The sequence below is a fragment of the Rhodococcus sp. MALMAid1271 genome, assembly GCF_049195265.1.
In the GTDB taxonomy this organism is placed as follows: domain Bacteria; phylum Actinomycetota; class Actinomycetes; order Mycobacteriales; family Mycobacteriaceae; genus Rhodococcoides.
The window spans coordinates 1-56,691 of the sequence record NZ_JBMIRQ010000119.1 but is presented as its reverse complement, the minus strand read 5'-3'; the positions used below and the strand labels follow the sequence as shown (position 1 = coordinate 56,691).

The following is a 56,691-nucleotide window of genomic DNA, read 5'->3' as shown; positions in this document are numbered from 1 at the left end:
GGTAAAGGTGCTTGATAGGCGTGTCGGTAAACGGCGTGAGGTCCAACTCGTAGGCCGGGGGGTCCTCGCGGAACACTGCAAGCCAGTAGAGGGCGATGTTCTTGAATCCGAGGACGCTTGTGCCTCGGCGGGCCGCCAACTGTCCCAGGCCACCGCCGCCCACGGTAATCGCAAAAATGTCACTAAGTTCCTCACTCGGGACGCGTGCCCAGCCGACGAGGTCCTTGACGCTGTTCAGGTTGCCATAGGTCAAGGTCTCGAAGATTGCGGGCCGAAAGTCGTCGAACCACCGGTGGGTCTTCGTCACGTAAAGCGTGTTCCCCGTTGATCCGTCGCCGGACCCGACAACGATGGTTGAACGAACCCCTAGTCCAGCGGAGAACAGTGCGGCAGGGTTGCGCGAGAATGCGCTCACCCACAGGGTGCCGAAGCGCTTCTGCAGTTGCTTACGGAGCGAGGCAAAGTCTCGACCGAACTGTGCCGAGATCGGAAGGATCAGCGTCATGCGACCGTCCGACCGGGTAATCTGCGCCGCCCTTTCGGTGCACGGCGCGTAGATGTCCGGTGTGTCGTCGGTCGCGAATCCCTTAAACGTGTAGCCCTTGACCTTACGCTTGCCGACGTAGGGCGGGTTGCCGATGACGACGTCAAAGCCGCCGGCGGCAAACACCTCAGGAAATTCGATGAACCAGTGGAACGGGGAATGGCTTCGCACCCACCCGGACAGGGGACCTCGGATGCCGTGCACCGAGTGATAGTGCTCGTTGACGATGTCGCGGACCTCGGCAAGGCGGGACGACAGCGTGTCGCGAGCCGCCTTCACTTCGCTGGGTCGACCGGCCTCCTGGATGTCGCGGAACTCTCGATACGCGGCGCTGACTTCGTTCGCTTTCTCGATGACGGCGTCGATGGTCTGAGCCGCGAAGATGTCGCTGGCGTCCTCGATCTCATCGACGGTGCGTGCGCCGACGAGGACATTGCCGGACTTGATGTTGAAGTCGAGGTCCGGCAGTGGTTCTAGGTCCCTGCGGTCATCAATCGCTGACACCAACTTTAGGAAAAGTCGGAGCCGAGCGATCTCGGTGGCTTCTTTCATGAGGTCGACGCCATAGAGATTGTTAAGCATGGCGTGCTTGAGAATGAAGTACGTCTGGTTGGTGTGCTCGTTGACCTCAGCGATCAGGGCGTGAAGTTCGGAGTCCGATGATGTCAATGACTGAGCCCGTGCGGCGTCGATGACCGCGTCATACAAGTCGAGCAGGATCTTGAGGGCGGCGAACAGGAACGCACCCGAACCGCAGGTCGGGTCGATGATCTTGAGGTCCGACAGAATGCGCCAAGCGGCGACGACGTTCGCTGGTGTGTCCATGCCGTCGATGACGCGGGTGGCTAGTGACTCCAGATCTAGGTTTGCGGTAACAGCCTCGTCGACGGTGTCGATGTCGCCAGCCTGCGCGCGAGTGAGGATCTCGTCGTAGTGGGTGCGGCGCTGCTCAACCTCCCACCACGTCTCACCAGGGAAGCCATGTGTTTCGGGGGCGCGGCCGTTCCATGCCGGGCGCGGGAATGCTTTGCGCTCGTGATCAATCTCGCTGGGGACAGGCTCTCCGAGGCCATACATTAAGCTGTCCCATACGTAGGCAGCGGGCTGCTTTGCAACATAATCCCAAGGGTTGATGCCAGTCCTGGCCTGGAGTCTTTCGAGAAAAACGGGAAGCAGGGTCGAGGTCGTCATGAAGTGCGTGACGTCGTCCTTGGTGTAATACGCCCCTTGCTCTTTCTGGTTGATGAACTGCTCGAAGATGTAGCCGAGTACGTCTGGATTGATCTCGTTCGCGTTGCCGGTTGGCCGGTCGTCGAGATGCCACTGGTAGGAGTCGAAAAGATCGAAGATCGACTCGAACACTTCATCGGGAATCTGGATGTCGTGGTCGGCTGCTTCGAGTTCGTGAACGGCGAAAATCCCACCGTTGATGTAGGGAATGTCGCCAATGAGTCCCTTGATGGCTGGGTCTGTGATTCGTAGACCGGGAGCACCCAGCCCGCGGTGGAACATCGGGAGCAGGAAGTGGCGGTAGAACTCATAAGATTGCCCGCTGCCGCTTTGTGTGCGGAGGGTAGTGAGCCGGGTGCGAAGGTAGTCACGATCGTTGGCCATGAACCCCTTTCGCTGCATGAAGTAGATGAACATGAGCCGGTTCATCAGGAGCGCGGAGTACCACTTGCGGTCACCCTCGACGTCGAGTCCGCTAATGGCCTTTACGAGGGCGTCGTGCTGCTTGAGGAACTTCTTATAAAACTCATTGGTGACCCTGTCCGCGTCAAATGCTGACCGCATGCGGCGCAGGAGCTCGGGTACGGTCGGCGACTCGGAGAAGCCAATCTCGATCATGGCGAGCCGTTGGTCCAATGCAGGATTGTCAGTGCCGACAACGTGGGTGTGTGCGACGAGGCGGGCCTGGCCCGAACCCTGCGTGTTGCCGACTTGGGGCCAGCGCCACTCCTGAGCGAGGTTGTCGCGAAAGACGATGAGGCGTTCGTCCGAGACTCTGCGAAGTTCTGCGTCGATGAGACGCTGGGTGCGGGCATCCGGAACACAGCCGACCTGCCATACCCTGACCCCCTTGTACCCAGCGACCTGGCGGGCCTCGTAGATCGTTTCATCGACCTCGATGGGCACTGGCGCGGTAATGTCCGGCCGGTTCCAGCCCAGTTGCTCTCGGAAGAGGGCGGAGATGTCGCCACGATTCACGTAGTCAAGACGGGTGGTCACTGGATCACCCCCATGGTGCATACGATGCGGATGGGATCGCTCCCGGCCGTGTCTGGTATTACCAGTCGGTTGTCGCGATACATGAGCGCGACGAGGTCTGCAAGGTCGTCGTCGTTTGCCCGGGTGGCGAGGGCCGACTTGAGGCGACGTTCGGCGTCCCTGGTGAGGGGGCGACGGAATAACGCGTCGAGCGCGTCCCCGACGTCAGAGTTCAGGCTGACGAAGTTGCCGTTCAGTCGCTGCCAGACACGCTTGCGGACACCACGCAAGCGGCCCTCGATGGTCGTTGGCTTCGCGAGGGGGCCTCGGGCAAGCGCGGCCGTTAGGTCGAAGTAGTCGTCGCGCATCGGCACACCAGGCGTACCCCTGTCGGACCGGAAAACTCGGAGCGCCTCATGTCCGGTGAGGAGCCGCAGGTCACCTTCTTCGGAGGCGAAGCCGAACCCGTCGGTGTCGTTCTCAGTACGCACGTAGCAGGCTAAGCCGGGAATGTCGTCGGCCGTTGTCGAGGCGCGGGTGGCGTGCACCAAGTCGGGCAGTTCGGTGACCCTCCGGGCAAGGTCCGGCGTCTCTTCTTCAGCACGGGACCAGACCTCGTAGGCGAGGCTAGAAGCGTCGACCTCGGTGTCGACTCCGGTGTCGTCGAGTTGCCCCTCGTAGAGGTTCTCGATGGCTTTAGTTTCGTCCTCGCTACCGAAGAACACCTCGTCGGACCCAAACGCCTCGGCGTTGGCAGCTAGACGGTCCTTAATGCGCTTGCGCAAGCTGAGGACGTTTTCGACCGACTCGTGAAAGAACGAGTAGATCAGGATTTCTTCGGCCTTTTGACCCACACGGTCGACTCGACCGGCGCGCTGTATCAGCCGGATGATGGCCCACGGGAGGTCGTAATTGACCACGATGTGGGCGTCTTGTAGGTTCTGGCCCTCAGAGAGAACGTCGGTCGCAATGAGGATGCGGTGCTGGTCCACGTCAGCGGAGACATCCTCGGGATCGTTCGGCTTCCGGTTCGAGACGGGGGCGAACCTGCGTACGGTGCCGGTGGGGTCTTCAGTGTCGCCGGTCACTACGGCAAGCTTCTCGACCCCGCACTTCTTCAGTGCCCCGGCAACGTATACAGCGGTGTCTTTGTACTCTGTAAAAACGAGGACCTTCTCGTCGGCGTGGGTTTTGGTTACGAGTTCGATGAGTGCGACGACCTTCGAGTCCACGTCTGTGGTCCACTCGCCGTACGTGTCGAGCAGTTTCCGCAAATCGTCGGAATCGCGTTGGATGTCGATGGGGAGCGCGCGCTTAAACACTGCCTGCCTCACCCAGGTCACGCTGCTCGGGTTGCGCCTCTTGAGTGCCTCATAATCAGCTTTGGCGTTGCCGATGGTGTTGTCGTCCTCGTTGGCCTCATTCTCGTCTTCTTGCGCACTGTTGAACATGGCGTCAAGGACGGTGCCCACCGGGAGGAGCAGGTCATTCTGGATGGCGTACAGCCACATGTTGTTGCGAGCCAGGTGTCGGTTTACCGAGAGTACGTAGGAGTGCCCACACGAGGACAGGCGCTTGTAAAGGCCAGTTCGAATAAAGCCCGTCAGGTGGCCGCTAGCGCGTTGGAGGCGCTCGATAAGTTCGGTCTCCTCGGGCGTCTTGTGGGCCTTCGCGTCCACATAGGCGCCGAGGTTGTAACGCGGGAGCAGGAGTCCGTCGATGGTGTTGAGGGTGTGGTCCGACGACATCACAGCGGCGGGATCCTCATCGCCGAAGGAGTGGTCGATCGGCTTCGGGGTGCGCTCGGGGAAGTAGAAGCGACTCCCGTCGGGGTAGAGCAAGTAGTCGCGCCCATTCTCCGGGTCTGTCTTGCCGTAGTTGTTGCGGACGAAAGACCGGGTGCGGCGTACGAGGTGCTCGGACATAAGCCGCTTCCAGTCGTCGGCCTCTTCGGACTTACGGAACGCAAGCAGAGTGTTGGTCTTGTAGTCGACTTGCTCCGCAAGGCGAGGGTTCTTCAGCATCGCCGACAGCGGCTGCAGACCCAGGTCATCGTCATCGCCGATGTACAGACCCAACTGGTTAGCAACGTCGGTGAACCGGATGTTGTACGGGGTCGCGGTTAGCAGGAGGACCTTGCTGCCAGCGTTTTCGACGTAGTCCTTGATGTGTAGGTAGTCGCGGCGCTTGTCGGAGCGCATCGTATGAGACTCGTCGAAGATCACGAATTGGTAGGCGCGCATCTCTGGTAGGTCACGATGCGCCTGGGAATAGGAAACAACTCGGCCCGGAACATCGTAAGCGTCGAGGTGCTCCTGCCACATTCTGACCAGATTCTTCGGGCAGAGCACGAGCGTTGAGTAGCCGTACTCCTCACGTAGCATCAGAGACGTGGCAACAGCGGTAAGGGTCTTGCCAAGGCCAACAACGTCGCCGAGCATGGTCCCGCCACGGTGGTAGATGCGGCGGGCTAGCGTCTGGACAGCATTGACTTGGTAATCAAGCAATTTCTCCCGCATGGACGGCGGGAGGCTGTATTCGATGAAACCCTCGCGAACGTCGCGGGACAGGTGCCAGCAGACCTTAAGAAACACCTCGTGTGGCGTCAGGGGTTCAACACCTGCCCACGACTCGTCAATGAGTTTGACGAGGTCGCCGGTGATGTCGATGGAGAACTTGTCTTCCCAGCGGGCGAGGAACCAGGCGTCCAATTTTTTGGCGGCGTCGAAATCGAGCACATCGACGTTCAACTCGTAATTGTGCCGAAGGCCCGACATGGTGAGGTTGGACGAACCGACGAAACCGACGATGGGCAGGTTGGCGTCTTTCCGGTGGCAAAGGTAGGTCTTCCCGTGCAGTGGGCGGCGGGTGAACAACTTAATGCGGACCTGGCCGTCCACCAGATGCTTCCGGAGCCGCCGGAGGCTCTTCTGGTCGTAGGCATTCGGGATGCCCCGCATAAGTTGGGTGCGGAACTTAACGAGCGCGGCTTGGCGGCGGGCGCGGGCGACCTCGCCGTCGATACCGTCGTCGTCCTCGGAGCCCTCAAGGTCGCTCTGGAGAGCGCAGAGAACCTGTTCGTCTGGGTCGGCAAGTGTCATACCGACCAGCACCCGCATGATCGGCTCGCTCCCTGCGGGCTTGGCGTCAACCGCGTCGGCGAACGTCGCCCAGCCTCGAAGATTGAAGTAACCAACTGCGGCGTCCATGCGGTCCGAAGATCCGAACGTCTCGATGAGGTGGGGCCCGAGGTCGACGTCGATGTTGTCGAAAATCCGAGTCATGCGGTGCGGTCCTGCTCCCTAGTTCTGTTGCCAACTGCTCTGGCACTGATAGCTCAAGCACACCGTGGTGATGCGTGCACTAGATCACCCTAGCCTCCATCTTTCGTCCTGCTGACGTGGTCGCCTGAGCGGTTCGAAATTGCGAATTTCGATTGCGCTCACCTCGATTGGGCGTGCTGTGGCGGCCGATGTCGGTCGGTCCGGCGCTCGGTTCCACCGTCCGAGACGGATTCTTTCGCATCGTGTGGGTGAAGACCGGTGGTCAGGCGGGTGCGGGTAGCGCCACCAATCGGGTCAGTGCGTTGACGATCAGGGCCGACCACGCGGCATCTATCGACAGCCGAAGGTGGGTTCGGTGGGCGTGGGTGGCGATGCGTCCGGCGACGGAACAGATTCGCAGGCTTAGCCGTTTCGGCTCCCACCGGCTTGCGTGGTGGTCTGTGAATCCGAGCATCTGCGTCCATGCTGTGAGGTCGAGGGCGAGTTCGACGATAGCGATCCAGATCCGGTTGTGGTCGAAGGCGTACAGCAGAAAGTTTTCGGGGCCAGTATCTTTGGAACTTCGGTCTCGGTCTTCGCAGCGGGCACGGCGGCGATGCCGCAGTTCGAGGTCCTGGACTTGACCGCCGGCGGTATTGGTGGCGAATGCAGTGAGCCGCAGTCCGTCGGTATCGGTGAACCGCAACTGCGCGCCGGGGTGCGGGCGCTCCTTTCTCATCACCACATGCATTCTCGGTGGCCATGTCGAGAGGTCATGAGGCCGGTGGCGTCGATTACCCAGGCGCCATCGCGGACCTTCTCGTCAGTGTCGATCGCGGCCGACCACGCACTGTTGGGGACCTCGCGCAGCGGGGTGACCATAGTGTCGGTGAGACCGAACCCGATCGAATAGGACGCCCGCCTGTTGTGCAGCCACGACAGGAAGGCGTGGCTGGCTTCGACGCCGTCGGTGCGCACCCGTACTTTCTTACCGGGGCAGCCGCTGGAGGTGAACGGCAGCTGCGCGCGCGCCTTTCGGGTGACGTCGACGTGGTCTGATCAGCCGGGAGACAGTCGGGTCGGAGGGTACCTTTCCGAAGACGGCGCTGTGTTCTGTTCGCGCAGGGTCGCGGTATCAGCGAGGCAGTCTCCATCGACCGCCAAAGACACTGACAGGTCGGTGATGATCTTGCCGGGATCGAACTGCGCCAACGGTTTCCCGAGCGACCGAGTGCATCTCGAAGCTTTCCGTCACCCATCTCGCCGTGTGGCTGCACCCACGCCACAGCGTGGCCGAGCGTGTCTCCCTTTTGTGAAGCCTCGACCATCACGCCGACGAACCGCAACGTCAAGTTCCAGGTTCTGAGGTCTGCCTTGGAGAACTGATTTGCGAAGTCGTAAGGGTTGCAGGCGGTATCCGCTTCGAGGTGCACGGTGAGGTCGAATCCGTCGTGTGGTGGCAATACGTATCGACGACCTATTTCGTGCATATCATTGAGTCTCCCATTACTCAAAGGTTCCGGGGTATTGCTCGTGCTCGGTGAACCTAGATTCGAACCTGCACTCCACGGTTGAATTCGAGATAAACGTCGACGGTTTTACCAGTGAAGGGGGTCTTGCAGGACGAGTCGGACTTGTGAGCGTCCGTACGGGTTGGTTGTTTCCGCCGACTTGAGGATTCCGGTGATGTTCAAGTCAACGATTACCTCTCGTCCAAGGTATTGTTCCGTGTCCTCGAGTATCTGAAATGCGCTGGGATTCGGGGACAACATAGGGTTTGGCAACCTCATTTCGCTCGTGGATTGTTTGGTACTGAGTGACCGGCGTTGTCGAACAGCCATCGTTCGATCAAGTCGGTTCGCGGGGCGTGAAGTTCTGCGGCCCAACGCCGTAGGAGATCGCAGTAGCGTTCGTAGGCCGAAGCGCGCCATTGACTGGTAGGCAACGAGGTCCACCCAATCGCGTATAGGGCACGCGCGACGCGCTCGTCGAGGATGTAGCACGGGTGGTCGGCAGCGCCCGCGCCAGCGAAGTAGAGGTACTTGGTGAAGAAGGCGGGCCCGAGTCCTTTCAGCACGGGCTTGTTGGCGGGGAACAAAAGCTCATAGGCGGATTTTGGATCGTGGCGGCCTATCTGGGCGGCGCGCTGCAAGAGTTCGCCGGCCGCTGACGGACTCGCTGCGACCCCAGTGATCCTCGCACGGTTATTGCGGGGACTGGTTCCGCTGCCCCAAGCGATGGAATTCCACAACAGCGTCAATGCGCCAGTAGGCGATCGCGACGCGTCCTCGGCGATCGCGAACAGCTCACCTCGCGTAATCGTCTTGCCGAGGAGCGTATCGGGCAGACCGTGGTCGGCAAATTCCTGGGCCCACCATTTTGGGTTGACGGATATCCGGTGGTCGAATATCGCTTCGTGGGCATCAGTCCGACCGAGCCAACTGCAAGCGGCGGACGGCAACTCGAGTAGGGATAGATCCGTCGCTGTCATGAGAGACAATAATTCCTCATGGCATCGACAAGTCAAGGGAACCGGGTATCGGACTTCCCGAAGGGCATAACGAACACGCGAAGGCCGTAGATATCTCGCCGCAGTCCCCCTTTGTTCTCGACGCGGTCGAGACCTGTGAAATCAATACGGAGATCGTTGCTGCCGCCTTCGAGAAGGTCTTCGAGCACCCCGACGACAACATCGCGAGCACCATCACGGTGTCTCCGTGGCCGGTCGTTCCCCGCGCCGAGACAGAGGTCGGGCTCTCGCGTCGTCCGACCCGATGGTTCGAGAGCGCGGAGCTGCCGGCTGCAGCGCCGTCACGTTGGTATTTACGTTGATTCACCGCTCCCCCTGCGAGCGTCAGATTGCATACTTCCGCATCTCTCGGGACGTGCCGTTTATCCTTTTCACAACGGGCACTGGGTTGTTGATCTGAAGTGTTGCTCCATGCGGATTGCTCCGATTGTCATGTCGTTGGCCTCGCTGTATCGAGCGAGATCGTTGGCGTGGGCGCAGTTCTCGTTGAGCAGGTCGGCCCACTTCACAAGACTCGTTTAGTCCCACTAGACGCTACAAACAAAGGGGAATAGACAGATAGTGTCAGCCTGTTACACCGACCACGACTGCCACCGCGAGTAGCCCGACGGTCACCACCATCAGAACCAAGGCCAAGAGTATGTATCGCCGTTCCTGCGCCGCGGTGACCGGTAACGCCTGTCCATCTCCCGGCCCTGCGGTACGAGCACCGATCTCGAAAGGGTGCGTGAACAGCAGGACGATTGAGGCAATCAGCAATGCCGCCGATGTGACGGGCACCAGCCACAAGCCCCATCCGACAGATGCATCCTCACCCTCGAAAGCAACGACGTCGGTGAACGCTGTCACCAACCCAGCGATACCGCATATCAGCATGACGACGACAGCAAGCAGCGATGCAACGACTGACCGTACGAATACCGCCAAGCCCGCCACTACTCCCACCCCGAGAACGATCTTGCCGTCGGCGGTCGACGTTCCGGCCAGACCTCCGAACGGTGTAGACACCCAGCTACCCAAGGCGCTGATCACCAAGCCGAGAGCTGAGGCGGCGGCGAGCATAAAAGCGGGGACGTTGACGTTGGACAGAGACGGCTGGCGGACTGGTGCGGTCATGGCGCTCGTGTCCTTCTCGCTAGGGCTATCAGACTGCTGAGGAGTATCGGGACCGTACCGCTTGCCCGGTAATCCCCGCGGCACAACACAAATTTCGAACCGATGTCGCGATTGCGCCGCACTTCCGTAGTCGCGATCAGCGCCCGCCGGGCACTGTTGGTCATCGAACAGATAGTCCGAATCGGCTGTTAATCAATTTCTTCTAGCTCGCGTGCGGTGCCGTACATCGCCCACCGCAGGCGCAAGTTCATACGCATACCGGGCAACTCGGGCTACCCGCCGATCCACAGCCTCTTGAGCGTGCCTGTGCAAACCCGTTGACTACTGTTCGCCGCTATGGCGCAACCATCGACTCGACAGGCCTTCGACGACTTGTTCGACGTGATCTTCCGCGACCGCGTCCCGCGTTCGCCGCAGTTCGACCTGACCCCGACCGCTGTGTGGCAACTCGGAGTGTTCAGCGATGCGTTCGACAGGAGTAAGCCGATATCGCTCGTGGAAACGATCTCGGCACCCGTGCAAACCGACGATTGGACACTGTGGCGGACAACCAAGATGAAGGACGCCAGATCCGGCCGATCAGCGATTCGCTTCAACGACTACATCGAGTTCTCGGCGATCCCCGAACACGCTAATACCGTCCGCCTCGGGCAGCTCACGCTCGTCGACTGGGTCCTAAATCGCTGTCAGCTCGTCAAGGATTCACGCTCTGGACGCACGATTTTGGACTCCAACGACATCAGTCGCCGCCATGGATGTCCAAGGCTGGTCGCAGACTTCCTCGCCACGACAATTGCGGCAAGCTGTAGCGCCGCACATCTTTGGGTGGGGGACGTTGCCGAGACCAGCGGTCTGTTCTATACAGCGACGTAGATCTTTTCCCGGTGCCAAATCAGATAAGATATCTCCGGAGAGACCGAATCTGGGCCTAAGAAGATCCGCTCTCCCAGCGGTGGCTTGCCCGGTGCATGCCGAAGTGCCGGGGTTGCTCTCACCTCGCTCTCGATTCCTGGCGCATAGCTGACACTGAGGTCCTGATTAACGGTGATCAACCCAGTATCGAACGCGACATCATGCGTAGGGCACGCGGTAAGTCCATTGCGGAAATCGAGCCGCTCATCGTCGGAGCTATCGCGCCACGGCTTGATATGACTCGCCACCATCATTCTCGGCCGACGCTGTCCTGCGATGGTGCCACTCAGTCCGCAGAAGACACAACAGTTTTTGTGATTCTCCAGCACCGACTGGGCGAACCGATGCTGCCCGACGCGTACGGCGAACGTGAACATTCTCTGAGTCGGCAGGACCGCCTTTCCACTACCTTCTCGCCTGTGCTGCTCCAACTTCCTCTCGAATTCACTCTCGACGACACTGACGTCGAGTTCAGCCTGACCCTCGAGCTGTAGAGCGAAACCATCCTCGAGGTGAAGGAAATCTGGCAGCTCGGCCTCATCGATGTTCAGAGTTCGAGCAACATCGAATATGCGCAAGTAGAGACCCCTCAGCAGATCGAGATCTCGAAGCCGCTCGGCCACCTCGAGGTCGTGCTTACCGCCGTATGATCGAGTCCCGTAGAGATTGGCCATCTTTGCGATGATCGACGTGGGCGGACGTTTGAATATCCGGGCCAGGTCCTGCACCGGGAACGGCGCGCGCGAGGCCGATGCGCTTCCGTATCTGCTGTAGTCCATCACGAGTGAGGCACAGAAGCACAGCACAACTTCGCACTGAACGAAATTCTTCTGATTAGTACCCGCGGGGACATGCTCGCGAGCGAGTACCGATACCCACTGCTGTCGCAGCATGTCGTCGGTCGGGTCGATGAACGCCGCCACACCGGAGCTCATTGGATCTATAGTCATTCGCCTTCCAACAGCGTTGCCACCACGCCACACAGGTGCCGAACCTCATCCACCGTCGGCGCGAGTTCGTACGCGTGGTGGTGGCATGCGTTGCTCAATCTGTTCCATGCCATCGCAGCAGCGTCGGCATTCTCGGCTGTGTCGAGCGACCGCAGAATCACCAAGCGCGATCGCATACTCGGTCGCTCGATATCCACGCCCAGCGCCACGCATCGCTCGATTGCCAATTCCTCCAAAGCCTGGCGAGCGAGGAACGCGGCCAAACGCGCCGAACCGCCTGCAGCACCATGACTTCCGCCGAGCAGCAGTTCGGCATTTCTCAGCGCTACCGCCGGTGACGTTGCCGTAGTCATTCGGCAAGGATCCCGTCGACCATCTTCTTCAGGTCATTGACCACTTCCCATGTGATCGGCCGATCGGCTCCCTTGTGTGAGCCGGCGTTCGCGATATGCAGCGTCGGGGAGCGTTCGGTGCGAAATCCCAGCCACTGCGACACGTCTTGTTCGGCATCCTGATGTACGGCCAGCGCAATCTTGTTGCGAGTCTTGTGCACGGCCGACCATCGCTCCTCGGTCACCATCCGCGACTCCCCCGCACGGTGTTGCTTTGCGTAGAACACCTGCTGCGCAGCCGATTCCAGAGCCAACCGGAACAAGCCCGGTGCGACCCGCCGCTTGACGTCGTCAGGCACATTCTCGTCCAACACCAATGCCCGCACATCATTGAAATAGCGGGTCGCTTGATTCTGTGTCTCGGAAACACTTATGTTGGAACCTGATTCGCGCATCACCTCGACGAGCCGCGCATCGACTGCGAGTTGTCTGATCGCAGTGGCCAATCGGTCGTCGTGCGAGAACACGATGACTTGCCTGGTCTTCGCGAGCGTCGACAGCACTTTGATGAAGCCGTCGATCTTCGCTGGATCCATCGCCTGGATCGGGTCGTCCAGCACGATGAATCGAAACGGACTGTTCGGCGTAGTCGCCCTCGGGATGAACAGTGCTAATGCCAACGCATGCAGCTCGCCCTGACTCATCACCGACAGTGCCTCGGACTCCACGCCGTCGACCGAGCCGGTCATCACTACTCGCCTGCTGGTGTTGTGGCCCACCAAGTTGATAGCACCGATGTCGACATTGCTTTCCTGCCGCAACTCCGCCCAAATGTCGCGTGCCTGCTCGGCAATCGGCGCGAGCCGCTGATCCCTCAATTGCTTCGCATGCGAGGCAATCCACTTCTTGGCCGCGTCGACGTTCTTGACGGTCTCATCGGCCTCTCGCGCCGCGGATTCGAGGGTGGCCCACGCGGCCAGACGTCCAGCAATAGGTGCCAGGTGTCCTCACGCTGAGCCGCCGCTTCCTTGGCCGAGGTGCGTAGTACCTCCGCAAACTCGATGACCGCGGGCATTGTCGTAGCCAAGTGATCCGCCACACCGGAAGAACTCGACGGCTGCTCTCGGGCCACGGCGACGGACTTTCGATATTCGGCCAAGGAAGGCAGGTCAACGCCCTCCACCGCGGTGGCGTCGGCGATTTCATTCCCAAGTTCGACCGCTGCGCGTTGCGCTTGATCGCGTCGGCGGCGGCTGAGCTTGTAGGCGGCCAACTTCTGGCTCTGCTCGGACAACTGCGTCCGCGAGTGCTCGGCCCACGCATTGTCGAGCGTCCCAGTCGCACACACCGGGCACTCGATAGTGCCCGTCTCACTGTGCAGTCGCAGTGCCGCATCGAGCAGATCGTTGCGCTGCTCCACCACCGACAGTGCCTCATCAGCGGAATCCGCGGTATCGGCCGCAGCTGCCCGGAGCTCCGCCACCACCTCATCGACACGCTGCTGAGTCGGGGCGCTCAGCGCTGCGAGCCGCTTCAAACCGATGACCGCGGGCGATGCCGATGCGTCGGCTCCGGTGGCGAGCGCCAGCACCGCGTCGAGATCCGCAACCCGCTTCTTGACCAGGGCCACAGCAGTTATCGCACGATCGTCCGACGCATCCGACAACGAGTTCTTGAGCTGGCGAAGGCTCTCCGCTGCTCGTTGCCGGGGCCCCTTGACCTCCTTGAGTACCGCTGCCAGTCGCTTCTCGGCATCGGTGATCTCGTCGAGTCCGAGGAGTTTGGCCAGGGCGTCGTGCAGGGTGGACGGCGTCGCGTCGAACAGTCCGCCGATTTCGTCATAGGACAGGATCGGGCGATGTAATTCGACGGCAGACTTCCACCCAAGTGCATCGGTACCGGTGCTGCGCTTCTGCTTTCCCACCTGAGTCCAGGTGGAGCATCCCTTAAGCGCGGCATCGGAGGTCCAGTCGACACCGACTACCGTCGGTTCGGACCCTTCGATCGTGAGCCCCACCCGCACCTCACACGGATCGCCCTGATGCAGATTGCGCCAGGTGTCGGCCCACAGCTTGGCCTTGTTCTCCCAGCGGTAACTCGAACCGGTGATCGCGAATTCGAGAGCCTCGGCAAAGCTCGACTTGCCCGATCCGTTGCGGCCACTGACGATCGTGATGCCCGGCGCGGGGTGTAGCTCCAACGCTGCCTTGGGCCCGATACCGCGGAATCCTGCGACAGTGATCGAGGTCAGAAACGCACCGACCGGCTCTTCGACGAGCTGACTACCCGACGGCTCCGGAACGTGCGGGGTCGAGATGCCGTCGAGAAGCTCCTGCAGTGACGTCGGCCCTTCCAGGGCAGCGAGAACGAAGTACTTGACCTCGTCGGACAGCTCGGCATCCGCATCGATGGCGTCGATCACCACATCGACGAGTGGCCTGTCGACAGCATTGTCGGCAACGGTCACCGGCACTCCCCTGTTCGTTCTGATGGCTAACCAGACCCCACAGTTCCATATGGGACCGACAGTGCGCAGGGACATCCGAAATGAACGGCTGGATTCCATCAGGGTGATACTCCGGCACAGCGCAGACAGCCAAGACATCCCAACGTTGATATCCACAGCCCAGCCGGTCAGGTTTCGATGAATCGAGATGTATCGAGCAAACCTGGTTCAATCGTGGCGCTTCTGATTCCGTCGTCCGTGTACGAACAACCGTACGATGGCCATCACCGTCGCCACGAGAGGCACGATGACATAGCACAGACCGACAAAAACTATTGTGCCCCAGAGGAAGAAGCCCACCAGGGCCGTCGAGAAATACTCGGAGAAGGGATGGTCGAAACCGTCCGTCGCGTATCCCGTCGTCAATGCTCCAGCGACACTCGCGGCGGTCAAGACGTAACCGATTGGTACTGCCCACAATAGCGACACGAACCATAGGTGCACGAAGCTGGTTCGAGACCGTGCCGTCATCGGCCACTCTCCACAATCTCGATCCTCGGCGGCGCGGACGGCGAGCCAAGGAGCGTACCGACTTCCGGTGCCAGACCTTGCTGAGAACCGGGGTACCCCATCTGACGGGGAGCCAGCGGCGGCTCACCCACCTGCGGAGCATCCACCCCGATCTCGTTGTTCGGCCCTTGAACCAGATGGCTCATCGGTCCATACTCGGAACCCGTCGCTTCATAGTTGGCTAGCTGCACGACGTTCCCATCGGACTGATATTGGTAGATCTCAGCGGACGGAAATGTGCCGACAGTTCCGCCGGCCAGTACAGCGGACCCGCCATGGCTGGGGTGAAGCGTCACATCGCCCTCAACACCAACACCGGCAAGCTTGCCCGCTACCGGCTGATAGGCGTCTGTTGCAAAGTAATTGATCCTCACCGAACCGTCGGCCGCCTGCGCCACGCGGATCTCAGGATAGTCCGCAAGCGGTAGGTTCGGTCCGCTCGTCACGACTGTGGGATTCTGTCGCGCGACCACAACACCATTCTCGTAGTCCACATACACCGAAACCCGAGATTGACCTGCGCCAGCGTAGGGGTCGGGCCCCCGGTTATCGCCAGCATTGTTTGGAAAGGCTCGGCCGTCCAAAATGTCAGCTGGGTTCACAGTGAAATTCTGCGCCTGTTCACCCGGGATATAGAGGTTGGTTCGCACCATTCCGTATCCCTCTCGCGGTTCGATTGTTCCAACGACGAAGTTCGAATCAGCGCCCTTGTTCACTGCCAGATGCGTTTGCGGATCGAGCGCTTCCGCCATTCGCCAGTCGTTCACACTGATGGGATCCAGGGCGTAAACCTGTCGGAATGCATTGATCTGAGTTTGGTTCCGATCGAGGCTGTCGGAGGCTTCCGCGTCGACGGAACTCGGGGCCGCTTGATCCACGAATCCACCACCTATGGCCGTCGCCAAGTTCCGGTCGATCCGGTCCGCTGTGGAGAGGATGTCGTTGATTCTGCCTTGGAGATCACGAACCATTTGATAGTGCTGGGCCTTCTCCTCCTGCATCCAACCCTGCATCCTGGGCGGATCTGGGTCGAATACCTGAGCCGTCAGCTGGTTGACCGCGAGCGTTGCCGCGGATAGATCATCCCGTACCGACGCAAGGTCATCCTTGACCGATCGAACACCAGACACTGCGGTGACCACGGCCTGCCCCATGTCGTGAACAGCTCCGCCTGTTTCACCGATAGCTGGGCTCAGCGATTCCAACTTTCTGTGGGACGCATCTGACGCGTCACCCTCCCAGCTCGGAACGAGAACTCGACTGTCGAGCGCGGCTTTCAGATCCTCGCAGTGCTGCGACACTTCGCTGCAGACCCTCGCGAACAGCTCCAACTCGACTACGTTCCATCGATCGATATCGTCGATTGTGAGCACTCGGTGCCTACTCGCGATTCGAGACGATAGAAGCCCGCATCACCGTCGAGGCCGAGTCCATCTCCTGCTGCTCGTACGATCGCGCAGCGTCGGCAATGCTGGTCGAATGCCGGCTGATCTGGACCGACACGCTGTTGGTCCAGCTTTGCATCCGAGTCAAAAAGTCCGTGGTGGCCGCACCGGAACTACCCACCAGCCCGTTAGCCAAGGCACCCTCGACTGTCACCCCCGCATGTTCCATGAAGTCGTCATGGTCCGCCGCCATCGCCGCCAACCGAGCTGCACCTGAATACAACTCATCCGGATTGCAAGTGAAATCAGTCATCGTCTCCCCCGAGGCATGTGGAGACACAACATACAGCAATCGAGGCAAGCCTTCCGTGACCTGTGTGATCAGCTAGAGACGTTGCGCAGATGGCGCGCCCCGCTACTTCGTGCCGCGCAAATCCTTGTCGCTCGAGACCCTAAGCTCCGCGGACTCTGTCGGCACCCGATGCTTCGATGGCGGTATGTCACGACTCGACGAGGGGTTCCCGCCTCCCACGGCCTGTGTGCAGTGGTGTCAGCACCGCAGCTACGACCTGCATGTCCTCGACGACGGCGTGGAGGTGGACCTGGATTGGTGGAACGGTCACCTCGACAGGGCAGGTTCTGACCTTCGGCTGCGCGGCCGCAATCTCGACGGCGAAATCGTCGAGTACGGCGGCGCGACCGTGCAGCGCAACGACCTTCGATTCGGCACCAGCCTGGCTGTAGGCGAACATGATTCACTCGGACTGCTGTTTCTCTGCGCGGCGTGGCAGGGCAGCCACCGGCACCGCAGAGCAATGCGGCGATTCCCGGACGTCATGAACCCGCACCTGAACCGTCCCGACGAGAACCCCGTCGCGAAGACGCTGGCTGTGCTCGACAGCTGCGTACGGAACCGTGCAGTGCCCGACCACCCGAACTCGACCTGGTCCGGATTGCCCGATGCGCCCGGTGTCGGAATGTCACTGATGGCCACGTTCCTGTGGGCCGTGAAGGCGTCGGTCTACGGCGGCCCGGCGCAGCTGATCGACCAATACGGTGTCTCGACACTCATCCATGAAGGGTGGCTAGAAGATCCGTCCGTCACCGGCTTCACGCATCGCCGCTACGACCGCTACGTCGAACTCGTCACCGCATGGGCAACCGACATCGGGACCAGCCCCGAACTCGTCGAAATATGGCTCGTGCAGCGTTGGAGCGCTCGACTCAACGAGGCACGGCACGGTCGCTACACCGCACCCACACTGTTTTGAACCACCCAACCCAGAACCTTGCCGCATCGCACAGCCTTGATTATGCTTATCCGTAATTACGGAATAACAGATCGGAGAGCTTGATGCGGCACCGAACCTGGATGTCGACAACCTGCGCAGCCGTCCTTCTGATCGGCGGATGCGCCACCGACACCGACTCGACCGCTACAACCACCACCACTCCGGCACCGGAGAATTGTGTACCCGTTACCTCGACCGACCTCGCCACCGAGGACGGGTGGATCGGACTGATCGATCAGGCACCCGACACCGTCGGTCTTGTCATCGACGACGGCCGTGGTCGAACCGTCGAACATCGAGCCGACCAAGAACAGGTGCTCGCGTCCGCGATCAAAGTGGTGCACCTCGCCGCTTACGCCCAGGCGGTCGCCAACGGCTCGATCGATCCGAACGAGCAAGTGTCACTCTCGGATTGGGAGCGTTGGTACGTGCCCGGCACCGATGGAGGTGCTCACCCCAACGCCCTGACCCGGCTGGGCATTGCGAACAGTGGCACCAACGCCACCGACCCCAACGCCACCGTTCGCATCGACGACATGGTCTCGGCCATGATCCAGGAAAGCGACAACTCCGTCCCCGACTACCTCCGATACCGACTCGGCGACCAAGCGATCATCGACGCTGCAGCTACCGGCGGGTGGGAGAACTTCGAAGTGCCGAGCCTGGTGACCGACGTCCTGTCTCTGTTCGATCCGGCACTCGCCGACGGCAACCGCTGGGACACCGCCCAGAAATGGGCATTCGACCCGCAGTTTCGAGAGCAGGTGAACGCAACCGTGCAACTGCCGACCTACGAAGAACAGGCCGCGCGAGTGCAGAGCACTTTTCGCGGCGGTTCGGCCGAACAACTGAACGGAATGTATCGCGCCTTCACCGACGGCACCTACGGCGCCGCGTCCGACGTCATCCTGCGCCAACTGGAATGGCAACCCGCAGGTGACAGCGTCCAGGGGATCGGCTTCAAAGGAGGCAGTCTGGCAGGAGTGCTCACCCAAGGATTCGAACTGCGCCGCAACGACGGAACAGTCGCGACCGCCGTGTGGCTGATCGACGACCTCCCCGCAGACAGGTTCGATCAAGCCATGGCCGATTTCGGCGTACAACAGCAACTCATCATCGAAGCGATGCAATCGCCGGACGTACTCGACCGGATAGCCTGCGTGGCGTGAGCGCAGAGTTCGAATCGAGACTGGCAGAGCTGGAAGCCCGCGTCGCCGAGCTGGAACGACGCGACGCTCCCCAACAGCTCGATGCCACCCCGTCGACCGGCGGGATGATCGCTTACCAAGGCGACGTGCATCTGCACGGCACCGTCCACTGGGATATCAGCTACTCTCCCGACGCCATCGTCGAACTCCCTATCTCCTCGACGTCGGAAGTGCTTGCTGCCCTGGGACATCCGGTTCGGCTTCAGATCGTGCGAACCCTGCTGCGAGGCCCGGCGAACGCGGCAGATCTGCACGCCGCGGTCGGAGTCGGATCCTCCGGTCAGATCTATCACCACCTCAAGACGCTCAGTTCAGCGAACATCGTGGAACAGCATGGCCGCGGTGACTATCGAATAGCCCCCAAACGAGTTGTACCACTGCTTGTTTCGATGCTCTCTGCCGCGGATATCGCGGGCGATCTCGGCACCTGAAGACCGTTCGCGCAGGCCGCCGCCACCAGGGGCGATGCTGCCGATGCCTCGCCAAGCAGAAAACCGACCCGTGCTGACTTTCGTGACAGTGACACCCGTCACCACCGGAGCACAGGGAGAATCGGCAGTGGGACGACGCGCAACGGCAGCGATTCTGAGTCTGGTTCTCATGGCGGGCAGCGTAATCGGCACCGGCACCGCCTCGGCAAAATGGGGTCGATCCGGCGCTGGGCATTCCGCCGAGCGTCGACCTGGGCTTCGCACTGCCACAGCAGAAATCGATGCCGTACATCCCCGGCGACACGATCCGCTTCTGGGCCTGTTGAGGTGCATCGATGGCCGGTTGCAGCCGGACTGGAGGCTGACAATCTCCTACATTATGAACCGCACGGGCAGGAGAAGCGAACGGCCCTGCACGCGCTCTGTCGGATCGTGCAGATTCGTCTGATCAGAATCGGCCGGACGGGGGGATCACCAGGGTTCGAGTCAGCATGAATTGTGGTCGGGCAGAATCGGGCGCATGACTGCCGCGCCCATCCACACCGAGCGCCTGACTATGCGCCTCTACGAACCAGCCGACGCACAGAAGATTCTCACGTACTACAGCGATCCCGAGGTCTGCCGCTATCTCCTTCATCCGGCGTGGTCACACGTCGATGCCGTTGCTGCGGTGGGTAAACGGATGAAGCGAATCGGATTGCACACACAGGCGCTGGCGATGGTCGTCGAACACGAGGGCACCGTGGTCGGCAACGTCGAGGCATGGTTGGTCGACGGTTCACCGTCCCTGGTCGAGCTGGGTTGGACCTTCTCCCCCACTGTGGCCGGTCGCGGCTACGCCACCGAAGCGGTCCTTGCCGTGATAGATCACGTATTTTCGCTACCTCAGATCCACCGCGTCAGCGCCCAGATGGATGGCCGCAACGACGCGTCGGCCCGGCTGGCCCGCCGCGTCGGGATGCGTCAGGAAGCGCACTTTCGCCAGAACTGGTGGTGTAAGGGCGAATGGACCGACACGCTCGTCTACGCGATGTTGCGATCGGATCGCTGACACCCACCATCCGACGTGACGCGTTCACCTCATCACCATCTCCCCGTTGACTCCGCGACATCGACCGGTGACCGAGGTGCGACATTCTCGAGAACCTTCACTTCTCGGAAATCACAGGAGTTTCAACAATGGCCACGCTTGGACGAGCTGCCCTGCTCAGCGCACTCACAGTGATCACTGTCGCGTCCGCATCGGTAGGCGGCATCGCTACAGCCGCTCCGGCACGGACTGCGTCACCGCTGTGCCAGATCGCAGACCTACTCCCCTCCGGATCCTCCGCGGGACTGGGATATCAGTGTGCCGAAGCCGGTGAACTCCTCGACCTCCCGATCGGCGAGGTGCGCGCGACGCAACCCTCGCTCGGCTTCGACGAGGTGTACTACAAGCTCGGTCGGTACACGCTCGGCAAGGATGCAATCAACAAGAAGTTCGACGACTGGTGCGAGGCCAACGGCCAGGAAGAGGCCGCGTCGGCATTGCCCGATGCGCGACTGGACGATCCGTCGTCGTTCACCTGCACAGTTCCCGTCGGCCAGGAAACACCCGACACCATCGCGCCCATGAAGACCGTCGTCATCGGACCAGGCGGAGTTCCGTACCTGACCGACGGACATCACACACTCACCTCGTTCTACGAACTGCCGGACGGTGGGCCGAATCTGCACCTGCGTCTGCGCGTGGTCGCGAACCTCAGTGACCTCAGCCCGGCAGACTTCTGGGCGCGGATGAAGGCCGAGAAGTGGGTGTGGAACTACGACGTCGACGGCAACGAGGTTCCGGTCGAACAACTGCCTTCGGGTGTCGGGCTCGCCAAATTTCAGAACGACAAGTACCGCAGCTTGACGTACTTCGCGCGCGACATCGGCTTCGCACCGGGTTCGATCGCCTTCCAGGAGTTCTACTGGGGCGCATGGGTTCGTGACTCCGGCGCGGTCGATATCAGCGGATGGAACAGCAACGACATGGCAAGCTACCTGAGCACCGTCGAGGCGGTCTCCCGCGCTCAGGTTGCAGCCCCGAAAGACGCTGTGATCGACAGCGGCCGTACCGCAGCCGAACTCGGCGCGCTGGACGCGTGGAACGACGGAAAGCCCTCCAGCAAGGGCGAATTCGGCAAGCTCTCGACGCCGTACTCGGACAACAAGCCCGGCAAACTGGCCTATTCCTTGCAGTACAAGATGGGACTGCCGAAGTAGTTTCTCCCTCTACCCGGCCGACCAGAAGCGCTGTGAACCAGCGCTTCTGGTCGGCCCTGTTCGGGGGCATGCTCGAAGCCCACCGACCGCCGTCACCGTGCTCGACGTCCGGCGCGATCGACCTTTCGGCGGGACAGCAACCGTACTGCCACGAAAGCGAAGAAAGCAATTGCGATCGAGACAACGACGACTTTCTGCAGGATTTCGGCGTACCCATCGACCAGGTGCCAATTCTCACCCAGCTGGTACCCCGCGGTCACGAAAATCGTGTTCCAGATCAGACTGCCGATTGTGGTGAGCACCAGAAACTTCACCATTCCCATTCGCTCGATTCCGGCCGGCAACGATATGAAGCTACGAAACAGCGGCACCATCCGGCCCAGTAACACTGCCTTCGAGCCGTGCTTGGCAAACCACGCCTCCGATCTATCGAAGTCACTGGCCTTGACCAGCGGAATCCTCGTCACAACAGCGCGCGTGCGCTCGCGGCCGATGAGCGCACCGACCGCGTAGACGATGATCGCGCCCAGGACCGAGCCGAGCGTCGTCCAGAAGAGCGCGGCACCGAAGGAGAACACGCCCTGGCTGGCCGAGAACCCGGCAAGCGGCAGAACGAGTTCGCTCGGGATCGGCGGAAACAAGTTGTCTGCACCGACTATGACGGCTGCGCCGGGCCCTCCGAGCGCATCCATGACGCCGACCGCCCATCCGGCGAGCCCATCGAGTTGTGCTGTCTCCGCCGATGCAGCGAACAGATTGCTGGACATGTGAGTTCCCCTTTTTTCAATGGTGTCACTTGACGAGAAGGTCACCGGCAACGCTAAGAATGCGGCGAATATCGGGCATCGAGGAATACCGTCGAACAACTTCCGGTCCCTCACCTCGAAACTTTGCGGTTTACCGCAATGCCGCGTGTGAAAGGCTCGGATACTCTGGATACGTGCTGGTAAACCACGTCGCGCACTCACCCGACCTGGAGGATCAGTTTGCCGCCCGCACACTGATTCGACGATGGATGATCGCGCTGGCGGGCGTTCTCCTCGGCAGCATCACAGCGGTCTCGGCCCTCCTGTTCACCCTTGTGGCACCATTCGGCCTCGCGTCAGCACGGCTCCTCGGACGATGGGGAAGACCGGTACGAATCGCAATCGATGAAAAGGCATCGGCTTTGACCGGACTCGAGATCCGCCGGATCACCCGCTTTCACGGCCGGCTCTATACGGACGTGCTGACCCCTCGTCGGTGCCGCTTGTATCTGGGCGTCCGGTGGACGATCGGTCTACTGGGAATCGGCGTCGTCCTCCTCCTGACCCTCTGTGTCATTGTGGCGTGTTCGATGGTGTCGGCGTGGGTTCTGAAAGGCAGCTGGGGCCTGATCGAGAACTCTGACAAAGTCGACGGCGGACTCGTGGCGGCAGCGGCGCTGCCCGGAATTCTGTTGATTTTCGTCGCGGTGGTCGGCGTTGCGGGGGTGGGCTCGCTCGACCGGTGGGGTGCCGTCGGCATTCTCGGCAGGCAGTCAGATCGGATGCTGCACCAGCGGGTAGCCGAGTTGACGAGCAGCCGCGACCATGTGGTCGACGCCATCGACGACGAACGTCGCCGCATCGAACGCGATCTGCACGACGGCATCCAGCAGCAGTTGGTTGCGCTCGGGATGCTCATCGGCCGGGCCCGCCGCACTGACCAGCCCGACAGGCGCAGCGAGCTGCTTAGTCAGGCCCATCTCGCATCTCGGGAAGCGATCAGCGAGCTGCGCGAGGTTGCCAACCGGGTGTACCCGATCGCCCTCGATCAGGCGGGCCTCCATGCGGCAATCGAGACGATGGCCCAGCGGACAATTGTTCCCATCCGACTCGAGTACGAACTGACGGAGAGACTACGACCCGCTGTGGAGGCTGTCGTCTACTTCGTCATCTCGGAGGCGGTGACCAACGCGGCAAAGCACGCCCGCCCACAACTGTTGGAGGTCAACGTCACTCACCAGGAATTCAACCGTGTGTTGGCCACCATCACCGATGACGGGCCCGGCGGGGCCGACCCGTGCGGCTCCGGCCTGTCCGGACTGTCCCGTCGTGTCGCGGCGATGGACGGCATCCTGACCGTGCACAGCCCGGTCGGCGGCCCGACCGTCGTGACGGCGAGCGTCCCGTGCGGGTGATCGTCGCTGAGGACTCGACATTGCTACGTGAGGGTCTGGTGCGTCTGCTCGGCGAAGAGGGCCACGACGTGATCGCGTCCGTGGGAGACGCCGACGGTCTCCTCGCCGCCGTCGAGGACGATCGCCCCGACATCGTCGTCACCGACGTCCGCATGCCTCCCGATCACAGCGACGAGGGACTGCGAGCAGCACTGACCATCCGAGATCGATGGCCGGAGGTAGCGGTACTCGTACTCTCCCAGTACGTCGAAAACCGTTACGCAGCAGAGCTGATCAGCGGATCCGGCGGCAAGGTCGGCTACCTTCTCAAGGACCGCGTCGCGCAGGTCGACGAGTTCTTGGATGCCTTGAACCGAGTTGCCGACGGCGGGACGGCCTTCGACCCGGAAGTGGTGCGACAGCTGTTATCGCGCACGACCCGATCGAATCCACTCGAACGACTCACACGCCGCGAACGCGATGTGCTCGAACTGATGGCGCAAGGTCTCACCAATGCTCGAATCGCAGCCGATCTGTACGTCTCGGTGAGCTCGGTCGAAAAGCACATCAACTCCGTGTTCGACAAACTCGGACTGGCGAACTCCGCCGGAATGAGCCGCCGTGTGATGGCGGTGGTGGCCTACTTGCGTACGTGATCAGGCGATGCGGGCAGCCGAACCTGACACGACTATTCTGGCGGACGGTGGAATCTGTACCGGGAGCTGGCTGGGCCGACCAACATGGCTTCCCTGGTAGATGACGATGCTTGCAGGTGGCTTCACTGCGTGCGAGCCGCGTAGGTACCCGCCGGTCGCCGCCGCTGCCGCACCCGTCGCCGGGTCCTCCGCGATGGACCCCACCGGGAAAATGTTGCGCGCGTGCCATCGCTCGGCGCTCTCCGGCCAAAGGACGATGATCGTCGCCGGCCATCCGTGTTCGTCCAGCACTGCACGAGCGCGACCTACATCAGGGTGAACCCGTTGAAGACGCCTCGATCGTTGAGAACAACGAGGGGATGCCAATTGCCGCCGAAGGCCTCAGCCGGAGCGTAATTGGGATGCAGGTGGTCTGCGCTCAGGCCCAGAACACCGAGTACGTCGGCGAGTGCTGCGCTGGACAGCGGGCCCACATTCGGCTCCACGCTCGTGAACGACACCAGCCGTGCCGACGCCGAACTGGACAGGACCCGCTAGTCTGTTGCCGGAGTCAGCACATCGGGGGGTTGCTGACATCGACTTACCGGGGGGTAAATGTTCGAGCATCGCGGCGATTCGCCGGGTTTGTACGTGCCGCTTCAACCATCGTCGGGGACTACTACCAGGACGGTTGATCTGAGAATTCTGCCCGACGGCCGCGTCGGGCTGGCGGCCTACACGTCATTGCCATCGCTGGTGCAGAACTGCGGCAACGGGCAGCCGTGGGGGCTTGTCGACGAACGCGGGCTGGCAGAGATCCGCGCTTCGGCCGACATCGACGTCGTCCTACTCGACGCGCCACTTCCATTATTGGACCGACGTATTAACTCGGATAGCAAAACACCTGACACATTCATGACGGACCCGCTCCGATGAGCCTGCCCGGCATCGAAATCGGCGATCTGAACGAACCCGCTCGGATACTGGTGGACAATGCACAATCGTTGAATTCGAGTGGTGCCAGTGCACCCGAGGTGCCGAATGCGGGCCCGTCCACCATATTCGTCGGCGAGGCCATCGCGTCGCTGGCGCAGGTCATGTCGGAGTTGGTGAACGCGTCTTCTCGCGCTGCCCACGCAGTACAGACGTGCGACGAGAACTACGCGGCCGCGGAAGACGCGAACGCCGCAGCGGTCGTCGACGTCGGTGCACCGGACGGTCCGCGCTGATGCCGATCTACGTATATCTCGACGTCGATATCGACGCGTGCCACGCGTGTGCAGTGGCACTCCGCACGCTCGGTGACAGCGCAGAATCAGGATTCGAGAAGTTCCGCGATGCCCGTGATCGGTCCGAAGACGTCTGGAAGTCCGATGCCGGGAACAACTTCCGCGACACGATTTCCACGCTGAGTACCACCGCCGAACGCACCTCCGACCGTGCTGAAACGCTGGCGAAAGCACTCGAATCGTTCGCCGACTCGATGTTCACAGCCCGCGTTTCCCTCAACCGAGCGGTCGCCCGAGCCATCGAAACCGGCATCTGGGTCGGCCCTGATGTCTGCAACGCAACGTGGATCGGTGATCCTGATCCGCTACATCCGACGGGCCCCTGGTCGATCGAGCAACTGACGACGCAGGCGAACCAGATCGCGGCATACAACGAGGCCGTCGACATGGTGATCGAGGCGCGAACAACCGAAGCGAACGCGCACACCGCGTTGCAGTCCGCCTTCGACGACAGCGCCGGCTGGCTGGAGCGGTTGCGCAGCTCTGCGCCGTGGATGGCCGCCGGCGGAGTGATCAGCTACCTGGGCACTGCCGCTCAGCAAGCCGACCAGTGGGGCGCGGTTGCTCAGACCAGGGCCGCGCAGTTGGAACGATTCGCGGCCATCGCCGCGGAGGCTGCACCCGATTCGGTCACGACGGCCGCGACGCGAGCGACAGCGGCCTTCACACCTGCGGCGGATGATGCAATTCGAGTCGCTGCGCAGAACAGGGCGCTGCTGCCTGGGAGCATTTTGCCGAAAATAGGAGAGTGGTCAGCGCAGGGACTCCCCTTTGGTGGAAAAATTGGGGGAAAAATCCCAATCGCAGGGGTAGTTTTCACCGGTGCACAAACTGCGTACGACCTCCAGGGTGCCGAAAACGTCGGAGATGCAGCCAAAGTTGTCGGCAAGGATGCCGGCGGCTTCCTTGCCGGTACAGCCGCGACGACTCTGCTTCTTGGAAGTGTTGCAGGCGGACCAGCAACTGTGGCCGCAGTGGGTGTCGGAATACTCGTTGGGTACGGCGTCGGCGAACTCATAGAATGGGCGGCAGAGTGACGGACCGCCGGCGACGGGCAACCGTCATTCCTGCCCAGATGCCAGACCAGGTGACCGGCGAACCGAGGCCTCCGACAGCCCACAGAGGAGAGACAGCGGCCCACTGGGTGACGATGCCCGGCAACCTCGAAAAGAGCATTGTCCCAATCGAATACGGTCCCGCACTGGAAGCGTATGAGGAACCCAGAAAGAGCAAACTTCTTCTTGCAATCCTGCTGCTCGTCTTCGGCATCCTGGTTTTTACCGTTCCAATCAGGAGTTTCGACTGGATCTGGTACTGGTGGCCGCCGTTCATGGTGTTCGGCCTTCCAATTCTGCAGTATTACAAAAGCCTCGGAGACCGCGTCCTGGCAGGAGCTCGCTGGGTTCAACAGCGCGACGAATGGATCTCGACATACGAAATCACCAAAATCCGATCCACCACCGTCGGACTCAACCGAGCATCGAAGATCGAAGACATCCACGGCAACAAGCTCATCCTTGTGCTCCGTGACGCCCAGATGAACCCACTGCTGTGGAACCTCGTCTACAACGGCATCGCGTACTCCGTCGCACACGGAAACTGCGACATCTCCAAGGCCGCACGCCGAATCCTCAAAGTATGAGACACAAATCGCGCAAAGCGAGGCTATGAAGTGCGCAGAGTCACCCAACCAGCTCCGGTGCCCGACCCGATGACGGGCGAGCCCAGACCACCGTCAGCACCACGCACCGAATCCAGAGCCAACCGCATAACACCATCAGGCAAACCAACGACCGAGGTCGTCGTGCCCGAAGAAATGGGACCACCCCTCGAATGGTGCGAAGAATCCAAGCACTACCCACTACAGGGAGCAATCTTCATATTCAGTTTTGGGCTGCTGTGCTGGATCTTCGTGTACCGAGGCTTCGACTGGCTCACCGACTGGTTTCCTTGGACATTTCTGAGCGTCATGTGCGCAATGTTCTACCGGAAACTTGCGAAGGATCGTGTGATCGCCGGTGCCCGCTGGGTCCAACAACGCGATGAATGGGTATCGACCTACGAGCTCGAGAAGATCCGGTCCACCACCTTCGGACTCAACCGAGCCATGTCGATCCGCGACATCCACGGCAACAATTTCGTACTCGTCCTCAGGCCCACCCAACAGAACCCACTGCTGTGGAACCTCGTCTACAACGGCATCGCGTACTCCGTCGCACACGGAAACTGCGACATCTCCAAGGCCGCACGCCGAATCTTGAAGGTCTAGCTGGCACCAGGTCTCGATGCTCGCCGGTGAGTTTCCAACGGATCAATTGTCCATACTCACGCATTCACAACCTCGACCATCGGAGATTGCCATGACAACCCAGACCACGCCTCCTGCAGCCGATTCACACACCGCTGCCCGGATCGGCTGGATTCTCACCGCACTGATCGCGATCTTCCTGATCTTCGACGGGGTCTCCAAACTGCTCAATGTGCAGCAGGTGCAAGACGCCACCGTCGAACTCGGTCTGCGCGACGAGATGACGCCGGTGATCGGCATCATCTTGTTGGTCACGCTGGCCCTGTATCTGATTCCCCGCACTGCATTTCTTGGTGCAGTCCTGTTGACGGGGTACCTGGGAGGTGCCGTGCTCACCAATTGGCGTGTGGACAAGCCGCTAGTAAGCACGGTGCTGTTCGCGGTCTACGTCGGAATCTTCGTGTGGGGTGCGCTCTACCTGCGCGACCCGAAGGTACGGCAGGTCATGCCGATCGTGCGCTGAAGCACACCATCGAACCGCGGGGTCACCACCGGTCGAGGTGCAGAACCGTCTCGATCGGGTCGCGGGGCGCAACCTTGAACGTCTCGCCTGTGTAGTACGCCGTCGGAATCAACGCACCTTGATGGAATCCTTCGGGGATGCCGAGTAGCTCAGAGATCTCCGCCTCGCGTCCGAGATGAATTGTGGTCCAGGCTGTTCCGAGGCCACGAGCGCGCGCAGCCAGGGCATAATTCCACACCGCAGGTAGCAGCGAACCCCACAGTCCCGCTTGGTTTCCTGCCGGAAGCGTGGTGCCGGCCTGGATACACGGAATCAACAGCACCGGCACCTCACCCATGTGCTCGCCGAGCCAGCCGGCACTGTCGCCGACGCGCTTCTGCACCGAGGCACGTTCCGGATCGTGGGCGAACAAGGCCGAAGCGGAATGCTTCGATGCCTGATACTGGGCGAACAGTTCGCCGTAGATCGCACCGATCCGGGCGCGCAGATCGGAATCGGTGACGACGATCCACTGCCACCCCTGCTTGTTCGAGCCGGACGGGGCCTGCAGCGCGATCTCGAGACATTCCTTGATCAGCTCCATCGGGACCGGCCGCGTCAGGTCCAGGCGCTTGCGGACGGTCCGTGTGGTGGTCAGCAGTTCATCAGGAGTCAGGTCGACGATCGGGAAAGAGGTCACCTCTCGATCATGCACCATTCGCTCGCTGAACCCGATCGACCAGCGCTTCGTTCGCAGCGTCCCAGCGTGCCACCATGGACCTGCCCCCGTGCCCGTCTCCTTCATCGACGAGGAGCGTCGACCCGGGCCAGCGTCGGTGTAGATGCCACGGCGTGATCGCGGGTCCCGAGACGTCTTTTCGGCCGTGGATCAGAAAGCCAGGGATATCGGCCAGACCATCGGCACGATCGAGCAGTGGCGGATCGCAGAACCCGTCGTGCGACCAATAGTGTGCGGCCAGCCGCACGAAGGCCAGTCGGAACCGGTCATCCTCCCACCTGGGGTCGCGTCTGATGCCGCCGGTGCCGATCGAGATGTGAACGTCCTCCCACAGCGCCCATTCACGGGATGCATTGTCCCGCAATACAAGATCGTTCGAGTTCAGTAGTTGGGAGTAGGCGTCCACTATTCGTCCGTGACCGCGACGATAGCCGACGCCGGCCTGCTCCGCGAAGGTCGCGAAACGGTCCCACGCTTCGGGGAAGATCGCGCCGACGCCCTCGGTGATCCAGTCGACCTCCGCGCGGCCGGTCGTAGTGACAGCACACAAGACGACACCGAGCACACGCGTCGGATGTGCAAGGGCGTAGGCGATGGCGAGGGTAGATCCCCAGGACGCGCCGTTGACGATCCACGCCTCGATGCCGAGGTGCTCACGCAAGGCTTCGATATCGGCAATCAGGTGCGCAGTGGTGTTGGTGGCCAACGACGTCGAAGGATCCGACGCATGCGGAGTGGACCGCCCGCAGCCACGCTGCTCGAATCCGACTGCGCACACCTTCGAAAGGTCGAAATGGCGACGAAATTGACTCGCGTTCAGAGTCCCGCCCGGTCCACCGTGCAAATACACCGCCGGGATGCCGTCCGACGGACCCCACTGCTCCCAATAGATGTGCTGCCCGTCCCCCACATCCAGCATCCCGTGCAGTGTCGGCTTGTTCTCCGGTGTCATATCGCCATCACATCATTCGAGAGGCAGCATCTGTCGGCTAACGGCCCATGCTGAGGCATCGACCCATGGGGGTTTGGACTGCTGCGGCGACCGGAAAACCTCGCACGGCCGGCGTCCACCATAGGTGCGAGATCGGTCTTGTGCGGATTGCCATTGATCACCCACGCACCGAGCGTGTTGTCGGTCACTGCCCGTGCGGTCACCGCCGCCAGCGTACCGGGCGTCAGACCACCGCGTCGTTGCCCTGAGCTGCCGAGACCACCAAATTGCCTGCTGTGAGCTCGTTTCCGTTCTTGACGGCGTCGACCCACTGGTCGGTGGAAGCCACCGCCGCGAAGTTCGACTGGTAAAGCACCATCAATGCTTTGTGCAGTTGTTCGGCCGAGACGGTGCCTGCTTCGTTGGAGAGGTTGATCGCTCCGGTGGCGTCGGACAGGATCTCGACCTTCAGGTCAAGCGCTTCGGCATCGGCGCTGGAGGCGAGGTCACAGTTGTTGGTCATGTAGCCGACGATCGTGACTGTGTCGATGTTGTTGGACTGCAACCACTTCGCAACACCGGTACCAGCGAAAACACTGCTGTATTGCTTCTCGACCCGCTCGAACGACGGCTGCACGACGGCCTGAATGTCGGGATGCAGCTCGTAGGTCGGGGTGCCCTTGACGAAGGCCGGGGACCCCTCGGGCATCTCGTGCTGCACGATCGCTACGGGAAGATCCTGCGCCGCAGCGGCTTCCATAGCGCGGACGATATTGGCCAACGACTCGTCGCGCGGCGGGTACTGAATCTGCAGCACTCCCTCGAAGTACTCCTGCTGGACATCGATGACGATCAAGGCTCTGCGCGGTGCGGTCATGTCGTTCTCCCTCGGCTGGTGCTATCGGTCATGTCTCATCCTTCAGCACCGGCCTTGCGTCCACGAGTGGCACAGATGCATACTTTCGATTGATTTGCGCCAATCATCGAGATCGGAGACGCCATGCGGATAGCGCTCTACGCATTCGACGGCATCACCATGTTCCACCTGGCCGCGCCACTGATGGTGTTCGGCGAGGTGACACGCCTCGAGCTCGCACCGGACTGGGAGACGCGTGTGTGGTCCGATCACCCCGGGTCAGTTCGCACCGAAGAGGGTTACCCGATGAGCGGGATCGCAGGACCCGATACCGTCGACTGGGCCGATATCGTCATCGTGACCTCCTGGCCGGAGTCGCTGCCCCGCATTGGAGACGAGCTCACGTCTGCGCTCCGAGGAGCGCATCGACGTGGCGCGGAAATCGCAGGGCTGTGCCTCGGCTCGTTCGCCATCGCAGACTCCGGCTTGCTCGCGGGCCGACCGGCCGTCACGCACTGGACCAAGATGACCGAACTACGCGAGCGAAATGCACCGGCCGGCGTCGACGAGTCGGTGCTGTACATCGACCACGGTGACGTGATGACGTCCGCGGGAACTGCGTCGTCCATCGATTCCTGCCTGCACATCGTGCGCAAGCACCTCGGGTCGGCCGCCGCGACGCGGGTGGCGCGCAGTCTGGTGGTCGCACCACATCGCGACGGCGGCCAGGCCCAGTACATCGAACGGCCGGTCAGCGAGGCATCGGGAGACACTGCGATCGCCGACGCACAGAGCTGGGCACTCGAACGACTGGACGAGCCGCTACCCATCGAAAGGCTGGCCGAACATGCGCGCATGAGCCGTCGCAGTTTCATCCGTCGGTTCCAGCTCGAGACGGGGTCCACACCTGCCCGCTGGGTGCTGGACAAACGCCTCGAGGAAGCTCGCAGCCTGCTCGAAACGACTGATCGCAGCATCGAGAACATAGCTGCCCTGTGCGGATTCGGCAGCGCTGTCACTTTGCGTCAGAACTTTCGTGCGTCGTTTGCGGTAACACCGACCGCATATCGACAACAGTTCGCGGTCGGTTGTGCGACCGTTGGCGCCGTCGACAGGCAAAGATGAACGACGTGATCCTGTGGATAGTTGCCGGAATAGAGCTCGCGGCCATCATCGCGCTCGGTGTGGTCTTGATCGTGTCGCGTCGCAAGCTGAAGCACACGCGCCGCGCACTCGACCGCGCACTCGAATCGCAGCAACGTCGGAAGCGTCGCGGCCTGGTTCCCTTTGCTATCAGAACCGCCTTCCACACCACCGACTTGCTCATCAACAAGGGCTTCGGCGCAACGGTCCGCAACTCGGTCGAGGATCTCGCCGGCTGGGCGAAGGTGGAACGCCCCGATCTGGCACGCATGACCGCCGACGGCGACATCGTGGTGATGTTCTCCGACATCGAAGGATCCACCGCACGCAACGAGGAACTGGGCGACCGAGGCTGGGTGAAACTGCTCGAGAAGCACAACAAACTGATCTGCAAGCACGTGGCGGATCACGGCGGGCACGTGGTCAAGAGTCAGGGTGACGGATACATGATCGCCTTCTCCGACCCAGCGCAGGCCGTGCGCTGCGGGGTGAAAGTGCAGGAAGCGCTGCTGGAGAACCCCGATCGGTGGGACCGCATCCGCGTGCGTATGGGCATCCACGTCGGTAACTCGGTGCGCCGAGGCGACGACCTGTTCGGCCTCAACGTCGCCATGGCGGCACGCGTCGCGGGACAGGCCGACGGAGGCGAGATCCTGGTCAGCGAGCCGGTGCGCAACGCCATCGATTCGGCGCACGATCTGACTCTTGGTGCGCCACGGGACGTCGAACTCAAGGGAATGAGCGGAACATTTCAGTTGTACCCGGTGACATTGCCGGTGCAGCCGGATACAACTCCGTCCATCAGCGCAGGATAGCGCCGGGCAGAACTGGCACGGTCAGCGTCGAACCTCCGACTCCGGTTCGGACCATGACGTCCCCTGCCGGGGCATCGTCGGTGATATCGGGGTAGTCGTCACTGCGAACCTGCACTTGCAGCCGATGCCCGGCAGGCAATCGGAAGTGCGTCGGCCACGCACGTACGTCCAATTCGTACTCCTGCCCGGGTATCACGGGCTCGGGCGCAGCAGATCCGTTGCGATGGCTTGCCTTGAGCCAGCCCTGAGTAATTCGCTCCACGGTGCCGTCCGGCGCGACGTCGTCGACAATGACAGCGAGATTGCCGTCGGACGCGGTGAAGGTCGCGGAGACCTTCGCCGTCGGAGACCCTGCGATCACCACATCAGCGGGTAGCGGAGTGGTCGAGAAGACCACCGCGGCTTCGGCAGCGTCGGTGTGGTCCGTCGGCACCGTGTATGCGCGACTGCCCTGCTCTGTCGACACCGGGCTCAGACCACCATCGGTTCCCATCGCAAGCGTCAGCTCGGTGGATTCGGCGGGCGGCCATTGCCCGAACTCCTGCCAGCCACGTTCGACGGGCACCGAGGAGATCTCGTAGGAATTGATCCGCTGGGCAGGCAGAGGTGCAGAGTCGTCCTCACGAAGCCACCTGTCCCACCATGCGAGGTACGCCCCGGTACCGATGTCGGCTTTCTGGCCCGCCGGCATCCCGTGTTCCCACGGCCCGGCAACGACCCACGTCAGATCCGGATGTGCGGAGTAGTTCTGCATCATCGGATCTCGGTAGCGGTCGTACCATCCCCCGACCTGCAACATCGGGACGTCGATGTTCTGCCACTTCGCCTTGACGCTGCGGTCGATCCAGTACTCGTCGTACAGCGGATGCTCGTCGTACGGCCCCTCGGTGGCCGGGGCTGTGCTCGCTTGCCACGTGCGGATGGTGTCGGATCGAATTCCGCCTCGGTAGATGGTGTTCTCGTACCAGTCACTGAATGCATCGACCGGAATCACCGCAGCCAAATACGGTGGATTGTTGGCCGCAGCGAGCATCGACGTATGACCGCCGTAGCTGACACCGGATTGTCCGACCTTGTCCGTCGACCACGGTTGCGCTGCAGCCCATTCGACAAGATCGTAGTTGTCCTGCTGTTCCTGTGGTCCGAACGGATCCAGTACGCCTGGGGAATCGCCGGATCCCCGGACGTTGCACAACAAGACGTTGTACCCACGTTCGACCAGGTACGCCGATTCCACCGCCAACCGATCGAGAACGTCGTAGGCGTTGAAGTTGTAGAGGACAGTCGGAAACCTCTCCGCAACTGGGACATTGCCGTCATCACCCGGCCGGTTCACGTCGCACGACAGCGTGGCGCCGTCGCGCATCGGAACCTTCATGCGCTCCGAGGTGACCGTGTATTCGGCCGTACGCCCGTAGGTGAAGAACGGGTCTGTCGGTACTTCGCGAGGTGCCGCCGCAGCAGTACCTGCTGCCTGTCCGACGAGCACGACGGCAAGAGTCAGGGCCAGGGGTACGCGGGTGATACGGATATCGATCTCCATCCATCGGGCGGCTGAGCCGCGAGTGTCGGTTGGCAGGTTCAAAGGGATTCGGGCACAGCCATACTCAGCAGGTGGTAGCTCAGGCACTTGCCATGTCCGTCGAGAACAGGGCTGCCTGTCACTCCCCCGCCGAGCACGCCGGGTAACTCGAACACCAACCCGGAGACCAACGGCATGTCGGTGCGGCGTACGTCTCCGGTGACCAACGGTGCGAAATGCGCGGCAACGGCATCGACGGTCATTGTGCGAGAAAGTAACTCGTAGTCCTCGTCGGTTCGCGGGAACACCGCGAGAATGAGAGTGTGGCCCTTGTCCCCGGTTCGCACGTCGGCGAGATCGTCGACAGTCCTCATACCGTCACCTCCGTGGTGTGTACGGCGCTCGTCACCTGTGCACGTGGAATCAGACACGATCTGATCGCGAGCACCTCGGTGCTACTGCTTCGTGCTCCACCTCCGCCGGCCGGACCGTTGGTGTAGAGGCTTTCGACTTCCCACCCCACGAGTGCTGCGGTCTCCGCGTCGGGCACCTTCGCAGTCACACGCAGTCGCACCTCGGGGGCCTCGGTCGGGGCCGAGAGTCCGCGGAATGCAGCGCCCGCGCCGATGTACTCGACGCCTACGTTCTCCGCCGGAATTCCGTGTACCTCCCACAGTCGTTGCTGCACGATCTCTCCGGCCAGCTGCGCGCGTTGCAGGGCGCGTGGCCCGGCATAGCTGATCTGCCCCTCACCGAGCCAACCGCCGCGGAATCCGAGGGTCACTTTCAGCTCCTCCGGCCGTGTGCTGCCCGTCGCCCCGGACACCGCCACCCGGTCGGGTCCGATGGTCTCGAACGAGACTCCGGTGAAGTCGGCCGTCACGTCCGGTGTCAAGTACCTGGCTGGATCGCCGACCTCGTAGAGCAACTGCTCGGCGCATGTCCGCCGTGACAGCTCCCCGCCGGTGCCTTCGACTTTGCCGAATTCGGCTGTGCCGTCGGCCCGTACGTCCCCGAACGGGAAGCCCAGATTGGCCAGACCCCGCACCGGCTTGGTGACCGGGTCAGCGAAGTAGCCACCGGTCAGTTGGCCCGCGCACTCGAGTAGATGTCCGACGGCCGTCCCCGCACCGAGTGTCTCCCAATCCTGCCCGGCCCAACCGAATTCGTGCATCAGCGGCGCGAGGTACAGCGCCGGATCGGCAAGTCGACCGGTGACGATCACGTCGGCACCGACGTCGAGAGCCGGCAAGACCGCATCGGCCCCGATGTACGCATTGGCCGACACCAGTTCCTCGGAATGCTCCGACAGCGGGCGGCCGGTCTCCCACACCACCGGGTCGATCCGGCGCACCGCATCCAGCACGTCGTCGCCGGTGACGGCAGCGATGCGCACCGAACGCGAGCACACCTGCTCCGCGACCTGCGCGACGACCGCCGCTGCCGCAACAGGATTCGCGGCTCCGGAGTTGGTGACGACGGTGATGCCCTGCTCCGTCGTCGCCCCGAGAACTGCACGCATCCGCGCTGCCAACAGAGGGTCGTAGCCCGCCGTGGGATCGAGCAATTTGCGTGCCTGCCCTGTCGCGACCGTCCGCTCCCCGAGGCACTCGAAGATGAGATAGTCGAGCTCACCTCGTTCGGCCAAGATCTGAGCGGGGTCGATGCGGTCGCCGGCGAAACCTGCTCCGGCCCCGAGCCGGATCGTTCCGTCGCGACTCATGACGACCACAGCGGGATAGCGCCGGTGGCCATGGCAACGCCGAGCATGCCGAGACTGATCAACCACGCCCACCCCAGCGTGTGCCGAATGTGCTTACCGATGTCGACTTTCGCGAGACCCACCAGAAGGTAGAACGCGCCGGTCATCGGGCTGATCGGGAATCCGACCGTTTCCTCACCGATGATCGAGGCTTGCGCCAGATCGAGTGCGCTGACGCCGAGTTGGTCACCCACCTCGATGAGGACCGGCAGCACGCCGAAGTAGTACGCGTCGGGCCCGAAGATCAGGCTCATCGGGACGGCGAACACGCCGACGATGAGCGGTAAGGCGGGGGCCATAGCGTCCGGAATGGCATTCGCCGCACTGACCGCCATCGACTCGATCATGCCGCTTCCGTCGAGCACACCGAGTAGCACCCCGGCAGCCAACAACGTGCCGACCATCAGCATCGCGCCGACGGCGTGGGCCTCGATGCGGGCGGACTGGGCCTTCATTCCCCGGTAGTTGACGAGGAGCGCGACGATAGCGGCGATGATGAAGCACGTTTCAGGAGGGGCGATGGCTGCGATCAACGCAGCCAACGTCGCGATGACCAGGAAGGCGTTGACCCAGAACAGCTTCGGCCGCAGCAGTGCTCGGTCACTCGACGCGGTTGCCGGACCGTCCGCATCGTCGCCGCCGGTCGACGGGCTGCCGGGCTCCTCGTTCGCGTCACCGGCTGCGGATCCGGTAGCCCCGGATCCCACGGACATGCGTTCGGCGACTCGCGCCGTCGACTCCTCCACGACGGCCGATGCATCGCCCGCGGCCACCTTGGCCAGACGCGTCCGCTCACGCCGACCCAGGTAATAGGCAACGCCCAGTGCCAACACGACCCCGGCGATCTGAGCAGGAATCAACGGGACCCACAGTTCGTTGGCGTCGACACCCAGAGTTGCTGCAGCGCGAGCAGTCGGACCGCCCCAGGGGACCATGTTCATCGCGCCGGCACCGAGACCGACGCAGGTGGCCAGAACGAGCCTGCTCATACCGAGGCGTTCGTAGATCGGCAGCATCGCGGGAACGGCGATCAGGAACGTTGTAGCGCCGGCACCGTCGAGGTGAGCCACCACGGCGAGGGCAGTGGTCGCGACTGCCACTGTCGGCGGGGCGCTACCCGCCCAGCGCACGATGCGGGCGATGATGGGATCGAACAGACCCGCGTCGCGCATGATTCCGAAGAACACGATCGCGAACAGGAACATCGCCGCGACACCCACCACTCCGCCGAGCCCGTCTTTGACGAACCCTGCCACCTCGGACGGCGAGTTGCCGGCCAGGAACGCTGCGGCGAGTGGGACACCCGCAAGCGCAACGATGGCCGCGACGCGTTGGGTGAACAACAGCAGCAGGATGATGGCAATCGTCCCGAAGCCGAGTAGTGACAGCATGTGATCTCCTTCATCGAATACGACGAGTGTCGTGCAGATCACTTACGCAGTCCAACATCAGTTGGGCATAGATTCATGCACCGTGGGCATAAATCTGGGGATTGCACATCTACGAGCCGTCGTCGCACTGGCCGATCATGCGAGCTTCACCGCGGCGGCCGCGTGGCTGCAGGTCTCCCAACCGAACCTGAGCCGTACCGTCGCCGAGGCCGAGCGCCGTCTAGGCGTGCGACTGTTCGTGCGCACCACCCGCAGCGTCGACCTCACCGGCGATGGACACGAAGTGACGGCCTATGCCCGTCGGGTATTGCTCGAGTTCGATGACGGCCTCGAGCAGATCGGACGCTTCGTTTCGGGCGACCGAGGAACCGTCACGATCGCATGCCTGCCGTCGATCGCGGCGACCTTCCTCCCGCAGTACATCGTGAACTTCCGCAACAGCCATCCCGACGTCTCGGTACACATCAAGGACGGTCTGCGCGACGACGTGGTGGCGTCCGTCCGCGACGGCTCCGTGGATTTCGCAGTGGTGGCAGCCTCGGGTCGAGCGAACGACCTGATGCGCACGACAGTCAGCGCCGATGCGTTCGTCTGCGCGCTACCGTCGAATCACGCTCTGGCACAGCGCAAGAGCCTGGGGTGGTCCGACCTCGCCGACGAGCCCTTCATCGCATTCGGCCCTGAATCGAGCATCGCGTCGCACGTGCGACTGGCACTGGAAAACGCGGGAGTCGATGTCGGACCGTCGGTTCAGGCGCACAACGTAGCCGCCGTGGCGGGCCTGACCGCGGCGGGACTCGGCATCACCGTCGTCCCGGAATTGGTGGTGCCGATGATGTCGTTCGCGAACCTGGTATATCTGCCGATAGAGCCGACGATCCACCGCACCATCTCGGTCGTGCAATTGCCCGGGCGACGCCAGAGCGCTAGTTGTTCGGCCTTCCTCGACATCCTTGTGCCGCCCCCGAAAGGATGAATGGACCATTCACATACGTGTGAGCGCGTGAATGTCACACTGACCCCGACCGGGGCGGTCGGTGAACCCGAAAAGTGTTGCACCCCAATATGAGTGAATGGTCCATTCACAGCGTCTGGGCGCGTGAATGGACCATTCATCCCGTGGGGGGTGAGCCAGAGAAAACTACTGCTTCGCCGACTCCAGAGCCTCGTTGAAGGTCTTGGACGGACGCATCACCGCGGCGGTGGCGTCGTAGTCCGGGTAGTAGTAGCCACCGATGTCGACGGGGTTGCCTTGGACCTCGTTCATCTCCGCGACGATCTTCTCTTCGTTCTCCGACAGCGTCTTCGCGAGTGCTGCGAAGTGCTCGGCCAGCTCGGCGTCCTCGGTCTGCTCGGCGAGTTCCTTCGCCCAGTAGAGAGCGAGGTAGAACTGGCTGCCGCGGTTGTCGAGCTCACCGGTCGAGCGCGACGGGCCTTTGCTGTTCTCGAGCAGCTTGCCGGTGGCCGAATCGAGTGCGGTGGCGAGGATGGTCGCCTTGGCGTCGCCGGTCTTGGTTCCCAAGTCCTCGAGGCTGACTGCGAGGGCCAGGAACTCGCCCAGCGAATCCCAGCGGAGGTGGTTCTCTTCGATGAGCTGCTTGACGTGCTTGGGGGCCGAGCCACCCGCGCCGGTCTCGTAGAGTCCACCGCCTGCCATCAGCGGAACGATGGACAGCATCTTGGCGCTGGTGCCGAGTTCGAGAATCGGGAACAGGTCGGTGAGGTAGTCACGCAGGATGTTGCCGGTCGCGGAGATGGTGTCGAGTCCGCGAATGAGGCGTTCCATCGTGTATCGGATGGCACGCACCTGCGACATGATCTGGATGTCGAGGCCCTCGGTGTCGTGATCCTTCAGGTACTTGCGTACCTTGCCGATCAGCTCGTTCTCGTGCGGGCGGTACGGGTCCAGCCAGAAGACGACCGGCATTCCGGACTCACGGGTGCGTCGCACAGCCAGCGCAACCCAGTCGCGGATCGGCGCATCCTTGACGATGCACAGACGCCAGATATCGCCCTCTTCGACGTCCTGCGTCAGCAGAACCTCGCCCGTCGCCAGGTCGGTGATGTTCGCGACGCCGCCTGCGGGAACCTCGAAGGTCTTGTCGTGCGAGCCGTACTCCTCGGCCTTCTGCGCCATCAGCCCGACGTTGGGCACGGTGCCCATCGTGGTCGGATCGAACTGGCCGTTGGTCTTACAGAAGTTGATCATTTCCTGGTAGATGCGGAAGAACGTCGACTCGGGACTGACTGCCTTGGTGTCCTTCGGCCGGCCGTCCGCGCCCCACATCTTGCCGCCGCTGCGAATCATCGCAGGCATCGACGCGTCGACGATGACGTCACTGGGCGAGTGGAAGTTCGAGATGCCGCGCGCCGAGTCGACCATCGCGAGCTCCGGACGAGTCTCGTGGCACTTGTGCAGGTCGTCGATGATCTCTTCCCGCTGTGCGCTGGGGAGGGTCTCGATCTTGCTGTACAGATCCGACAGCCCGTTGTTGACGTTGACGCCCAGCTCCTCGAACAGGTCGCCATGCTTGGCGAACGCATCCTTGTAGAAGACCTTGACGGCGTGACCGAAGACGATGGGGTGCGATACTCGCATCATCGTGGCTTTGACGTGCAGGGAGAACATGATGCCCGTCTTGTAGGCGTCCTCCATCTGCTCTTCGTAGAACTCGATGAGCGCCTTCTTGCTCATGAACATGCTGTCGATGACGTCGCCGTCGGTGAGCGTCACCTTCTCCTTGAGGACGATGGTCTCGCCACCCTCGGTGAGCAGCTCCATCTTGATTTCGCGGTCGCCTTCGACGGTCATCGACTTCTCGCCGTGATAGAAGTCGCCGTGGCGCATGTGCGCGACGTGGGTACGCGACGCGGGAGACCACTCACCCATGCTGTGCGGGTGCTTGCGCGCGAATTCCTTGACCGCCTTGGGCGCGCGACGGTCCGAGTTCCCCTCACGCAGAACAGGATTGACCGCGCTGCCAAGGCACTTGGTGTATCGCTCGCGGATCTCGCGTTCCTCGTCGGTCTTCGGGTTGCCGGGGAAGTCGGGAATCGCGTAGCCCTTGTCCTGCAGTTCCTTGATGGCCGCGAGCAACTGCGGAACCGAAGCGCTGATGTTCGGCAGCTTGATGATGTTGGTCTCCGGCTGCTGCGTCAGCTTGCCCAGCTCCGCGAGGTTGTCCGTCACCCGCTGGTCTTCGGTGAGGTAATCCGGGAACTCGGCGAGGATGCGGTTCGCAACGGAGATGTCACTCGACTCGACGCTGATCTCGGCCGCGCTGGCGAAAGAACGTATGACCGGCAGAAACGCGTGAGTCGCCAGCATGGGCGCCTCGTCGGTCAGGGTGTAGATGATGGTCGGCTTCTTCGCTGTCATGTTTCGCCTTTGCCTCAGTTTCAACGTCGTCTTTTGGATGCGTCCATCCTCGACTTTAATCTTTGAACCCTGCGCTGTGCGTGCCAGTGGGGTATCACTCCTTCACCGCGCCCAAGTTACCGACCAGTAGGGCGCTCAAAGGATTTCGCTACCTGCGACTGCCGCTCTCCTGACCACCGTCGGAGCATCCGATTTGCCCGAATCGGAACAACAACCCCCTCCCCGACCGTTGAACCGAGCATGACAACCTACAAAACTGTCAATCCTGCCGACGGCACAACTGTCAAGGAATTCGAGACCCTCGACGCAGCCGGAGTCGAGCGCGCGCTGACCGACGCACACGCCGGATTTCAGACCTGGCGCAAGACCTCCCCCGAGCACCGCGCCGAGATCCTGCACAAAGTAGCCGACCTCTACACCGAGCGGTCGGACGAATTGGCCCGAAGCATCTCCCTCGAAATGGGTAAGCCACTCACCGAGTCCCAGGGCGAGGTGGAGCTGTCTTCGAGCATCTACCGCTACTACGCCGACAACGGACCCACGCTGCTCGAAGACGAGAAGCTCGACGTCCCAGGCGCGGAAGAGTCTGTGCTGCAGCGTAAGCCGGTGGGCGCACTGGTCGGCGTCATGCCGTGGAACTTTCCGTACTACCAGGTGGCCCGGTTCGCCGGCCCGAACCTGATGGTGGGCAACACCATCCTGCTCAAGCACGCACCCAATTGCCCGCAGTCGGCTCTGCTGATGGAGGAGATCTTCCAGCAAGCCGGACTCCCCCAGGACGCGTACATCAACATCTTCGCCACCAACGAGCAGATCGCGGACATGATCGCCGACCCACGCGTTCAAGGCGTCTCGCTCACCGGCAGCGAGCGGGCCGGGACCTCCGTCGCCGAGACCGCCGGACGCAATCTCAAGAAGGTGGTCCTCGAACTCGGCGGATCGGACGTGTTCATCCTGCTCGACTCCGACGACATGGACGCCACCGTCGAATCCGCGACCCGAGCGCGGCTCTCCAACGCAGGTCAAGCCTGTAACGCCGCCAAGCGCATCCTCGTCGCCGAGGACATCTACGACGAGTTCGTCACCAAACTCACCGCCTCGTTCGAGGCCGTGCAGACAGGCGATCCGTTGGACGCCAAAACCACCCTCGGCCCACTGTCTTCCCAGACCGCCGCCGATACGCTGATCGAGCAGATCGACGACGCCGTCGCCAAGGGCGCAACAGTGCTGACCGGTGGCAAGAAGATCGACGGACCGGGTGCCTACGTGCAACCGACGCTGCTGACGGATGTCACCCCGGACATGCGGGCGTACAGCGAAGAGCTGTTCGGGCCGGCCGGCGTGATCTACAAGGTCGAAAGCCCGCAGCAGGCAATCGAATTGGCCAATTCCTCCCCGTACGGCCTGAGCGGCTCGGTGTGGAGCGCCGACCTCGACAAGGCCCGTGACGTGGCAGAGCAGCTCGAGGTGGGCATGGCCTTCGTCAACGAGCATGGCACCACGCTGCCCGGCCTGCCCTTCGGAGGCGTCAAGCGCTCCGGCGTCGGGCGTGAGCTGGGACCGTGGGGCATGGACGAGTTCGTGAACAAGAAACTGGTGCGAGTCTCCGCGAAGTAACCACCTCTCCCTACAGCTCCCCGGGCATGGTGTCCGAGGAGCTGTAGGGGGCTTGTTGTCATACTGTTCCGGTGATAGTCGAACACGCCCTACTGCAGGTCATTCCCCACCGAACCGACGAGTTCGAAGCCGCCTTCGCCAACGCTGAATCGATCATCTCCTCGATGCCGGGGTTCGTGAACCTGACCCTCTCGCGTGGCATCGAACAGCCGAGTACTTATCTTCTCTTGGTGGAGTGGGAGCGCCTCGAAGACCACACAGAGGGCTTCAGGCAGTCCGACGCGTACCGGGAGTGGAAGTCTGTGTTGCATCATTTCTGCGAGCCGTTCCCCGTCGTCTCGCATTTCGACCCGATAGAGGACGCGTAGGAGATAGGTTCGAGTCTCGTTCCCATCGCCGTTTCGAGGAGTCACCCGTGGCCAACGCATCGTCGTTCGTATCCAAGCAGGACGACATCGAGATCAGTACCTACACGTGGGCGACGTCCGCCGACCCGGTCCGGGGCGTCGTGCAGATCGCGCACGGACTCGCCGAGCACGGCAGCCGGTACGCCCGATTCGCCGCCGCATTGAACGACGCGGGGTTCCATGCCGTCGCGTCCGATCACCGCGGCCACGGCCAGTCGATCGTCCAGACTCCGGGCGACTTCGGTGCCGCGGACTTTGCCGGATTGTGGGCCGACATCGAGCAGCTCGGGGAATCGCTGCTCGACGAGTACCCGGATCTACCGTTGTTCTTGTTTGCACATTCGATGGGATCGTTTGCCGCGCAGCATGTTCTGATCGAACGATCGGACCTGTACGAGGGCGTGGTGCTCTCGGGTTCGACCACACTCAGTGTCCTCGCCGCGGGAATGGCCGACGCCCCCGCGGGAGATCTGAGCGTGTTCAATGCCGCCTTCGAGCACCGCACCGGATACGAGTGGCTCTCGCGCGACGAGGACGAGGTCGACGCGTATGTCGCAGATCCACTGTGCGGGTTCGACCTCCCCGAGTCGACGGTTCCTGCGCTGTTCGGCGAGGCCGACAAGCTTGCCGATCCGCACAATCTCGAGCAGATCCGTTCCGACCTCCCGTTGCTGATCACCTCGGGAACCGACGACCCGCTCGCGGGCGGCGGACAGTTGATCGAAACCCTCGCGTCCCGGTACCGCGAGGCCGGCATGAGCGATGTGACCGTCACCCTCTACCCCGGTGCCCGCCACGAGATCCTCAACGAGACCAACCGCGACGAGGTCACCGCCGACATCATCGGCTGGCTCACCGACCGCGCGGGGTAGACGATCGAGATCGCCCGAGCAAGCCTCGGTACGTCACTACCGTTGCCCACCGAGAGCGGGGTGAACTACCGATCGAAATGCGTCTTCGATATCTGGGCGTGCACGCCGACTGTCTTGTCGACCACCTGCGAGACACTGAAGTTCGCGGCGGCGGAGAGGTAGGCGTACGCCGTCGCACGGTCCATTCCGAGATCGTTCTCGAGGAAGTCGAGCGCGTTGACCACGGCACGTCGCATGGCCGCGTTCAGGTCCGAACTCTGACCGTCGACGGCACCGTCCGGATCCGACAAGCCGATCGGGATCCAGGAATCCGCGTTCTCGGCGAAGGGATACGAATAGGCCACGGACGGGGCATCACCACTGCCGGCCTTGCAGACCGTGAGACGGAAGGTGCCGCGCAACGAGCCCTCCATCGCGGTGAGCGCTACCTCGCCGTCGCCCATGGCCATGTGCGGATCACCGACGTAGAACAACGCACCCTCTGCGAACACCGGGAGGTAGAAGGTGGAGCCGACACCCAACAGTCCGATGTCGATATTGCCGCCGCCGAGGGTCGGCGGAACCGAGTTGGCGTTCGGTGACGTCAGGCCCGGTTCGTCCGCGAACGCTACACCCATCATGCCCATGAACGGACGGAGCGGAAAACGTACGGCTGCATCCCCGTACTGCATCACACCCTGCCCGTCCTCGACTGCGGTGAACGTGGAGACATTGCCGTATTGCGTCGGGTCACCGGACTTTCTGCCATCGCTCCCGATCGGCGGCATCACCTCGGACAGGTCGATGCCCGCGGGCGCTTCACCCGACGCCGTCACCGCGAGAGCACCCTTGCCGTGTCTACTCGACACCACTCCGTACGGCACGCGCGGTATCGCTTCGAGCGTCTCGATCTTCAGCACGTCGCCGCGCTGCGCACCCTCGACGAATACCGGCCCCGTCACCACGTGCGGGCCATCCACGTCGAAGTTACGGACGGTCCGGTCGTATCCGCCTGCGATGTCGATGGCATCGCGCAGCACATCGGATTCCGACACGCCCTTGCTGCCGAAGAACTCGACCGGATCACGGCCCTGGTCTTCGAGAATTCCCTCGTGGCTGAGCGCGTCGATGGTCACCGTCTCGCCGGACTTCATCTGCATTACCGATTGAGACTCGACCGTCGGCACATACCCCCACAGCACCTGGTCGACCTCCGAGCTCAGGTAGTGGTCGCCGGAGATATCTCCCGCGCCGGGCTGCAAGATGCCGGTAGCTGTCGGTGCGGACGAACTCGACGCGGCCGTACTCGATGAGGAGGTCGAACATGCTGCCGTACCGGCAATTCCGACTCCCGCGCCGAGGGCCGCCACAGCCTGGATGAATCCTCGACGACCGATCCCCTTGGTGATCGTCTCCGCTGCATGCTCCGCCATCGACTTCGCCATGATGCCTCCTGAATTGTCCGAATCCCGAACGTAGAGGAGGTGTGTTTCTCGGCAGTTACGATCATGCGTCGGACGAATTGCTCAGCAGCGCAGCTCAGCTCGGGTCGCTGCCACCGATCGCCGACCACCAGATCGCAGTAACAGCAGCCAGCACGGAAACTGCCGAGAACTCGGCGAAACCGCCGCCGTCGACGACGAGCCACAACAAGCCGATGAACGGTCCCGCCACCGCGGCGGGGGCGTCGAGCACGACTCGGCGGCGCAGCGAACCGAACCGGTCACTGCGGGTACGCAAATCGGACTCGTTCAATCGCGGGGCGTCGAGCGGAGCGCCGAGAGGGAGCGACGCCCGGCGAGGACCCGACGGAACCGCGAGAATCCCGGGCTCGATCATGAACGCACGACGCCCGAGGATCGACCTACTCATGCGGGCATGTGCATCGGGGACGATCGCCAACAGGCCGGTGTGGAAGTAGACGGGATACCACGCCCGCGAACCGTTCTCGCGGACCTCGAGGTAGCCGCGAGAGCGCATACGGTGTTGAAACCGCACCCGCCGTACGGTGGTCGAGCTGACCATGAACCGCCCGGCCAGCAGCGCGCACGCCACCGACCAACCCGTCCGGACCAGAACGACGAGCACAACGAACACACTCAACGGCGCGATGACGACAACGGTCGATGCCGCGACAATCACAGTGATTGCCGCGGCACCGACCGGATATGCCAGCCCGCTTCTTATTTCAGGAACCCGACCTTCGACATATCGAGATCGCCGAATCCTGGAGCGCCGAAGTTCGCGAGATTCGACTTCGTCGCGTAGGTGAACGGACGCTGGAACAGTGTCAAGCTGTGGCCCTCGGCCCAGATCGCCTTGTCCGCCTCGTTGTAGTCGGCGATACGCGCATCGTCGTCGAGTTCGGCCGCAGCGGTATCGAGCAAACCATTGATCTCCTCGGACCCGATCTGCCCGTAGTTCTGCAGCGTGCTCCCAGGTGTCAGCCGGAAGATACCGTCACTGCTGGAGGTGAACGGCGTTCCCTCCCAGGTGAAGTGAGTGACGTCGAAAGCACCGACCAGGATGTACTTCTCGAAGAAGTCGTCCGCAGGCACGGCGTCGATGATCAGATTGGCACCGACAGCCTTGAGGTTCTGCTGAATGATCTGCGCTTCCTGCGTCGCATTGGGTGTATCGGCAGGAATGATGTCGTGCAGATCGAGCTGTTGGCCGTCCTTGGAACGGAACTCCCCGTTCATCGTCCAGCCTGCTGCGTCGAGCTCGGACTTCGCCTTCTCCGGGTCGAAGGTGATGTCGCCGTTGTTGGCCTGGTAGCCCTTCTGCCCGTCGACGAAGATGTGATTGTTCAGCACCGCTGGGTTCGAGGTGATCTGGCCGAGCTGCGAGGTAGCCAGGTAGTCACGATCGATCGCTTTCATCAAGGCGACCCGAACGGCCTTGTCCGAGGTGATGCGACCGGGTGCCCCGTTGAAGTCGAAGTGGCGGTATTGCGACCCGAGGCTCTGCCGCAGGTCGACGTTCGGGATGCCGCGCGCAACCTTGAACGCGTCTGCATTGCTGCCCAATTCGTAGTAATCGATCTCGCCGCTCTGCAGCGCGCCGATGGCTGCGGTCGAATCGAGCGGCAGATACGTGATGGTGTCGAGCACCGCGAGATTCTCACCCCACCAGTCCGGGTTTCGCTCGGCGACGATGCGCTTGCCACCGGGTTCGATGGTCCTGATCCGGAACGGGCCCGCAGTGGGCGGCATGGACGTGACGAAACCGGTGTTGAACGCCTCCACGCTGTTCATGGACTCCGCCGGCATCAGCGGCGTGAACAGCGAACGCCAGTCACCGAACTTCTCGGCGAACGTGACGATCACCTGCTGATCGTTGTCACCGCGGACCACAGACTCGACCTTGTCGTAACCTGCCGTGGACGAGGCCTCGTAGGCCGGGTCCTTGCCATTGTTGGCCGTCCACTGAGCCACCAGATCGGTGTAATCGAGCGGTCGGCCGTTGCTCCACTTGGCCTTCGGGTTGATGTCGTAGGTGATGACCTGCTTGCCGTCGACCTCCGCCTCGGTGATATCGGTGAAGAAGTCCGACGCCACCGTCAGGCTCGCGTCGGCGGCGGCCTTGAACGCCGTCGGCATCAGTGCCGCGTAAATTCTCGCCGTACCGACGTTGGTCCCGTCTATTTGGTAGTAGTTGTAGTTGGCGACGACCTGCGAGAGCGGGAAGTTCATGTTCCCGCCCTGCTGCAGATCGCTGATGGGATGCGGGTTGATCTGCTCGCCGCTGTCGAAAGACGCAGGCGCGTCGGGGTTGGGCCCGGAGTCGCCGGAGCTGCACCCCGCCACCAGACCCACGGTGGTCACGGCCATCGCGATCGGGACCAGTGCCCGAAATAGCTTGACTCTCATCAGTTCACCTTTCTCAGTGTGCACGTAACCTGCAGGGTCAGATCGCGTCGGCCAGTTTCGCGGCCTCGGCGATTCGGGCGCGTTGGAGCACCGGATCGGGAATGGGGATGGCTTTGAGCAGAGCCCGCGTATACGGGTGCTTCGGCGCGTCGAAGACCTGCGCCGTCGGGCCTTTCTCCACGAACGCGCCGTTGCGCATCACCGCGACCTCGTCGGCGAGATGCCGCACCACCGACAGATCGTGGGAGACGAACAGATACGCCAGCCCCAACTCGTCCTGCAGATCCTGCAGCAGGTTCAGCACGCCCGCCTGGATCGACACATCCAGCGCCGATACCGGCTCGTCGAGCACCAGGATCGACGGCTCCAGCGCCAAAGCTCGTGCTATGCCGACGCGTTGACGCTGGCCGCCGGAGAACTGAGTGGGATACCGGTCCGCGAGTTCAGGACGCATCCCGACGATGTCCATGAGTTCGCGCACGCGGCGGGTGCGCTCGTCGACTCCGACGCCGTTGATCTTGAGCGGCTCGGCGATGATCTCGCCCACCGGCATACGCGGATCGAGCGAGCCCATCGGGTCCTGGAACACGATCTGAATGTGCGCCCGCAGTTTTCGTTGGTCGCTGCGGCTCAGACTGTAGGGCTCGACGCCGTTGATCTCGATCGAACCCTGCTGCGGTTTCACGAATTCCATGATCTCGAGCAGCGTCGTCGACTTTCCGCAGCCGGACTCACCGACGATCGCCAATGTGGACCCGGCGTGGACGTCGAAGCTGATCCCCTGTACCGCAGCGACTTCGCCGGCTCGGCGGCGCAACACCGATCCTTTGAACATCGGGTAACTCTTGTGCAGACCTTTCACCGACAGCACCGGGGCGTCCTTCGATACCGTCGCCGCCTGTTCTGCCGGAGCAGACCCCTCAGACCCCTCGAACTCCTCCTCCACCGACTCTGCCGTGGCCGCATCGACGCGAATGCACGCAGCTCTGTGGTTCGGCGCGACCTCGACCAACGGTGGCTCCCCCGCATCACAGGCGTCGATGTGCAACGGGCATCGAGGCCCGAACGGGCAGCCCGTCGGGAGGTTCACCAGGGCAGGCGGAGTTCCCTCGATCGGGACGAGCCGTTCCTGCGCCGGACGATCCGGGCGCGGGACGGACCCGAGCAAGCCGACGGTGTACGGCATCGACGGATGCTCGTACAACCGGTCCACCGGCGCGGTCTCGACTGCGCGACCGGCATACATCACCATCGCTCGATCAGCAACGCCGGCAACGACTCCCAGGTCGTGCGTGATGAACACGACGCCGGCCCCGGTCACATCGCGAGCGGTACGGAGAAGATCGAGGATCTGGGCCTGAATCGTCACGTCCAGAGCTGTCGTCGGCTCGTCGGCGATGATGAGGTCCGGGTCGTTGGCAATGGCCATTGCGATGACGACGCGTTGACGCATGCCGCCGGAGAACTCGTGCGGATATGACCGCGCCCGGGTCGCCGGGTCGGAGATGCCGACCAGATCGAGCAACTCGAGGGTGCGTTCGTGGACCTTCGCCTTGGTCAACGAACGATTGTGCACCGAGATCGCCTCGGCTATCTGATCGCCGATGCGGTAGATGGGTGTCAGCGCGGTCAACGGATCCTGCGAGATCATCGCCACCGAACGCCCACGTTCCCGGGACATCTCGCGATCGGAGAGTCCGAGCAGTTGACGGCCGTTCAGCTCGATGGACCCGGTGACCCGCGCGGTCTCCGGAAGCAGCCCCATGACGGCGAGAGACGAGACCGACTTGCCCGAACCGGACTCACCGACGATGGCCATCACCTCGCCCTTGTCGACCTGGTAGTCCAGGCCACGGACCGCCGTGATGCGTCCTTCCTCACTGGGGAAGCTGACCTCGAGTCCGCTGACCTTCAACACCGGCACCGCCTCAGCCACGTGCCTGTCCCCTCGTAGAGTTCGGATCGAATGCATCGCGCAGGCCGTCGCCGACGAAGTTGGTCGCCAGCACGATCAAAACCAATGCGCCACAACAGAACGCGAACAGCCACGGATAGGTCAACGCGGACGAGGTTCCGTCGGCAATCAATGTCCCGAGCGAGACGTCGGGTCGCTGGACGCCAAAACCGAAGTAACTCAGGGACGCCTCACCGATGATGGCGATACCCACGTTGAGCGTCACGTCGACGATCAGAATCGAGGCCATCGACGGCATCACGTGCTTGCCGATGACGCTGCCGGGTGTCGCGCCCATGTACTTTGCAGCACGGATGAATTCGCGCTCACGAAGGGACCTCGTCATCGCCCGGATGATGCGGGAGGTGATCATCCACGCGAAGGCCGCGAGCAGCAGGACCAGAATGAAGAAGCTCTTACCGCGAAACAGCGGCGAGCAGATGGCGATGACCAGAAAGCTGGGTACGACGAGCAGAACATCGGCCACCCACATCAGCACCCGATCAGGCCAACCGCCGAAGTATCCGGCGACCGCGCCGACGACACCGGCGAGCACCGTGGAGATGACAGCGACAAGCATGCCGATGATCAACGACTTCTGCAGACCACGCAATGTCTGAGCCAGAACGTCCTGGCCGATCTGGTTGGTGCCGAACCAGTGCCGCGTCGTCGGCGGCGAGTTCAGTGCGTATGCGTCGAGCTCCTCGTAGGAGTAGGGGATGAAATGCGGAAGCACGAACGCCCCCACGAACATCGCGATCAACACCACCACGCCGACCAGAGCCGCCCTGTTGCGCAGGAACCGGCGCAATACCAATCGCCGTCGGGTGATCGGCGCCGACGTTGCAGTCGGGCCTTCCACCGCAGCGATATCGGGAACCACAGGTGTCGCCATCGGAAGATCCTTTCCTTCGTCGAAGTGGTGGATTCAGTCCGCGTAGCGAACGCGCGGATCCAATGCGGCCGTGAGTATGTCGGTCAACATCCCGGAAACGAGGACCGAGAGCGCGGTGAACAACGACACTGCGAGCGTGATGTTGATGTCCTGGCTGGTGATGCCGTAGATCAACCAGTCACCCATGCCGTACCACCCGAACACGCGCTCGGTGAACGTCGCGCCGGTGATCACCGCGCCCATACCGAAGGCGAACAACGTCGCCATCGGGATCAGCGCAGTACGGAAGCCGTGCTTGAAGATCGCACGGCCACGGGTGAGACCTTTTCCGCGAGCGGTGCGGATGTAGTCCATGTTCAGCTCGTCCAACATGGAGCTGCGCATGTAGCGGCTGTAACCGCCGATCGTGAACAACATCAGCACGATGGTCGGCAGCAACAGGTGCTGCGCTCGATCGACGATCTCGTTCATCAGACCTGGCGCGAGCGTTGTGGACGTCTCGCCGGTGTACTGGAAGAACTGACTGCCGGTGCTCTGATTGACCTGCACGGCCAGGTATTTGAGTACCGGAGCAAGGACGAGGATCGGTGTGCTGATGAGGATGAACGTCACGACAGTGGCGACATGGTCGAAGATCTTGTACTGCCGAACGGCACCGTACGCACCCACGAGCGTCCCCAGCACCGCGCCGAGGACCGTACCGAGCACCACCAACCGTAGCGAGACGAGAATGCGACGCCACAGCTCGTCGTTGACCGAACCAGCAGCGATCGTCTGGCCGAAATCACCGTGCAGCACCGCCCACAGCCACTTCAGGTAGCGCAATACCGGGTTGTCGTCGAGATGCAGGGCCGCACGCTTGGCGGCGAGAACCGCGTCCGATGGGGGTGGATTACGGCTGAGCAGATTGGACAGTGGATCGAAGGTGAGCGACGCCAGGAGATAGGTCAGAAACGTCGCGATGAGCAGCAGTACGACGTAGTTGAGCAACCTCCGCGCAAGATAACCGCCCACACGCAACCACCTTCCATCGAGCACCACAGCCGTGCCCGCTGGCACCACTCTCGGTATCTTTCACACCGCGTGTTTCGTGTTTGTTTCATTAGCGGTGGAAACAGACATTCCACAAGATAGCAAAGCCGATTCGTCGTTTGTTCACGTTGCCGAAACTGACACCGCGACGTCGCACAACCCGGAACCCCGGGCGGCAGAACGACTCTGAACGGCCGAAACCCAAGGTTCACCTAACTCGTCTGCCCGAGGAACGAATACCCGACAATGCGGACACGACGCAAGAATAGGCGCAGCGTACTCACCTCGGTAGATTCACGACCATGACGACAGCCTCCACTCCCGACGGGTTCACCTTCGAGCGGTTCGACGTCACCGACGCCGGATCCATATCCACGATCTTCGCCGCCGAAGAGCACCGGTCCGGCCTGTACGTACTGCACTTCGCGAACAACGAGGCCTCCGTCGGATACTCCGATTCCGTCGCCGCACAATTCAGTGCCGACCTGCACATCTGGCCCGACATCGAGGCCATCGACTTCGCTCCGGGTACCGTCGAGGATCTGTCGACACTGACGGCCATCGTCTCGAAACTGGCTCCGCTCCGTCCACGCCCCTCGACGTCCGCAACGGTCGCTGATGCGCCGGGGGCGAAATCCGCACTCCCGAAGGAACGAGCCAAGCGCGCGACGCTCCAGGACGCGGCCGTCGGGCAGCGTCGCCGACAGTTCTGGGAACTGTCCGACCACATCGCCTACCCAGCCATCCGCAGCATCGTCGCCGACTACATCAACTCCTCGATCCCCGACCCCGCCAACACGGCGAAATACCTGTGGCAGGTGACGGCACTGTCCGATCAGACCGAACTGTCCGATCAGCCCGAAACCCCGGGGACCCGGCGCTTGGTGACGCTGACCTGCGGTGGTTTCGAGACGCTTCGGGTCGACGAGATCATGCACGACGACGATGCGATCGAACTCGACCTACGGATCAACACGAACGTTCCGCGCGACCGAACGGACGAACAGCTGGAGGTCTCCAACGAGACCGTGAGCGCAGGACGCGGACCATATCGGGAAGAGAGGGTGTGGTCCTGGTCGATCGACCTCGGGGCGCTGCTCGAGGAAGACGTGGACGTCGACTTGGGGATCGACGACGACACCTTCGACGACCTCGCCTACGGCCTCAATGCCCGGCTGATGCGCTCCGGGCGGTCGACGGCCGCGGCGACACACAACAACGATCTCGCTGCCGATCTGCTCGCCGAGGCGTACCGGCAACTGTTCGAGACCGAATGACGGAGCAAGTCTGGTACTTCTCGTACGGGTCGAATCTGCTGCGCGAGAGATTTCTTGCGTACCTGACAGGTTCCGACGAGAACTCCGAGTTCGGTGCGCACCCACCGGCACCCTCAGCGGCAATGCCGGCGGACGAGCGTTGGCTGTGGATCGATCACCCGCTGTACTTCGCTGGCGTCTCGCGGCGCTGGGCCGGTTCACCGGCCTTCGTGTCGTTGACGTCCGATTCTGCGAACAGGTCTCTGGCGCACGGTTATCTGATCGATCGGGTCCAGTTCTCCCATCTGGCCGCCGTCGAGAACGTCGTCGAGTCCATCGATGTGACAGTGCCGCCGACTCTCGCAATCGGGCAGTGGTTGCACCTCACAGTGGATCGCAAGGGCGAGAGCTTCCGCGGGAAATACGATGCACTACTGCGACTTCCGGACATCGACGCAGTGCCGGCCTTCACGCTGACCAGTTCGATCCAGCGGGAACCCGGCGAACCGTCGAGCAGATATCTCGCGACGATTCGGCGCGGATTGCACTGCGCACCCATAGATCTGGACGTCGAGAACTACCTGAACGCAGCCATCGCGCGATCTGCGGAGCTCACTTCAACGCGTCGAGGTTCGTCTTCAGCAGCAGCACGTTGTAGTCCGACCACCGAGAAGCGGTGAAGTACAGGTCTTTTCCGCTCGACATCGGATGAATGAACGGTGCGTAGATGCCGCCGGCCGTCTGATTGGCGTCGAGGATGGTCTTCGGTGCGCTCCACGGCCCCTCTGGATTCTCGGCAGTACGTGCGACCAACGTGCGCGAGCGCTCGTCGCCGTACATCATCACGTAACGACCCAGGTAGTCGTTCCACGCCACCGACATCTCGCTGACCGGCCCCTTGACGACAGCGACGGTGTCGCCGATGTTCGTCGACCACTGCTTTGCCGGATCCGGATCCTGCGTCGAGTACTCGTATTGGGTGAGATCCTCGATCGCCGACGGTGCCACCCGGGAGACGAACGCATCACCGAATCGTCCGTTGGGAGTACCGAACTGGTAGAGGTACCTGCCATCTCGGCCGAGTACGTACGCACTCTGCTGAAACTTTCCCTGACTTTCGTGGACGTTGACGAAGCCGGGGATGGTGACACCCTTGTTGACGCGGATGGTCTTGGGGTCCGTCGTCCAATTCTGGCCGTTGTCCGTGGATTTGGCGGTCGCGGAGTAGTTGGTGATCCAGTTTCCGGGCGTTCCCCAACTCTGTACCGACATGTAGTTGATGTATTGGGTTCCGCCGATCGCGATGGCGGCGGTGGGAATCGTCGTGTCCTCGACGCTCGGAAGCTTTGCACTCGAGATGATCTCGGCGGCATAGCGTGGGTTGTTCGCCCTGACCACAGCACCGGAGGTGGTGGAGGCGGGATCGGCAGGACCGATCTCGATGCCCTGCGCCAGGTTCGTCGAGGCCTTGTCCGACCGGAAGAGTGCGTTGCTGCGCCACTGTGCGTTGCCGGAGGAGCAATCGCCGAACGTGTCACCGAACGCCATCAAGATCTGACCGGACCCGTTGTCCCAGGTGATGCCGAGATCGGTGCCGGAGATCGCCAGATCGTTGTAGGTGTTGTTCACGCTGAGCGGGCCGGTGACCCAGGCGATGCTCTGGGTGTTGCCGGTGATCCGTGGCAGTGGCCCCTGCGGGCCCTGCGGGTTCTTACCCGACATCCCTGCGCTGCCGGACGATCCGAACAGGGGCGACGAGCCCGGTCCGCCGAGACCGCCACACGGTTCCGCCGAGACAGTCGGCGCGGTCAGAGCGCTGAGCCCGCTCACCGCCAGTGCCAGTACAGCCCCGGCAGCGATCTGCCGACTACGTACACGCATGGACGAACCCACCGTTTCCCGTGTGACCCACGATACTGATGTGACTGATGGGACGAGTGTTACGTAAATCGACCTGTCGCGCAACAAATGAGGCGTGTCGGTGCTTGACAAATTGCCAACGGCGAGAATGACACTCGTGTGATTAGCCGCCGATCATCCGGGCATGCGTGGTGTCCAGCCCAAGGAGCGCAGCCCCCTGCACGACAACGGCCGCGCCGTGGCCCAGCGCCTGGTCAGCGGTGATCCTGCCACCGAACCTTGGCTTCCGGACGGCGACATGTGCACCGGCCGCAATGTAGAGGACGTCGAGACCGGCATTGATCCACAGCAGCCGGCGCAAGCTCGCTGCCGTCGGAGGCTTCGAACTCAGCGCACCTACACCCGCGATCGCCAGATCGATCGCGCCCCACCCGGCCGTCTGCAGACCGAACGCTCGACGCGCCGGCGACGAGTCGCACGACGCCAACACCGTTCCGGCGAGCACACTTCCGGCGCCCCAGGCGGAGAGGCGACGGCCGAGCCGCTGAGCGACGAGGGGAGCTTCGATTGCTGTCATGGTTGCCAGTGTGCCGTGTTCCGCGGCGGAGGCGGTCCGTAACGCGCGGGCGCTTGCAGTCGATCCAGTGCGGACCGAGTATTCGTGCTCGAAACGAACGGAGCCACCATGCTGAAGAAGATTCTCGCCACAGCGGCACTGACAATCGGCGGCGCATTGCTCTTGGCTCCTACGGCGTCGGCTGCACCCGAGGACAACCCGTTCGGGCCGCAGGACTGGACCGATCACTTCGTGAGCGCCTTCGATCCCGCGGCGTACAGCAGCGCGAGCGACAGGTCATTGATCATCAGTCCGTTCGGCACCAGCCAGCAGATCGACTGCTCGTCATTCCACGCGCGTACCTGGTGCACCCAGAACGGTCGCGGCTTGACCCAGATACGGATCCCAACCGGGTCCTCGGAGTGGGACTACCGGACGCTCTTCGTCTACAACCCGTTCTGACGGCGACGGAGCCGAATCGCTCACCAACCGAACGGGTTGGAGTCGGATCCGGGTAGCCAACTGTTCCCCGGCCCCGTCCACCCCCTGGCTTTGATCATCTTCTTCGCAGCTCGCTGATTGCGGCCGATCAGACGATCGAGATACAGGTGACCGGCCAGATGGTCGCACTCGTGCTGCAGACACCGAGCCAGATAGCCGGTGCCCTCGACGGACACCGAATTGCCCTCCACATCGACGCCGGTGACCCGTGCCCAGTCCGCGCGCCCGGTCGGATACCGCTCCCCCGGAACCGACAGACATCCCTCACTGTCCTCGGGGTCGGGCATCGTCTCCGGAATCTCCGACGTCTCGAGCGCAGGATTCACCACGTGCCCGCGATGACGGACACCTCGGTCGCGCAGGTCGTAGACGAAGACCGCGCGCGGGTCGCCGACCTGGTTCGCGGCAAGGCCTGCTCCGTGCGCTGCTGTGTTGGTCTCGAACAGGTCCTCGACGAACTTCGCCAGTTCTTCATCGAACTCGGTGACGGGAGCAGCGACGGTCGCCAACCTGGGATCGCCGGCAATGAGGATGGGTCGAATCGCCATGCGAGAAGGTTACTGTCGAAGCATGGCCCATTCCCGTCGCACCACCGCCGCGCACCCCGCGGACAAGGTCTGTGCATCGTGCGGGCGGAAGATCGAATGGCGCAAGAAGTGGGAGAAGAACTGGGATGACGTCAGATACTGCAGCGACGCATGCCGTCGGCACAAGGTGAGCGGCACCGACACGGAGTTGGAAGACAAAATCAGATCTTTGCTCGACGCCCGATCCCGCGATGCGACGATCTGCCCCTCCGACGTTGCCCGAGCTTTGTCCGACGACGGGTGGCGGGAGTTGATGGAGCCGGTCCGCCGCGCTGCGCGCCGCATGGTCGACGCAGGTGAAGTCGAGATCACCCAGAAGGGATCCGTCGTCGACCCCTCCACCGCGAAGGGGCCCATCCGTATTCGATGGAAGCGCTGACCAGCACCGCCGGAATGTGTCGGTGGGTGGGTATAGCTTGTGCGGTGTGAAGGCATGGGGGGATGTGTTCGAGCTCGCGGACCAGGAGTTGGTCTCCGAGCTCGCTGCCGTGACTTCCGACGAAAATGTTCTTGCTGC

General features: G+C 62.3%; 55 protein-coding genes and 2 pseudogenes (1 of these 57 only partly in view). 25 read left to right on the top strand and 32 right to left on the bottom strand.

Annotated elements, in window-relative coordinates; all coding sequences use genetic code 11:
* From ACOQFP_RS22815 to ACOQFP_RS22795, 5 genes and pseudogenes are all read right to left on the bottom strand, one after another.
* Nucleotides 1-2,773, bottom strand: partial view of an Eco57I restriction-modification methylase domain-containing protein gene (locus ACOQFP_RS22815; protein WP_421585628.1) — the 5' portion only. 455 nt of this gene lie to the left of the window's left edge; only the first 2,773 of its 3,228 coding nucleotides appear in the window; it begins with the start codon at nt 2,771-2,773; its stop codon lies beyond the left edge, outside the window.
* Nucleotides 2,770-6,036 (bottom strand): helicase-related protein, encoded by a 3,267-nt coding sequence (locus tag ACOQFP_RS22810; RefSeq protein ID WP_421585627.1) that lies wholly within the window; start codon nt 6,034-6,036, stop codon nt 2,770-2,772. Before ACOQFP_RS22810 ends, ACOQFP_RS22815 begins: the two co-directional genes overlap by 4 nt.
* A gap of 262 nt (nt 6,037-6,298) precedes the next feature.
* Nucleotides 6,299-7,233 (bottom strand): annotated as a pseudogene (locus tag ACOQFP_RS22805) (transposase); the annotation flags it as partial.
* A gap of 568 nt (nt 7,234-7,801) precedes the next feature.
* Entirely contained in the window at nt 7,802-8,506 is a 705-nt protein-coding gene (locus tag ACOQFP_RS22800; RefSeq protein WP_421585626.1) for a hypothetical protein, read from the bottom strand.
* 603 nt (nt 8,507-9,109) lie between these two features.
* A complete protein-coding gene (locus tag ACOQFP_RS22795) occupies nt 9,110-9,661 on the bottom strand; it encodes a hypothetical protein (protein WP_421585625.1) in 552 nt (183 codons plus the stop codon).
* A 336-nt stretch (nt 9,662-9,997) separates the two neighbouring features.
* Here ACOQFP_RS22795 and ACOQFP_RS22790 point away from each other — a divergent pair, with 336 nt between their 5' ends.
* Complete coding sequence (locus ACOQFP_RS22790) at nt 9,998-10,534, top strand: hypothetical protein (RefSeq protein ID WP_421585624.1); 537 nt, start codon at nt 9,998-10,000, stop codon at nt 10,532-10,534.
* Here the strand turns inward: ACOQFP_RS22790 and ACOQFP_RS22785 are convergent.
* From ACOQFP_RS22785 to ACOQFP_RS22755, 7 genes are all read right to left on the bottom strand, one after another.
* Entirely contained in the window at nt 10,519-11,556 is a 1,038-nt protein-coding gene (locus ACOQFP_RS22785) for an HNH endonuclease (protein WP_421585623.1), read from the bottom strand. The two genes, ACOQFP_RS22790 and ACOQFP_RS22785, sit on opposite strands and share 16 nt — an antisense overlap.
* Nucleotides 11,520-11,876, bottom strand: coding sequence for a hypothetical protein (locus ACOQFP_RS22780; RefSeq protein ID WP_421585622.1), 357 nt, complete (start codon nt 11,874-11,876; stop codon nt 11,520-11,522). Before ACOQFP_RS22780 ends, ACOQFP_RS22785 begins: the two co-directional genes overlap by 37 nt.
* A complete protein-coding gene (locus ACOQFP_RS22775; RefSeq protein WP_421585621.1) occupies nt 11,873-12,733 on the bottom strand; it encodes a hypothetical protein in 861 nt (286 codons plus the stop codon). The genes ACOQFP_RS22780 and ACOQFP_RS22775 overlap by 4 nt, the downstream gene beginning before the upstream one ends.
* Nucleotides 12,730-14,322 (bottom strand): AAA family ATPase, encoded by a 1,593-nt coding sequence (locus ACOQFP_RS22770; RefSeq protein WP_421585620.1) that lies wholly within the window; start codon nt 14,320-14,322, stop codon nt 12,730-12,732. The genes ACOQFP_RS22775 and ACOQFP_RS22770 overlap by 4 nt, the downstream gene beginning before the upstream one ends.
* A gap of 207 nt (nt 14,323-14,529) precedes the next feature.
* A complete protein-coding gene (locus tag ACOQFP_RS22765) occupies nt 14,530-14,754 on the bottom strand; it encodes a hypothetical protein (protein ID WP_421585619.1) in 225 nt (74 codons plus the stop codon).
* Between the two features lie 74 nt (nt 14,755-14,828).
* Nucleotides 14,829-16,244: a WXG100 family type VII secretion target gene (locus ACOQFP_RS22760; protein ID WP_421585618.1), complete on the bottom strand. Its 1,416-nt coding sequence runs from the start codon at nt 16,242-16,244 to the stop codon at nt 14,829-14,831.
* Nucleotides 16,245-16,251: 7 nt separating this feature from the next.
* Nucleotides 16,252-16,569, bottom strand: a complete 318-nt coding sequence (locus ACOQFP_RS22755; RefSeq protein WP_421585617.1) for a hypothetical protein — start codon at nt 16,567-16,569, stop codon at nt 16,252-16,254.
* 184 nt (nt 16,570-16,753) lie between these two features.
* On the opposite strand from ACOQFP_RS22755, the gene ACOQFP_RS22750 reads away from it, so the two are divergent.
* The 5 genes from ACOQFP_RS22750 to ACOQFP_RS22730 all read left to right on the top strand — a co-directional run bounded on the left by ACOQFP_RS22750 (nt 16,754) and on the right by ACOQFP_RS22730 (nt 21,434).
* The gene (locus ACOQFP_RS22750) at nt 16,754-17,527 is read left to right on the top strand and encodes a hypothetical protein (RefSeq protein ID WP_421585616.1); all 774 of its coding nucleotides are present in this window, start codon (nt 16,754-16,756) and stop codon (nt 17,525-17,527) included.
* 101 nt (nt 17,528-17,628) lie between these two features.
* Nucleotides 17,629-18,717, top strand: coding sequence for a serine hydrolase (locus ACOQFP_RS22745; RefSeq protein ID WP_421585615.1), 1,089 nt, complete (start codon nt 17,629-17,631; stop codon nt 18,715-18,717).
* Nucleotides 18,714-19,187: an ArsR/SmtB family transcription factor gene (locus ACOQFP_RS22740; RefSeq protein WP_421585614.1), complete on the top strand. Its 474-nt coding sequence runs from the start codon at nt 18,714-18,716 to the stop codon at nt 19,185-19,187. Before ACOQFP_RS22745 ends, ACOQFP_RS22740 begins: the two co-directional genes overlap by 4 nt.
* Before the next feature lie 520 nt (nt 19,188-19,707).
* On the top strand, nt 19,708-20,238 hold the full coding sequence (locus ACOQFP_RS22735; RefSeq protein ID WP_421585613.1) for a GNAT family N-acetyltransferase: 531 nt from the start codon (nt 19,708-19,710) through the stop codon (nt 20,236-20,238).
* Nucleotides 20,239-20,366: 128 nt separating this feature from the next.
* The gene (locus ACOQFP_RS22730) at nt 20,367-21,434 is read left to right on the top strand and encodes a ParB/Srx family N-terminal domain-containing protein (protein WP_421585612.1); all 1,068 of its coding nucleotides are present in this window, start codon (nt 20,367-20,369) and stop codon (nt 21,432-21,434) included.
* A 92-nt stretch (nt 21,435-21,526) separates the two neighbouring features.
* Here ACOQFP_RS22730 and ACOQFP_RS22725 read toward each other — a convergent pair whose 3' ends face one another.
* Nucleotides 21,527-22,201 carry a DedA family protein gene (locus ACOQFP_RS22725; protein WP_421585611.1) on the bottom strand — a complete coding sequence of 225 codons (675 nt, stop codon included), beginning with the start codon at nt 22,199-22,201 and terminating at the stop codon, nt 21,527-21,529.
* Between the two features lie 173 nt (nt 22,202-22,374).
* On the opposite strand from ACOQFP_RS22725, the gene ACOQFP_RS22720 reads away from it, so the two are divergent.
* Nucleotides 22,375-23,595, top strand: coding sequence for a sensor histidine kinase (locus tag ACOQFP_RS22720; protein WP_421585610.1), 1,221 nt, complete (start codon nt 22,375-22,377; stop codon nt 23,593-23,595).
* Complete coding sequence (locus ACOQFP_RS22715; RefSeq protein ID WP_421585609.1) at nt 23,586-24,230, top strand: response regulator; 645 nt, start codon at nt 23,586-23,588, stop codon at nt 24,228-24,230. The genes ACOQFP_RS22720 and ACOQFP_RS22715 overlap by 10 nt, the downstream gene beginning before the upstream one ends.
* Here the strand turns inward: ACOQFP_RS22715 and ACOQFP_RS22710 are convergent, their stop codons facing one another.
* Both ACOQFP_RS22710 and ACOQFP_RS22705 read right to left on the bottom strand, forming a co-directional pair.
* Nucleotides 24,231-24,521: a PhzF family phenazine biosynthesis protein gene (locus ACOQFP_RS22710; RefSeq protein ID WP_341245391.1), complete on the bottom strand. Its 291-nt coding sequence runs from the start codon at nt 24,519-24,521 to the stop codon at nt 24,231-24,233. It abuts the gene before it with no gap.
* 14 nt (nt 24,522-24,535) lie between these two features.
* On the bottom strand, nt 24,536-24,715 hold the full coding sequence (locus ACOQFP_RS22705; RefSeq protein ID WP_341245392.1) for a hypothetical protein: 180 nt from the start codon (nt 24,713-24,715) through the stop codon (nt 24,536-24,538).
* Between the two features lie 109 nt (nt 24,716-24,824).
* Between ACOQFP_RS22705 and ACOQFP_RS22700 the strand changes: the two genes are divergently transcribed.
* The 6 genes from ACOQFP_RS22700 to ACOQFP_RS22675 all read left to right on the top strand — a co-directional run bounded on the left by ACOQFP_RS22700 (nt 24,825) and on the right by ACOQFP_RS22675 (nt 28,269).
* Nucleotides 24,825-25,145 carry an SAV_915 family protein gene (locus ACOQFP_RS22700; protein ID WP_421585608.1) on the top strand — a complete coding sequence of 107 codons (321 nt, stop codon included), beginning with the start codon at nt 24,825-24,827 and terminating at the stop codon, nt 25,143-25,145.
* On the top strand, nt 25,142-25,438 hold the full coding sequence (locus tag ACOQFP_RS22695) for a hypothetical protein (RefSeq protein ID WP_421585607.1): 297 nt from the start codon (nt 25,142-25,144) through the stop codon (nt 25,436-25,438). The genes ACOQFP_RS22700 and ACOQFP_RS22695 overlap by 4 nt, the downstream gene beginning before the upstream one ends.
* Nucleotides 25,438-26,535 carry a hypothetical protein gene (locus tag ACOQFP_RS22690; protein ID WP_421585606.1) on the top strand — a complete coding sequence of 366 codons (1,098 nt, stop codon included), beginning with the start codon at nt 25,438-25,440 and terminating at the stop codon, nt 26,533-26,535. The genes ACOQFP_RS22695 and ACOQFP_RS22690 overlap by 1 nt, the downstream gene beginning before the upstream one ends.
* On the top strand, nt 26,532-27,140 hold the full coding sequence (locus ACOQFP_RS22685) for a hypothetical protein (RefSeq protein ID WP_421585605.1): 609 nt from the start codon (nt 26,532-26,534) through the stop codon (nt 27,138-27,140). Before ACOQFP_RS22690 ends, ACOQFP_RS22685 begins: the two co-directional genes overlap by 4 nt.
* A gap of 366 nt (nt 27,141-27,506) precedes the next feature.
* Nucleotides 27,507-27,767 carry a hypothetical protein gene (locus tag ACOQFP_RS22680; protein WP_421585604.1) on the top strand — a complete coding sequence of 87 codons (261 nt, stop codon included), beginning with the start codon at nt 27,507-27,509 and terminating at the stop codon, nt 27,765-27,767.
* 91 nt (nt 27,768-27,858) lie between these two features.
* A complete protein-coding gene (locus ACOQFP_RS22675; protein ID WP_421585603.1) occupies nt 27,859-28,269 on the top strand; it encodes a DoxX family protein in 411 nt (136 codons plus the stop codon).
* A 22-nt stretch (nt 28,270-28,291) separates the two neighbouring features.
* Here ACOQFP_RS22675 and ACOQFP_RS22670 read toward each other — a convergent pair whose 3' ends face one another.
* The 3 genes from ACOQFP_RS22670 to ACOQFP_RS22660 all read right to left on the bottom strand — a co-directional run bounded on the left by ACOQFP_RS22670 (nt 28,292) and on the right by ACOQFP_RS22660 (nt 30,795).
* Nucleotides 28,292-28,948 (bottom strand): nitroreductase family protein, encoded by a 657-nt coding sequence (locus ACOQFP_RS22670; protein ID WP_341244802.1) that lies wholly within the window; start codon nt 28,946-28,948, stop codon nt 28,292-28,294.
* Nucleotides 28,949-28,955: 7 nt separating this feature from the next.
* Nucleotides 28,956-29,939 carry an alpha/beta fold hydrolase gene (locus ACOQFP_RS22665; RefSeq protein ID WP_421585602.1) on the bottom strand — a complete coding sequence of 328 codons (984 nt, stop codon included), beginning with the start codon at nt 29,937-29,939 and terminating at the stop codon, nt 28,956-28,958.
* 223 nt (nt 29,940-30,162) lie between these two features.
* Entirely contained in the window at nt 30,163-30,795 is a 633-nt protein-coding gene (locus tag ACOQFP_RS22660) for an isochorismatase family protein (RefSeq protein WP_421585601.1), read from the bottom strand.
* 123 nt (nt 30,796-30,918) lie between these two features.
* Here ACOQFP_RS22660 and ACOQFP_RS22655 point away from each other — a divergent pair, with 123 nt between their 5' ends.
* Both ACOQFP_RS22655 and ACOQFP_RS22650 read left to right on the top strand, forming a co-directional pair.
* A complete protein-coding gene (locus ACOQFP_RS22655; protein ID WP_421585600.1) occupies nt 30,919-31,899 on the top strand; it encodes a GlxA family transcriptional regulator in 981 nt (326 codons plus the stop codon).
* Nucleotides 31,896-32,732: an adenylate/guanylate cyclase domain-containing protein gene (locus ACOQFP_RS22650; protein ID WP_421585599.1), complete on the top strand. Its 837-nt coding sequence runs from the start codon at nt 31,896-31,898 to the stop codon at nt 32,730-32,732. Before ACOQFP_RS22655 ends, ACOQFP_RS22650 begins: the two co-directional genes overlap by 4 nt.
* On the opposite strand, the gene ACOQFP_RS22645 is transcribed toward ACOQFP_RS22650, so the two are convergent.
* Genes ACOQFP_RS22645 through ACOQFP_RS22630 form a run of 4 tightly spaced genes read right to left on the bottom strand, consistent with a single transcriptional unit; the run spans nt 32,719 to nt 37,407 of the window.
* The gene (locus tag ACOQFP_RS22645; protein ID WP_421585598.1) at nt 32,719-34,275 is read right to left on the bottom strand and encodes a CocE/NonD family hydrolase; all 1,557 of its coding nucleotides are present in this window, start codon (nt 34,273-34,275) and stop codon (nt 32,719-32,721) included. The genes ACOQFP_RS22650 and ACOQFP_RS22645 overlap by 14 nt on opposite strands.
* 38 nt (nt 34,276-34,313) lie before the next feature.
* Nucleotides 34,314-34,628: an AtuA-related protein gene (locus ACOQFP_RS22640; RefSeq protein WP_206492575.1), complete on the bottom strand. Its 315-nt coding sequence runs from the start codon at nt 34,626-34,628 to the stop codon at nt 34,314-34,316.
* Nucleotides 34,625-35,977, bottom strand: coding sequence for an acyclic terpene utilization AtuA family protein (locus ACOQFP_RS22635; protein WP_421585597.1), 1,353 nt, complete (start codon nt 35,975-35,977; stop codon nt 34,625-34,627). Before ACOQFP_RS22635 ends, ACOQFP_RS22640 begins: the two co-directional genes overlap by 4 nt.
* Nucleotides 35,974-37,407 carry a CitMHS family transporter gene (locus tag ACOQFP_RS22630; protein ID WP_421585596.1) on the bottom strand — a complete coding sequence of 478 codons (1,434 nt, stop codon included), beginning with the start codon at nt 37,405-37,407 and terminating at the stop codon, nt 35,974-35,976. The genes ACOQFP_RS22635 and ACOQFP_RS22630 overlap by 4 nt, the downstream gene beginning before the upstream one ends.
* Nucleotides 37,408-37,489: 82 nt before the next feature.
* Here ACOQFP_RS22630 and ACOQFP_RS22625 point away from each other — a divergent pair, with 82 nt between their 5' ends.
* The gene (locus ACOQFP_RS22625; protein WP_421585595.1) at nt 37,490-38,383 is read left to right on the top strand and encodes a LysR substrate-binding domain-containing protein; all 894 of its coding nucleotides are present in this window, start codon (nt 37,490-37,492) and stop codon (nt 38,381-38,383) included.
* 165 nt (nt 38,384-38,548) lie between these two features.
* Here the strand turns inward: ACOQFP_RS22625 and ACOQFP_RS22620 are convergent, their stop codons facing one another.
* Nucleotides 38,549-40,786 carry an NADP-dependent isocitrate dehydrogenase gene (locus tag ACOQFP_RS22620; protein WP_421585594.1) on the bottom strand — a complete coding sequence of 746 codons (2,238 nt, stop codon included), beginning with the start codon at nt 40,784-40,786 and terminating at the stop codon, nt 38,549-38,551.
* Nucleotides 40,787-41,026: 240 nt separating this feature from the next.
* Here ACOQFP_RS22620 and ACOQFP_RS22615 point away from each other — a divergent pair, with 240 nt between their 5' ends.
* The 3 genes from ACOQFP_RS22615 to ACOQFP_RS22605 all read left to right on the top strand — a co-directional run bounded on the left by ACOQFP_RS22615 (nt 41,027) and on the right by ACOQFP_RS22605 (nt 43,682).
* Nucleotides 41,027-42,403, top strand: coding sequence for an NAD-dependent succinate-semialdehyde dehydrogenase (locus ACOQFP_RS22615; RefSeq protein ID WP_341244818.1), 1,377 nt, complete (start codon nt 41,027-41,029; stop codon nt 42,401-42,403).
* A gap of 71 nt (nt 42,404-42,474) precedes the next feature.
* A complete protein-coding gene (locus tag ACOQFP_RS22610) occupies nt 42,475-42,771 on the top strand; it encodes an antibiotic biosynthesis monooxygenase family protein (protein ID WP_421585593.1) in 297 nt (98 codons plus the stop codon).
* A gap of 47 nt (nt 42,772-42,818) precedes the next feature.
* The gene (locus ACOQFP_RS22605; RefSeq protein ID WP_307830938.1) at nt 42,819-43,682 is read left to right on the top strand and encodes an alpha/beta hydrolase; all 864 of its coding nucleotides are present in this window, start codon (nt 42,819-42,821) and stop codon (nt 43,680-43,682) included.
* Nucleotides 43,683-43,747: 65 nt separating this feature from the next.
* Here ACOQFP_RS22605 and ACOQFP_RS22600 read toward each other — a convergent pair whose 3' ends face one another.
* The 6 genes from ACOQFP_RS22600 to ACOQFP_RS22575 all read right to left on the bottom strand — a co-directional run bounded on the left by ACOQFP_RS22600 (nt 43,748) and on the right by ACOQFP_RS22575 (nt 51,396).
* The gene (locus ACOQFP_RS22600) at nt 43,748-45,106 is read right to left on the bottom strand and encodes an acetamidase/formamidase family protein (protein WP_421585592.1); all 1,359 of its coding nucleotides are present in this window, start codon (nt 45,104-45,106) and stop codon (nt 43,748-43,750) included.
* 94 nt (nt 45,107-45,200) lie between these two features.
* Complete coding sequence (locus ACOQFP_RS22595; protein WP_421585591.1) at nt 45,201-45,803, bottom strand: hypothetical protein; 603 nt, start codon at nt 45,801-45,803, stop codon at nt 45,201-45,203.
* 41 nt (nt 45,804-45,844) lie between these two features.
* Complete coding sequence (locus tag ACOQFP_RS22590; RefSeq protein WP_421585590.1) at nt 45,845-47,533, bottom strand: ABC transporter family substrate-binding protein; 1,689 nt, start codon at nt 47,531-47,533, stop codon at nt 45,845-45,847.
* Nucleotides 47,534-47,570: 37 nt separating this feature from the next.
* Complete coding sequence (locus tag ACOQFP_RS22585; RefSeq protein WP_421585589.1) at nt 47,571-49,505, bottom strand: dipeptide ABC transporter ATP-binding protein; 1,935 nt, start codon at nt 49,503-49,505, stop codon at nt 47,571-47,573.
* Nucleotides 49,462-50,382, bottom strand: a complete 921-nt coding sequence (locus tag ACOQFP_RS22580) for an ABC transporter permease (RefSeq protein WP_206492876.1) — start codon at nt 50,380-50,382, stop codon at nt 49,462-49,464. The genes ACOQFP_RS22585 and ACOQFP_RS22580 overlap by 44 nt, the downstream gene beginning before the upstream one ends.
* 33 nt (nt 50,383-50,415) lie before the next feature.
* Nucleotides 50,416-51,396 (bottom strand): ABC transporter permease, encoded by a 981-nt coding sequence (locus tag ACOQFP_RS22575; protein WP_421585588.1) that lies wholly within the window; start codon nt 51,394-51,396, stop codon nt 50,416-50,418.
* Nucleotides 51,397-51,716: 320 nt separating this feature from the next.
* On the opposite strand from ACOQFP_RS22575, the gene ACOQFP_RS22570 reads away from it, so the two are divergent.
* Nucleotides 51,717-52,691, top strand: coding sequence for a hypothetical protein (locus ACOQFP_RS22570; RefSeq protein ID WP_421585587.1), 975 nt, complete (start codon nt 51,717-51,719; stop codon nt 52,689-52,691).
* Complete coding sequence (locus tag ACOQFP_RS22565) at nt 52,688-53,350, top strand: hypothetical protein (RefSeq protein WP_206492879.1); 663 nt, start codon at nt 52,688-52,690, stop codon at nt 53,348-53,350. The genes ACOQFP_RS22570 and ACOQFP_RS22565 overlap by 4 nt, the downstream gene beginning before the upstream one ends.
* Here the strand turns inward: ACOQFP_RS22565 and ACOQFP_RS22560 are convergent.
* Together ACOQFP_RS22560 and ACOQFP_RS22555 are read right to left on the bottom strand one after the other, a co-directional pair.
* Nucleotides 53,283-54,551 (bottom strand): DUF4185 domain-containing protein, encoded by a 1,269-nt coding sequence (locus ACOQFP_RS22560; RefSeq protein WP_421585586.1) that lies wholly within the window; start codon nt 54,549-54,551, stop codon nt 53,283-53,285. The genes ACOQFP_RS22565 and ACOQFP_RS22560 overlap by 68 nt on opposite strands.
* A 142-nt stretch (nt 54,552-54,693) precedes the next feature.
* Nucleotides 54,694-55,107 (bottom strand): DUF6992 family protein, encoded by a 414-nt coding sequence (locus tag ACOQFP_RS22555; RefSeq protein WP_421585585.1) that lies wholly within the window; start codon nt 55,105-55,107, stop codon nt 54,694-54,696.
* A 108-nt stretch (nt 55,108-55,215) separates the two neighbouring features.
* Between ACOQFP_RS22555 and ACOQFP_RS22550 the strand changes: the two genes are divergently transcribed.
* Nucleotides 55,216-55,548: a hypothetical protein gene (locus ACOQFP_RS22550; RefSeq protein ID WP_421585584.1), complete on the top strand. Its 333-nt coding sequence runs from the start codon at nt 55,216-55,218 to the stop codon at nt 55,546-55,548.
* Nucleotides 55,549-55,568: 20 nt separating this feature from the next.
* Here ACOQFP_RS22550 and ACOQFP_RS22545 read toward each other — a convergent pair whose 3' ends face one another.
* A complete protein-coding gene (locus ACOQFP_RS22545; protein ID WP_421585583.1) occupies nt 55,569-56,135 on the bottom strand; it encodes a peptide deformylase in 567 nt (188 codons plus the stop codon).
* On the opposite strand from ACOQFP_RS22545, the pseudogene ACOQFP_RS22540 reads away from it, so the two are divergent.
* Nucleotides 56,113-56,286, top strand: a pseudogene (locus tag ACOQFP_RS22540) (DUF2256 domain-containing protein); the annotation flags it as partial. The gene ACOQFP_RS22545 and the pseudogene ACOQFP_RS22540 sit on opposite strands and share 23 nt — an antisense overlap.
* 15 nt (nt 56,287-56,301) lie before the next feature.
* The gene (locus ACOQFP_RS22535) at nt 56,302-56,553 is read left to right on the top strand and encodes a DUF3253 domain-containing protein (RefSeq protein WP_307830943.1); all 252 of its coding nucleotides are present in this window, start codon (nt 56,302-56,304) and stop codon (nt 56,551-56,553) included.
* Nucleotides 56,554-56,691 lie beyond the last annotated feature (138 nt).

What these genes read in the sequence shown, in the direction of transcription:
- ACOQFP_RS22635 (WP_421585597.1), bottom strand. Translation starts at nt 35,977, where the DNA reads ATGAGTCGCGACGGAACGATCCGGCTCGGGGCCGGAGCAGGTTTCGCC.
- ACOQFP_RS22745 (WP_421585615.1), top strand. Translation starts at nt 17,629, where the DNA reads ATGTCGACAACCTGCGCAGCCGTCCTTCTGATCGGCGGATGCGCCACC.
- ACOQFP_RS22630 (WP_421585596.1), bottom strand. Translation starts at nt 37,407, where the DNA reads ATGCTGTCACTACTCGGCTTCGGGACGATTGCCATCATCCTGCTGCTG.
- ACOQFP_RS22585 (WP_421585589.1), bottom strand. Translation starts at nt 49,505, where the DNA reads ATGCATTCGATCCGAACTCTACGAGGGGACAGGCACGTGGCTGAGGCG.
- ACOQFP_RS22640 (WP_206492575.1), bottom strand. Translation starts at nt 34,628, where the DNA reads ATGAGGACTGTCGACGATCTCGCCGACGTGCGAACCGGGGACAAGGGC.
- ACOQFP_RS22665 (WP_421585602.1), bottom strand. Translation starts at nt 29,939, where the DNA reads ATGACACCGGAGAACAAGCCGACACTGCACGGGATGCTGGATGTGGGG.
- ACOQFP_RS22620 (WP_421585594.1), bottom strand. Translation starts at nt 40,786, where the DNA reads ATGACAGCGAAGAAGCCGACCATCATCTACACCCTGACCGACGAGGCG.
- ACOQFP_RS22750 (WP_421585616.1), top strand. Translation starts at nt 16,754, where the DNA reads ATGTCACGACTCGACGAGGGGTTCCCGCCTCCCACGGCCTGTGTGCAG.
- ACOQFP_RS22565 (WP_206492879.1), top strand. Translation starts at nt 52,688, where the DNA reads ATGACGGAGCAAGTCTGGTACTTCTCGTACGGGTCGAATCTGCTGCGC.
- ACOQFP_RS22700 (WP_421585608.1), top strand. Translation starts at nt 24,825, where the DNA reads ATGTTCGAGCATCGCGGCGATTCGCCGGGTTTGTACGTGCCGCTTCAA.
- ACOQFP_RS22790 (WP_421585624.1), top strand. Translation starts at nt 9,998, where the DNA reads ATGGCGCAACCATCGACTCGACAGGCCTTCGACGACTTGTTCGACGTG.
- ACOQFP_RS22725 (WP_421585611.1), bottom strand. Translation starts at nt 22,201, where the DNA reads ATGTCCAGCAATCTGTTCGCTGCATCGGCGGAGACAGCACAACTCGAT.
- ACOQFP_RS22660 (WP_421585601.1), bottom strand. Translation starts at nt 30,795, where the DNA reads ATGACCGCACCGCGCAGAGCCTTGATCGTCATCGATGTCCAGCAGGAG.
- ACOQFP_RS22755 (WP_421585617.1), bottom strand. Translation starts at nt 16,569, where the DNA reads ATGACTGATTTCACTTGCAATCCGGATGAGTTGTATTCAGGTGCAGCT.
- ACOQFP_RS22590 (WP_421585590.1), bottom strand. Translation starts at nt 47,533, where the DNA reads ATGAGAGTCAAGCTATTTCGGGCACTGGTCCCGATCGCGATGGCCGTG.
- ACOQFP_RS22600 (WP_421585592.1), bottom strand. Translation starts at nt 45,106, where the DNA reads ATGGCGAAGTCGATGGCGGAGCATGCAGCGGAGACGATCACCAAGGGG.
- ACOQFP_RS22795 (WP_421585625.1), bottom strand. Translation starts at nt 9,661, where the DNA reads ATGACCGCACCAGTCCGCCAGCCGTCTCTGTCCAACGTCAACGTCCCC.
- ACOQFP_RS22580 (WP_206492876.1), bottom strand. Translation starts at nt 50,382, where the DNA reads ATGGCGACACCTGTGGTTCCCGATATCGCTGCGGTGGAAGGCCCGACT.
- ACOQFP_RS22615 (WP_341244818.1), top strand. Translation starts at nt 41,027, where the DNA reads ATGACAACCTACAAAACTGTCAATCCTGCCGACGGCACAACTGTCAAG.
- ACOQFP_RS22735 (WP_421585613.1), top strand. Translation starts at nt 19,708, where the DNA reads ATGACTGCCGCGCCCATCCACACCGAGCGCCTGACTATGCGCCTCTAC.
- ACOQFP_RS22690 (WP_421585606.1), top strand. Translation starts at nt 25,438, where the DNA reads ATGCCGATCTACGTATATCTCGACGTCGATATCGACGCGTGCCACGCG.
- ACOQFP_RS22650 (WP_421585599.1), top strand. Translation starts at nt 31,896, where the DNA reads ATGAACGACGTGATCCTGTGGATAGTTGCCGGAATAGAGCTCGCGGCC.
- ACOQFP_RS22560 (WP_421585586.1), bottom strand. Translation starts at nt 54,551, where the DNA reads ATGCGTGTACGTAGTCGGCAGATCGCTGCCGGGGCTGTACTGGCACTG.
- ACOQFP_RS22800 (WP_421585626.1), bottom strand. Translation starts at nt 8,506, where the DNA reads ATGACAGCGACGGATCTATCCCTACTCGAGTTGCCGTCCGCCGCTTGC.
- ACOQFP_RS22655 (WP_421585600.1), top strand. Translation starts at nt 30,919, where the DNA reads ATGCGGATAGCGCTCTACGCATTCGACGGCATCACCATGTTCCACCTG.
- ACOQFP_RS22545 (WP_421585583.1), bottom strand. Translation starts at nt 56,135, where the DNA reads ATGGCGATTCGACCCATCCTCATTGCCGGCGATCCCAGGTTGGCGACC.
- ACOQFP_RS22730 (WP_421585612.1), top strand. Translation starts at nt 20,367, where the DNA reads ATGGCCACGCTTGGACGAGCTGCCCTGCTCAGCGCACTCACAGTGATC.
- ACOQFP_RS22645 (WP_421585598.1), bottom strand. Translation starts at nt 34,275, where the DNA reads ATGGAGATCGATATCCGTATCACCCGCGTACCCCTGGCCCTGACTCTT.
- ACOQFP_RS22695 (WP_421585607.1), top strand. Translation starts at nt 25,142, where the DNA reads ATGAGCCTGCCCGGCATCGAAATCGGCGATCTGAACGAACCCGCTCGG.
- ACOQFP_RS22555 (WP_421585585.1), bottom strand. Translation starts at nt 55,107, where the DNA reads ATGACAGCAATCGAAGCTCCCCTCGTCGCTCAGCGGCTCGGCCGTCGC.
- ACOQFP_RS22780 (WP_421585622.1), bottom strand. Translation starts at nt 11,876, where the DNA reads ATGACTACGGCAACGTCACCGGCGGTAGCGCTGAGAAATGCCGAACTG.
- ACOQFP_RS22810 (WP_421585627.1), bottom strand. Translation starts at nt 6,036, where the DNA reads ATGACTCGGATTTTCGACAACATCGACGTCGACCTCGGGCCCCACCTC.
- ACOQFP_RS22550 (WP_421585584.1), top strand. Translation starts at nt 55,216, where the DNA reads ATGCTGAAGAAGATTCTCGCCACAGCGGCACTGACAATCGGCGGCGCA.
- ACOQFP_RS22675 (WP_421585603.1), top strand. Translation starts at nt 27,859, where the DNA reads ATGACAACCCAGACCACGCCTCCTGCAGCCGATTCACACACCGCTGCC.
- ACOQFP_RS22570 (WP_421585587.1), top strand. Translation starts at nt 51,717, where the DNA reads ATGACGACAGCCTCCACTCCCGACGGGTTCACCTTCGAGCGGTTCGAC.